At 62.6% G+C, this 57,435-nt stretch carries 50 protein-coding genes and 2 pseudogenes (1 of these 52 only partly in view); 10 read left to right on the forward strand and 42 right to left on the reverse strand.

The window, feature by feature from the left end; genetic code table 11:
- Positions 1-76: 76 nt before the first annotated feature.
- Positions 77-661: pseudogene (locus tag AC3WRR_RS28280) on the reverse strand (IS110 family transposase); the annotation flags it as partial.
- A 192-nt stretch (positions 662-853) separates the two neighbouring features.
- Between AC3WRR_RS28280 and AC3WRR_RS28285 the strand changes: the two are divergent.
- A pseudogene (locus AC3WRR_RS28285) lies at positions 854-1,066 on the forward strand (IS256 family transposase); the annotation flags it as partial.
- Positions 1,067-1,168: 102 nt separating this feature from the next.
- Here AC3WRR_RS28285 and AC3WRR_RS28290 read toward each other — a convergent pair.
- From AC3WRR_RS28290 to rfbB, 18 genes are all read right to left on the reverse strand, one after another.
- Positions 1,169-2,239, reverse strand: a complete 1,071-nt coding sequence (locus tag AC3WRR_RS28290) for an MraY family glycosyltransferase (RefSeq protein ID WP_058696711.1) — start codon at positions 2,237-2,239, stop codon at positions 1,169-1,171.
- A gap of 14 nt (positions 2,240-2,253) precedes the next feature.
- Positions 2,254-3,057, reverse strand: a complete 804-nt coding sequence (locus AC3WRR_RS28295; RefSeq protein ID WP_234788098.1) for a glycosyltransferase — start codon at positions 3,055-3,057, stop codon at positions 2,254-2,256.
- The gene (locus AC3WRR_RS28300) at positions 3,050-4,111 is read right to left on the reverse strand and encodes a glycosyltransferase family 2 protein (RefSeq protein WP_081050150.1); all 1,062 of its coding nucleotides are present in this window, start codon (positions 4,109-4,111) and stop codon (positions 3,050-3,052) included. Before AC3WRR_RS28300 ends, AC3WRR_RS28295 begins: the two co-directional genes overlap by 8 nt.
- A 275-nt stretch (positions 4,112-4,386) precedes the next feature.
- Positions 4,387-4,893, reverse strand: coding sequence for a WbuC family cupin fold metalloprotein (locus tag AC3WRR_RS28305; RefSeq protein ID WP_081050146.1), 507 nt, complete (start codon positions 4,891-4,893; stop codon positions 4,387-4,389).
- Positions 4,890-5,903 carry a glycosyltransferase family 2 protein gene (locus AC3WRR_RS28310; RefSeq protein WP_058696712.1) on the reverse strand — a complete coding sequence of 338 codons (1,014 nt, stop codon included), beginning with the start codon at positions 5,901-5,903 and terminating at the stop codon, positions 4,890-4,892. The genes AC3WRR_RS28305 and AC3WRR_RS28310 overlap by 4 nt, the downstream gene beginning before the upstream one ends.
- Before the next feature lie 88 nt (positions 5,904-5,991).
- A complete protein-coding gene (locus AC3WRR_RS28315; RefSeq protein WP_143010646.1) occupies positions 5,992-8,595 on the reverse strand; it encodes a DUF7657 domain-containing protein in 2,604 nt (867 codons plus the stop codon).
- Between the two features lies 1 nt (position 8,596).
- Positions 8,597-8,971, reverse strand: a complete 375-nt coding sequence (locus tag AC3WRR_RS28320; RefSeq protein WP_058696714.1) for a DMT family transporter — start codon at positions 8,969-8,971, stop codon at positions 8,597-8,599.
- 11 nt (positions 8,972-8,982) lie between these two features.
- Positions 8,983-10,278: a glycosyltransferase family 4 protein gene (locus tag AC3WRR_RS28325; protein WP_161940216.1), complete on the reverse strand. Its 1,296-nt coding sequence runs from the start codon at positions 10,276-10,278 to the stop codon at positions 8,983-8,985.
- Positions 10,279-10,350: 72 nt separating this feature from the next.
- Entirely contained in the window at positions 10,351-11,487 is a 1,137-nt protein-coding gene (gene wecB, locus AC3WRR_RS28330) for a non-hydrolyzing UDP-N-acetylglucosamine 2-epimerase (protein ID WP_492298715.1), read from the reverse strand.
- Positions 11,480-12,490 carry a polysaccharide biosynthesis protein gene (locus tag AC3WRR_RS28335; protein WP_058696717.1) on the reverse strand — a complete coding sequence of 337 codons (1,011 nt, stop codon included), beginning with the start codon at positions 12,488-12,490 and terminating at the stop codon, positions 11,480-11,482. Before AC3WRR_RS28335 ends, wecB begins: the two co-directional genes overlap by 8 nt.
- Before the next feature lie 16 nt (positions 12,491-12,506).
- On the reverse strand, positions 12,507-13,361 hold the full coding sequence (locus AC3WRR_RS28340) for a dTDP-4-dehydrorhamnose reductase family protein (RefSeq protein ID WP_081050148.1): 855 nt from the start codon (positions 13,359-13,361) through the stop codon (positions 12,507-12,509).
- 186 nt (positions 13,362-13,547) lie between these two features.
- On the reverse strand, positions 13,548-16,850 hold the full coding sequence (locus AC3WRR_RS28345; RefSeq protein ID WP_492298717.1) for a glycosyltransferase: 3,303 nt from the start codon (positions 16,848-16,850) through the stop codon (positions 13,548-13,550).
- A 4-nt stretch (positions 16,851-16,854) separates the two neighbouring features.
- Positions 16,855-18,102 (reverse strand): ABC transporter ATP-binding protein, encoded by a 1,248-nt coding sequence (locus AC3WRR_RS28350; protein ID WP_058696718.1) that lies wholly within the window; start codon positions 18,100-18,102, stop codon positions 16,855-16,857.
- Positions 18,092-18,910 carry an ABC transporter permease gene (locus tag AC3WRR_RS28355; RefSeq protein WP_058696719.1) on the reverse strand — a complete coding sequence of 273 codons (819 nt, stop codon included), beginning with the start codon at positions 18,908-18,910 and terminating at the stop codon, positions 18,092-18,094. Before AC3WRR_RS28355 ends, AC3WRR_RS28350 begins: the two co-directional genes overlap by 11 nt.
- A 75-nt stretch (positions 18,911-18,985) precedes the next feature.
- The gene (gene rfbC / locus AC3WRR_RS28360) at positions 18,986-19,537 is read right to left on the reverse strand and encodes a dTDP-4-dehydrorhamnose 3,5-epimerase (RefSeq protein WP_058696720.1); all 552 of its coding nucleotides are present in this window, start codon (positions 19,535-19,537) and stop codon (positions 18,986-18,988) included.
- Complete coding sequence (gene rfbA, locus AC3WRR_RS28365) at positions 19,534-20,412, reverse strand: glucose-1-phosphate thymidylyltransferase RfbA (protein ID WP_058696721.1); 879 nt, start codon at positions 20,410-20,412, stop codon at positions 19,534-19,536. Before rfbA ends, rfbC begins: the two co-directional genes overlap by 4 nt.
- A gap of 10 nt (positions 20,413-20,422) precedes the next feature.
- Positions 20,423-21,337, reverse strand: coding sequence for a dTDP-4-dehydrorhamnose reductase (gene rfbD, locus AC3WRR_RS28370; protein WP_492298721.1), 915 nt, complete (start codon positions 21,335-21,337; stop codon positions 20,423-20,425).
- Entirely contained in the window at positions 21,327-22,391 is a 1,065-nt protein-coding gene (rfbB, locus tag AC3WRR_RS28375) for a dTDP-glucose 4,6-dehydratase (protein ID WP_058696723.1), read from the reverse strand. The genes rfbD and rfbB overlap by 11 nt, the downstream gene beginning before the upstream one ends.
- Before the next feature lie 232 nt (positions 22,392-22,623).
- On the opposite strand from rfbB, the gene AC3WRR_RS28380 reads away from it, so the two are divergent.
- A complete protein-coding gene (locus AC3WRR_RS28380; RefSeq protein ID WP_492298723.1) occupies positions 22,624-23,472 on the forward strand; it encodes a symmetrical bis(5'-nucleosyl)-tetraphosphatase in 849 nt (282 codons plus the stop codon).
- Between the two features lie 35 nt (positions 23,473-23,507).
- Here AC3WRR_RS28380 and AC3WRR_RS28385 read toward each other — a convergent pair whose 3' ends face one another.
- The 10 genes from AC3WRR_RS28385 to hemC form a co-directional block, all read right to left on the reverse strand.
- A complete protein-coding gene (locus tag AC3WRR_RS28385; RefSeq protein WP_492298725.1) occupies positions 23,508-24,341 on the reverse strand; it encodes a lysophospholipid acyltransferase family protein in 834 nt (277 codons plus the stop codon).
- Complete coding sequence (locus tag AC3WRR_RS28390; RefSeq protein ID WP_010813824.1) at positions 24,338-25,621, reverse strand: dihydroorotase; 1,284 nt, start codon at positions 25,619-25,621, stop codon at positions 24,338-24,340. Before AC3WRR_RS28390 ends, AC3WRR_RS28385 begins: the two co-directional genes overlap by 4 nt.
- Before the next feature lie 62 nt (positions 25,622-25,683).
- Positions 25,684-26,658 (reverse strand): aspartate carbamoyltransferase catalytic subunit, encoded by a 975-nt coding sequence (locus AC3WRR_RS28395; protein WP_010813825.1) that lies wholly within the window; start codon positions 26,656-26,658, stop codon positions 25,684-25,686.
- A gap of 92 nt (positions 26,659-26,750) precedes the next feature.
- A complete protein-coding gene (pyrR, locus tag AC3WRR_RS28400; RefSeq protein WP_010813826.1) occupies positions 26,751-27,287 on the reverse strand; it encodes a bifunctional pyr operon transcriptional regulator/uracil phosphoribosyltransferase PyrR in 537 nt (178 codons plus the stop codon).
- Positions 27,284-27,709 carry a Holliday junction resolvase RuvX gene (ruvX, locus tag AC3WRR_RS28405; RefSeq protein WP_492292724.1) on the reverse strand — a complete coding sequence of 142 codons (426 nt, stop codon included), beginning with the start codon at positions 27,707-27,709 and terminating at the stop codon, positions 27,284-27,286. Before ruvX ends, pyrR begins: the two co-directional genes overlap by 4 nt.
- Positions 27,702-28,274, reverse strand: coding sequence for a YqgE/AlgH family protein (locus tag AC3WRR_RS28410; protein WP_010813828.1), 573 nt, complete (start codon positions 28,272-28,274; stop codon positions 27,702-27,704). The genes ruvX and AC3WRR_RS28410 overlap by 8 nt, the downstream gene beginning before the upstream one ends.
- Positions 28,275-28,376: 102 nt before the next feature.
- Positions 28,377-29,084, reverse strand: a complete 708-nt coding sequence (locus tag AC3WRR_RS28415) for a pseudouridine synthase (RefSeq protein WP_010813829.1) — start codon at positions 29,082-29,084, stop codon at positions 28,377-28,379.
- A 151-nt stretch (positions 29,085-29,235) separates the two neighbouring features.
- Positions 29,236-30,426, reverse strand: a complete 1,191-nt coding sequence (locus AC3WRR_RS28420; RefSeq protein ID WP_010813830.1) for a heme biosynthesis protein HemY — start codon at positions 30,424-30,426, stop codon at positions 29,236-29,238.
- A gap of 4 nt (positions 30,427-30,430) precedes the next feature.
- Positions 30,431-32,545 carry a fused uroporphyrinogen-III synthase HemD/membrane protein HemX gene (hemDX, locus tag AC3WRR_RS28425; RefSeq protein ID WP_010813831.1) on the reverse strand — a complete coding sequence of 705 codons (2,115 nt, stop codon included), beginning with the start codon at positions 32,543-32,545 and terminating at the stop codon, positions 30,431-30,433.
- A 9-nt stretch (positions 32,546-32,554) separates the two neighbouring features.
- Positions 32,555-33,568: a hydroxymethylbilane synthase gene (gene hemC, locus AC3WRR_RS28430; RefSeq protein ID WP_454751228.1), complete on the reverse strand. Its 1,014-nt coding sequence runs from the start codon at positions 33,566-33,568 to the stop codon at positions 32,555-32,557.
- Between the two features lie 74 nt (positions 33,569-33,642).
- On the opposite strand from hemC, the gene ppc reads away from it, so the two are divergent.
- Positions 33,643-36,681, forward strand: a complete 3,039-nt coding sequence (gene ppc, locus AC3WRR_RS28435) for a phosphoenolpyruvate carboxylase (protein ID WP_454751229.1) — start codon at positions 33,643-33,645, stop codon at positions 36,679-36,681.
- A gap of 102 nt (positions 36,682-36,783) precedes the next feature.
- On the opposite strand, the gene AC3WRR_RS28440 is transcribed toward ppc, so the two are convergent.
- The gene (locus AC3WRR_RS28440; protein ID WP_010813834.1) at positions 36,784-37,410 is read right to left on the reverse strand and encodes a ferritin-like domain-containing protein; all 627 of its coding nucleotides are present in this window, start codon (positions 37,408-37,410) and stop codon (positions 36,784-36,786) included.
- Between the two features lie 160 nt (positions 37,411-37,570).
- On the opposite strand from AC3WRR_RS28440, the gene AC3WRR_RS28445 reads away from it, so the two are divergent.
- The 7 genes from AC3WRR_RS28445 to AC3WRR_RS28475 all read left to right on the forward strand — a co-directional run bounded on the left by AC3WRR_RS28445 (position 37,571) and on the right by AC3WRR_RS28475 (position 44,070).
- Complete coding sequence (locus AC3WRR_RS28445) at positions 37,571-38,167, forward strand: sigma-70 family RNA polymerase sigma factor (protein WP_454751230.1); 597 nt, start codon at positions 37,571-37,573, stop codon at positions 38,165-38,167.
- A complete protein-coding gene (locus tag AC3WRR_RS28450; RefSeq protein ID WP_010813836.1) occupies positions 38,164-38,916 on the forward strand; it encodes an anti-sigma factor in 753 nt (250 codons plus the stop codon). Before AC3WRR_RS28445 ends, AC3WRR_RS28450 begins: the two co-directional genes overlap by 4 nt.
- A gap of 133 nt (positions 38,917-39,049) precedes the next feature.
- Positions 39,050-40,468: an argininosuccinate lyase gene (argH, locus tag AC3WRR_RS28455; protein WP_058696732.1), complete on the forward strand. Its 1,419-nt coding sequence runs from the start codon at positions 39,050-39,052 to the stop codon at positions 40,466-40,468.
- A 288-nt stretch (positions 40,469-40,756) separates the two neighbouring features.
- Positions 40,757-41,359 carry a TRAP transporter small permease subunit gene (locus AC3WRR_RS28460; RefSeq protein WP_492298729.1) on the forward strand — a complete coding sequence of 201 codons (603 nt, stop codon included), beginning with the start codon at positions 40,757-40,759 and terminating at the stop codon, positions 41,357-41,359.
- Positions 41,360-41,371: 12 nt separating this feature from the next.
- Positions 41,372-43,087 carry a TRAP transporter large permease gene (locus AC3WRR_RS28465; protein WP_010813839.1) on the forward strand — a complete coding sequence of 572 codons (1,716 nt, stop codon included), beginning with the start codon at positions 41,372-41,374 and terminating at the stop codon, positions 43,085-43,087.
- A 343-nt stretch (positions 43,088-43,430) separates the two neighbouring features.
- On the forward strand, positions 43,431-43,667 hold the full coding sequence (locus AC3WRR_RS28470; RefSeq protein ID WP_010813840.1) for a FitA-like ribbon-helix-helix domain-containing protein: 237 nt from the start codon (positions 43,431-43,433) through the stop codon (positions 43,665-43,667).
- Positions 43,654-44,070 (forward strand): type II toxin-antitoxin system VapC family toxin, encoded by a 417-nt coding sequence (locus AC3WRR_RS28475; RefSeq protein ID WP_037023550.1) that lies wholly within the window; start codon positions 43,654-43,656, stop codon positions 44,068-44,070. The genes AC3WRR_RS28470 and AC3WRR_RS28475 overlap by 14 nt, the downstream gene beginning before the upstream one ends.
- A gap of 68 nt (positions 44,071-44,138) precedes the next feature.
- Here the strand turns inward: AC3WRR_RS28475 and AC3WRR_RS28480 are convergent, their stop codons facing one another.
- The 12 genes from AC3WRR_RS28480 to AC3WRR_RS28535 form a co-directional block, all read right to left on the reverse strand.
- Positions 44,139-46,412, reverse strand: a complete 2,274-nt coding sequence (locus tag AC3WRR_RS28480; RefSeq protein WP_011615917.1) for an arginine/lysine/ornithine decarboxylase — start codon at positions 46,410-46,412, stop codon at positions 44,139-44,141.
- A 150-nt stretch (positions 46,413-46,562) separates the two neighbouring features.
- Positions 46,563-47,129 carry a dCTP deaminase gene (gene dcd, locus AC3WRR_RS28485; RefSeq protein WP_010813843.1) on the reverse strand — a complete coding sequence of 189 codons (567 nt, stop codon included), beginning with the start codon at positions 47,127-47,129 and terminating at the stop codon, positions 46,563-46,565.
- A 96-nt stretch (positions 47,130-47,225) separates the two neighbouring features.
- Positions 47,226-48,056 (reverse strand): formate dehydrogenase accessory sulfurtransferase FdhD, encoded by an 831-nt coding sequence (locus tag AC3WRR_RS28490; protein ID WP_492298730.1) that lies wholly within the window; start codon positions 48,054-48,056, stop codon positions 47,226-47,228.
- A 63-nt stretch (positions 48,057-48,119) separates the two neighbouring features.
- A complete protein-coding gene (locus tag AC3WRR_RS28495; protein ID WP_010813845.1) occupies positions 48,120-48,509 on the reverse strand; it encodes a hypothetical protein in 390 nt (129 codons plus the stop codon).
- A gap of 34 nt (positions 48,510-48,543) precedes the next feature.
- Positions 48,544-49,752 carry a formate dehydrogenase subunit gamma gene (locus AC3WRR_RS28500; protein WP_010813846.1) on the reverse strand — a complete coding sequence of 403 codons (1,209 nt, stop codon included), beginning with the start codon at positions 49,750-49,752 and terminating at the stop codon, positions 48,544-48,546.
- 64 nt (positions 49,753-49,816) lie between these two features.
- Positions 49,817-50,053, reverse strand: coding sequence for a hypothetical protein (locus tag AC3WRR_RS28505; protein ID WP_010813847.1), 237 nt, complete (start codon positions 50,051-50,053; stop codon positions 49,817-49,819).
- A complete protein-coding gene (gene fdh3B, locus AC3WRR_RS28510) occupies positions 50,050-50,727 on the reverse strand; it encodes a formate dehydrogenase FDH3 subunit beta (RefSeq protein WP_010813848.1) in 678 nt (225 codons plus the stop codon). The genes AC3WRR_RS28505 and fdh3B overlap by 4 nt, the downstream gene beginning before the upstream one ends.
- A 15-nt stretch (positions 50,728-50,742) precedes the next feature.
- Positions 50,743-53,775, reverse strand: a complete 3,033-nt coding sequence (locus tag AC3WRR_RS28515) for a molybdopterin-dependent oxidoreductase (protein ID WP_011615919.1) — start codon at positions 53,773-53,775, stop codon at positions 50,743-50,745.
- A gap of 71 nt (positions 53,776-53,846) precedes the next feature.
- Positions 53,847-54,062, reverse strand: a complete 216-nt coding sequence (locus AC3WRR_RS28520) for a hypothetical protein (RefSeq protein ID WP_010813850.1) — start codon at positions 54,060-54,062, stop codon at positions 53,847-53,849.
- Between the two features lie 199 nt (positions 54,063-54,261).
- Positions 54,262-54,894: a TorD/DmsD family molecular chaperone gene (locus tag AC3WRR_RS28525; protein ID WP_010813851.1), complete on the reverse strand. Its 633-nt coding sequence runs from the start codon at positions 54,892-54,894 to the stop codon at positions 54,262-54,264.
- A 35-nt stretch (positions 54,895-54,929) separates the two neighbouring features.
- A complete protein-coding gene (locus AC3WRR_RS28530; protein WP_011615920.1) occupies positions 54,930-57,095 on the reverse strand; it encodes a 4Fe-4S binding protein in 2,166 nt (721 codons plus the stop codon).
- A 101-nt stretch (positions 57,096-57,196) separates the two neighbouring features.
- Positions 57,197-57,435, reverse strand: partial view of a DUF3306 domain-containing protein gene (locus AC3WRR_RS28535; RefSeq protein WP_010813853.1) — the end only. The gene runs 352 nt beyond the window's last position; the window shows 239 of its 591 coding nt (coding positions 353-591); the start codon falls outside the window, past its right edge; it ends in the stop codon at positions 57,197-57,199.

Raw genomic sequence — 57,435 nt, forward strand, 5'->3', positions numbered from 1 at the left:
ATTGCCAACTTGAGCAGCAGGCCATGTCGGCCTGACTCAAGCCAAGGGGCCTCCACGAAAACCGGGGCGGTTCACACTCAACCTCCTGCAGATTCTCTGCCAGCCGGTCCAGCTCATGCAACCGCTGGTCGATCCCGATGCGCTCTCCATGGGTAGCGGCTGCAGGCTCAGCCAGGCCCGCCCTTTCTTGCCAAACAGGTCTGTAGCGGGACACCGCTCGATCAGATGTGCGGCAAGCGTGGATCTCGTTCTTGAGCCGCGTCCGCTGCCGCACGATCTGGGCGCGGCGCGACACCTGCCGCCGCATCGCTTGCGTGGTCTCGTCTGGAATCCAGACCTCGGGCAGGAGGCCACTCGCATAGAGTTGCGCGAGGATCGCCGCATCGATCTTATCCGTCTTCACGCGGGCTTCCGCAATCAGACGGACTTGCAGCGGGTTGGCGACGATGACTCTGCCGACATGACTAGTCAGCACATTCGCAATGGCGATCGTATTGCCGGTCGCCTCGAGTACCACGTGGTCGTCGGGCTTTAGCTTGGCGGCAAAGCGTTCCAGCTCATCGCGTCGCAGTCCGACGCGCCCGCCGGCGCGTAGCAGGCCGTTCTCCAAATAGGCGATCTCGGCTACGGATCGCGATACATCCAGTCCTATCACTCGCATTGGCGTCTCCCATGGGAAACATCGCAAATGGGAGCCGGTGGGACAGCACGACAACTACGGATTCGCGCTCACAGCTCAACGTATATGAACGGCCTGCCCACCCGAAGTGCTCCCCGGCGCCCTTGTCCCGGATGGTCGAACCATACACCACTTACTCAGTGAGGAGAGGGGGCACTGGTTCCTATCATGCCGGTTACGGATGCCATCGAGAGCTTGAACATGCAGTTGCGCAAGATCATCAAGACCCCGGGGCACTTCCCCTCGGATGAAACTGCGATCAAGCAGCTGTGGCTGGCGCTGCGCAACGTGCTGACCAAGTCCGTTCGCACGACCTAGGACTGGAAGTCCGCCATGAATCAGTTTGCTATTCTGTATAGCGAGCGATTTACCGCCGCTCGAGGCTGACAGAATTCAAGACCGCCTCGAACACAAAAATGCGGACAGGTCCCAATAGCGGGTAGGCATACGACTGTGTTTATGGAGCCGAGCCTGCGAGCTACTGCGTGTCTAGCGCCGCCTAATGAAGTTGCGGCCAACCCGGATGAATCGCCACGCGAAACGCATCACCAGAAGGTGCATCATGGTCACGACAATGAATAAGCCGAATAGCATCTGTTCGGATAGCCCGGCCTTCCAGCCCGCCACGCCAACCAACCCCATGCAGGCATTGCTGACCAAAAGGATCCAGACGATAGCATCGTGGCCAATCTTGAGCCGGAGCAGGATATGATGCAAGTGCGTCCGGTCCGCCGACAATGGATTTCGCCCCTTCAGCACGCGCCGCGTGACAACGGCAAGAAGATCGATCAATACGAAGCCGAGAATCCAAAGCATCACCGCCGGTGGCACATGCTGGCCGCCGTTGTAGCGAGATTGCGACAGCTCTACCGCGAACCAGACGATAGCGAAACCAAGCATCAAGCTGCCCGCATCGCCCAGAAAGACGCGGTTGCGGCCACGCAAGGGATTTCGCATATTAAATATCAAGAAACCGAGCAAGGCGCCGCAGAACACTACACAGATTCGCTGGGCTGCATTGTTACCAACCTCTCCAGCCACATAGGCGTACCAAGCGAAAATGACGAAAGCGAGTCCACCGCACAGGCCATCAAGGCCGTCGCTCATGTTCATCGCGTTGATAACTGAGACCACCGCGAACAGTGTCAGCGGGATACCCCAATTGACGAGTTCGATTTCCCGGCGGCCGAGCAAGTCGCCCAGCGAGGTTAGATAAACGCCGCCCCACGACGTCATAAGAATCGCCGCAAATAACTGGGCTACCAGTTTCGTGGTTGGCGACAAGTTGCGTAGGTCGTCCATCACCCCTATCAAGGCCAATACAGTCAAGGCCCCAAACAGGGCGATGTAGTAGCCTTGCTGACGCATGAACAGGAAGGCTCCGGCCCACACTGCAAGCGTGATGGCGATGCCGCCGACCAGTGGTACCTCGCCGACATGGCGCTTGCGGGCATCAGGCCGGTCAACCAAACCCGCAGCACTCACCAGCGGGCGCAATCCCAGAATTGCCAGCACGCAGATGAGGAAGATCGCCAACGGCACCCAAAAAAAATCAAACATGGAGCCTTCCGTAATTACATTGCTGCGCGTCTACGACTGAAACGAAAACGCCAGTAAGTTGCCGAGTTGAACAGCTTGAGCAGGCTACCGATATGCCACACCAGATAACGCCAACTCCTATGGCTAGCACGCTGAGCGTCATGAATCACCACCCCAGCTTGGACCCAAGTCACATGACGACACGTTAGGTGTACCTTCAGGCATATATCTATGTCTTCACAGTAAAGTCGGTAGCGTGTATCAAACCCGCCGATGCTCTGATACGTCGCGCGGTCAAAAGCCAGGCACATGCCCGCCATCCAATCAACCTGTTGTTCTAATACAACGTGCGAATAGTCAGACTCGAAGCGCCTGTGCCACCAGCGTGACAGCAGGCGTAGCGGAGAGGGCAACTGGCGCGCATTGTCTTCGAGAGCGCCTGAGAGGCTTAGCACGCGCGGTCCGGCGACGCCGGGCAAGCGTGCCAAGCATTCCAGTAGAGGCAGTAGACTGCCGGCATCCAACCGTACGTCCGGATTCAGCACGCAGAAATACGGCGCTCTGCAATGCTCGAAAGCGGCATTGTGGTTTTCGGCGAAACCCTTGGGCCGCGGATTCTCAATCCACACCACTTCAAAACCTTCGGCCGACGCCATTTCTGGTCGCTCCTCCGGCAGGTTCAGCGTCAGAATGACCTGCATGGGGAGCAACGCTGAGGCCGTCTTCAATTGTGCCAGCAGCGTCAGCAACAGTTCACGCTGGCCGTGGCTCACGACTGAGATCGCGATTCTGGGTTCGCTGAGCACTGGTTGTGTTTGCATCGTTGCCAAGTCAGACATGAATCAGGTCGCGAACCATTCCCGCAATGCCGTCGGCAAAGCGGTGGTAACCGTGCCGGCGGCACTCTCGCACCACGGCGAACAGCCGGGGGAATAACGAGCGCCGAAACTTTAGGCGTCGCGCGAAATGGCTTTGCGCCTCGCCCAGTAAGGCGAGTTTGTCTGCGGAAATGGCCGGCGAGTACGATGCCAACCGATTGCCCAGCGCCTCTAGTCTGCGCAGCTTGAAGCGCAGGTAATCGTCACGGGGCGTCTGTGCAACCCTGCGTGCGTACCGAGTTAGGCGTGACACCGCCGTGACTGGGATACCGATCACATTTGCCCCGTGCTGTCGATATGCGGTCAGCTTGTCGCTCAGCATCGCTACTTCGCCGCGAGCAGCCGCGCAGGCGGCTAGCCACTCGTCGTGAATCCAGTCGTCCGGAAACGGCAGCGCAAGGTCGAGCAGCTCTCGCCGGAACGCAGCAGTGGTGCCGGTAACCAAATTGCGGCGGCAATAGATCTCAAAGTAGCGCCTGCGCACCACGAGCGCTTCCTCCGCAGGCGAGAGTTTGAGCGCCTGGAACAGCGACTTCCCCATGTCCTTGCCGCGTTCATCAATCAGCAAGGCGTCGGAGTGCACAAGCAGAGCCGATGGGCTGGACTCAAATACGCCGGCAATGGTTTCGACCTTACCATGCGTCCACACGTCGTCCTGGTCGGATAGGAAGATGATGTCGGTATCCAGCGCCCTGATGGACTGCTCAAAGTTGCGTAGAACACCGAGCCGCTCATCATTGCGGAACAGCGTGACGCGCATGATGCCCTTTGACTCCATCTCGGCAGCCCAGGCGCACAGCCGCTCCCAAGTGCCATCCACGGAGCGGTCGTCGCTTACGACCACATGCGCCAGCCGCCGGGTCTGCATTGCGATGGAGTCCAACTGAGGCTGCAAGAATGCACCAGCATTGTAGGTGCACATGGCGACGCCGCAGGACAGCATCGCGGCAGAGTACTGCTCACGCAACATGGTGCTCTGCGAAGTCGGCGCGGTCGCGATAGGAATGGAAAGCATACTTAGATCGACAGCCGTTGAAAAACACCCCGGGCACATCACCGACATGATGAGCCTCAAATAAGCCCCCAAAAGATATCCGAAGCAAGCTCATACCGGGAATCATACTGGCGGGACTTGAAGTCTAAAGTCTTAGCAGTCGAGTACTAGAGTATCTGCAGGGCATGTGACCCCGCTAAACTTGCCGAGCATATCGCCAATGATAGTGATGACACAGAACACTCAGACACTCAATGATCAGACCATGCCGCTTTGAACCCCCAACAGCGCTCAAGTCACGTGGCTGAAGCCATTGCGTAGGCTCTCAACGAGCGCAAATAGTCGTTTGCCTCGCCCCCCCCCTCTTCCGGCGCCCATGGCGCAAATTCTTTTGCCAGATCAGGGTCGAACGGACCCGCCTTCAATTCGAGCAGGATCGAACCGCCTTCAAGCGCGATCACGGTATGCCACATACGCGGATCTACCTCGACTGCCACCCCGACAGAATTTGACATATATTTCTCAGACCCGATGCAAACGCAATTGCGAATTGCTCCTGTCGCGTCGAACGAGAAAACGGCAAACCGGCCGATAAGCGCAAATAGCGTCTCTACTTTCGGATCAAGACTATGTCGGTGCGGCCGAATATAACTATCGAGCTCGACCGCATTCAGCAAACGCTGGCACGGGTCCTCGTAGCTGGCATGGATATTCCGATGCTGCCGTAATCGTCCCGACTTGGACGCGTGGACAACTAGTTCTCCCAGGTCAGCGTGTGAAATCACTGCAACTGCACTATTCATCTTTCCCCCAGGGTTAGCGCATCCTCATCCCTCGCCAAGGGTGAGAGATTCTTACCAAACACAGACGGTAGCGCATTGTGTACGGGATCTTTCGGCACTGAACTAATATCGTAGCCGATCGCTGAGACGAGAAGCTGAATGCCAACAAGGATTGGCAGTGCCGCCAACATCACCTGCCCGCTTGTTGCGGATATTCCGGCCAACACGGATAGATGCCAGTGCCAGAAGCCGAATCCCGCTCCCACCACGACAAGTAGTAACCCGAACAACAGCTCAACCGAACCGAAGTTGAAATCACGCAGGAAATAGCTATAGAAAAGCCGTTTGACGAAGCGTGAGAGATATTTCCCTGGAAATTCGAGTGCAACTTTCTTGATATTAAGATTACTTACTTCATTGCCATATACAGATTCCATTGGAATATCAACGACAACTGCACGCAGCACATTCAACCGAAAAAGCATATCACTCTCGAAAAAGTACCGCCGATCTATCTTGTTCATTGGCAAATACTTGATCAAGCTGCCGTGAATAGCCGTATAGCCATTTGTCGGATCCATGACATTCCAATAGCCGCTTGATATCTTACTAACGAAGGACAGTACAGCGTTTCCGAAGATCCGAAGCGGCGGCATTGAAGCCAGGAATTCGATATCGAAAAACCGATTTCCTTTAGTGTAATCCGCTCGACCAGCGAGAATAGGACGGACAAATCGATCTATATCGGATGGATCCATCTGGCCGTCACCATCGATCTTCACTATGACAGTGGCACCATCTGCTGCGGCGCGTTGATAGCCAGTAATCATCGCACCCCCGACGCCTTGATTCACGGAATGACGTAATACGCAGACGCGCGAATCTTGGCAATGAGCTTGAACAAAGTCGCCCGACCCTTCGGGACAGAAGTCATCTACGACGTAGATTGCGCCGACCTCAGGGCCGATTCGAGCAATCACACCCAAGATATGCCCTCTTACCTTATAGCAAGGGATCACAACAGCGATCATCCCAAATCCCCAAAATTCCGTTAATTCAATACTGTAAAAATTTCTGACTAAATACTCTTGACTTGTCAGTCGATTACCGCATCGCGGTTCACTTCTTTAGCTCATAAAGCCAGAATCCATTGATCGGGTTACCCGCTAACTCATTGAGGCACGTAGCGCCGCCTATTGCTTGACCTAGGACCGCGACATTCGTCACACCGATATCGCTAAGCTCCTTACCACACAGATTCAATCGAATCTTGATAACATCAGTCTGCACCAACTCGAACACAGGCGAACTTAACTCTAAATCAGGCTCAATAATAACATGTGCATACCGATTCCAGATCTTGGAACTCGTACCCTGTGGGTCAAGCGGCATGTATGTTTGTGGCTCGGAAGCGTATCGCACTCCATTCCAAACATTCGCGCCGGCAGCCTTGAAGAACTGAGGCGATGTTACGCCTCCAGTGACAATCCAACGCTTAGCCTGATCGGCCGAGCCGCTTTGCACTACGCGCTCCGCCAGATCCTTCCTGTAGATCGCGTCCAACCCCCTGCTAAATGGATTTATAGACGCCCCGGGTGCAATCAGGATTGCGACAGCACACGAGAATGCGACTCTATCTCGTACGCAAATTGCGTATATGAGCGCGCCTCCAATTATCGCGATAAAAGCCGCTCGATGCAGGGCATAAAATTCGGGATCTTTCAAGTAAAATCTTAATCCGAGACAAAAGACAAGAATCCCCCCCCCTACAAATAAAGCAAGCATTCGGCTCACACAGATTGGAGTCTGTGATCTCCCAGTCGCTGGAACCGCCATATACGCGACGGTAAGGAAAATGCTTCCCAATCCGAGACCAACAAAGGATCGCTCCGGCGGTGACATGCTCATGAGCGTGCCTTGGGCAAGCCAATCTGGAAATCCAAGTACTGCCCATGCCGTCATTAGACAGCAGAAAACCAACAACGTCACCAGCAAGCTATTCACCCTCCTGCGGTAAATCGCATGCCAGATCACGCACACACCAACGATGGGAAAAAGCAGTATGAAATTGCTAGCCTCGCAAATGTTGCCAAGCGCCTTTGGGAATTGATTCTCTAAGTAGAAAAAATCGTAAAAACCCGAAAACACCCTCAAGAGCTCCACCGTACTCCATACAATGTTGCTGCGGTCACCGGGGTACTCGCTGTGCGCGATTAAATTCAGGACGGCTCGGGCCTCCCACAGCCACCAAACAACAAACGTTCCGACCAGGGCCAGGGCACCGCCTGCTACCAGTAACCGCAGTCCGAACCTATCAATGAAGTAAGAGCGGTATACGGGGCTCGCAAAAAAACCAAGGAATATAAAAACACCCAACCAAAACAAGGGTACGAGAAAGGCAGGATAGAGTGCCGCAGTGAAAGAAACCGCACTGATAACCAATGCACCTCCGCCGACCAGAATATTTCGCTTTGTACCCCCAAAGAACACAAAGCAGCCAGAAACGATGATGGCCGCAAATGCAATCAGCATGTCAGGTAAATTCGTGCCTAACCACCACTGATTAAACGAAGAGAGATACACCCACGCGGCTCCGAGCAACGACAGCCAGAAATTTCCGCGCGTCAGAATATTGAACACAAAAAAGAAGAGCACAACCACACCAACAACCCGATAGGCCCAGAGGTATGAAAATCCACGCTCTACATCCAAGGCGTAAAACCCCCAAAACCGCGGCTGGACATAGCCAATCAAGCTATTAACTGGAACACTTGCAATAAGAGGCACACCAGGCGCACCGAGGCTATCATTCTCGATCGGGAAACCATGTTGGACCTGGGATAGCATGAACGGGGTCTGCACGACCCACTCGTCACTACGTATTGCTCGTGGTTGCCCCCAAACCTCAGTCGCCCGCACATTCGCCTGCGGAACATAGGTGTTCCACATACCGATGGAGGATAAGTGAAACTTCCCGCCAACCATTCCCAAAAATACGGTGGCCATGCAGCACAAGAAGATCCCCGCGCGGTAGTCGAGGCGAACAAGGCGGCCATCGCTGCAACAGTTGGCACTTCTGGTGAAAAAACCAAACGCCATAAGTTGCACGCCGATGCGTTGCCGAACCCGTCGTGCTGCTTGACGAACCAATAGTGCCAGCAAGTAGCCCACTACCGTCGCGCCGCCGGCTGCCATGGAAATGACTAGCGTGCGGACAAGCAACGTCGGCGCAGAATAAATATGCGGCAACGGAAATTCAAAGTACGGATCTGTACCGCTCGCTTCCAGACGAACTGCCTGACCCTGGACCGGTAGTGCGTTGAGATCATGCAGCGTCCGAATCGAACGCTCCAGCCCGTCGGCCTTGGAAAACCGGCGGAAGCCTAGACCTCGAACTTCGATCTGCTGAACCTCCACCAGGCCAGGCGCAGTACCCGGGTCAATACGAATGGCCACGGGCACGTCACTCGGAAGACTGATCTTATAGGTGTGCAGCATACCGTCCGGCTTCAGCTTGAACTTGATGCTGTTCGCAGGTGCGTATCCACCGCCTTTGTTGAAGAACAACTCACCGTTTGCGTCTGTGCGGACCCGCATCTGCAATGTAACTGACACCCCCTCTTCACCCGTTTTGAACCACGCGAACAAAGCAAGCAGCAGTCCCATAACGATTGCCAACAGGAGTGCGCGAGGGCACACGCGTTGTTGCCAGATGGTTGGCATGTCAGGCAGTGCTCCCCAAGTTAAGCATAGCCACACCAACGCTGATCAGAATCAGGCCAACCCACTGCATTGGCGAAATCCGTTCGCCATAGAGCAGCCAACTCGAAAAGGCTATTAGTAAATAAAAAAAGCTTCCGGAAATAGCAAAAGCCACACCGAGTTTTACCCGGCTCACCACGAGAATCCAAAGCAGAAAGCCACAACCCTGGATGCCAATTGCGACTAACACGTACGGCGACGCAATTGCTTGCAATAAGAAGGCCAGCTTATGGCTGGCCAGGAGGCTCATATCGAGCGTCGTGACGCCGCGCTTTAATATCAGTTGACTACCCAGCGTGCAAAGGGTTACCAGCAGGATAAGAAACATTTCCAGCATAGATGCTCCAGTTACCGACGTGGCATCGAAGCTAAGGCATCAAACATCGACTGCTCGATCGCCGAAACTGCAACGTCGATGGAATAGTTCCGCGCAATACATGCGAGGGCTGACTCCGAAAGTGTGCTCCGTAGGTGCCCATCAGTAGCTAGCTCACCAAGACGGGAGACAAAGGCACTCGGATCTGCGATGTCGGCATAAGTGATACCGCACTCCCCCTCGGGGAATTTGCGCTGAAGGTCGTGTAGCGGTGACGAGAGCACGGGGAGGCCGGACGACAGATACTGCAAAATTTTAATTGGAATGATATTGCGTGTGATGTCGTTGATCTGAAAAGGGTTGATCGCAATATCGGCAAGAGAAAGATAGCGAGGCACCTCGGCGTATGGCACCATACCGGTCAAGCACACTCTATTTTCCAAACGCCGTCCCGCAACTGCATTCTTGAGCCAACCGTCAAGTTCCCCGCCACCAATCACCAGCAGCTTTACGTTCGGAACAAGCTCAATCAGCTTAACAAAATTTGCTATCACTACGTCCAACCCGCTGAAAGCGTAGGTGGTTCCCAAAAAGAGCACCGTCCGGTCGCTCGGCTCGATTCCCAGTGCCCGCGCCAGTTCAGGGTCGCGTGGGCGCAGTCTAAAGATCTCCGTATCAACACCGTGGTTGACCACCTCGATCTTATCGAGCGCGCATTCGGGTGCGACTTCGTGCACGTATTCGCGCATCTTCTCGTTGGTCACGGAGAGATGGTCAGCTTGGGTGTAGATCAAACGCTCCCCGGTGAGCAGCAGACGGCGTGTCAGCCTCCCCTCGCGCAGGAGGTGATAGGCATCCAGCACGCGATACACAACCGGCACTCCGAACTTGCGGCAAAGCTGCACTGTCGTAGTGCCATTGATGAACACCGAGTACAGCAGCACAACGTCAAAGGCATTGGCCTTAAGCTTCTGCTTTAACAGTGAACGATATTGCAGTCGACCACTGACATACTTAAGAAGTGGCAACCCATTGTGCGGCGTGCTCTCTAAAGTGATGTGCGCAAGACCAGTGCGCGAAACGGACTGCACTTTATGCAACCCGTCCCCATGCTCGTCATAGTCGATTACGGTAACGTCATGCCCTCGTGCCGCCAATCGCTCCGGGAAATCCTGGTATTCGTAAACAGGCTTCTTTAGGTAGCTGACTTCATGCACCACAAGAATGCGAAGTCGTTTTCCGCTCACGCGATATCCGATTCCGTAGGCATCCTTGCCATTCTGTACATTGTGCAGTTCCGGATGCGGGGCTAGGTCAGTTTGGTGCATGACACCCATTACCCAAAGGGGTATTTAAGAGAGATTGAAAAAACCGCAAAACGAGCAGAAACGCTTGTTTTCTCAAGCTTGAACCGACCACACAGTGCGCTTAATGTAGTCCACGTAGCTAACCACGATACGCATGATCTGCTTGGACACTGCAGGATTTTCGTAATCGTCCACTGGCAGTACTGCGCGTTGCACTTCCTCCTGCTGAGCGAGGATGATCTCAACCGCTTCAAGCACGCGAGATGCTTTCAAGCCGCTCATGATGAGCGTACCCACATCCATACCTTCCGGCCGCTCGTGAGCATTGCGGATCGTCACCGCTCGAAGATTTAACAGCGAGGTCTCTTCGGTAATGGTCCCGCTATCAGAAAGGACACATGCTGCGTGCATCTGCAAGTTAATATAATCGAAGAAACCAAATGGCTTAACAAAGCGAATCAAGCCGTCCGTGTCGGTGTCGCCGACGCCCATCGCATCGAGTCGTTTGCGCGTCCTTGGATGCGTGGACACAATTATCGGGAAATTGTATTTATCCACCAACGCTCGAAGGGTGTCCAGCAGATCGCGCAAGTTCAACTCCGTATCGACATTTTCTTCGCGATGTGCACTGACAACAAAGTACTTCCCGTTCTCAAGGCACAATCGCTGCAGTATGTCGGACTCCACGATCCGAGGCTTGTAATAATCGAGCACTTCCTTGAGATGCGAGCCGGTCTTGAAGATCGTTTCCGGCCGAATACCCTCGCCGATGAGATAGCGACGCGCATGTTCTGTCAGAACGAGGTTAACATCGCTGAGATGGTCAAGGATTTTGCGATTCAACTCCTCAGGCACACGCTGATCGAAGCACCGATTCCCGGCTTCCATATGGAACACCGGCACTTTTCGGCGCTTGGCAGCGATCACCGAGAGACAGGAGTTAGTATCACCGTAGAGCAAAACCGCGTCCGGCGCCTCCCGTTCAATCACCTCATCGGCTTTTGCAATCACTTGGCCGATTGTTTCCGCCGCCGTACCCCCTGCTGCATCAAGAAAGTAATCCGGCTTGCGAATACCCAGATCCTGAAAAAAAATCTGGTTCAGTTCATAGTCGTAGTTCTGCCCGGTATGCACTAAAATGTGATGGGTATGGCGATCAAATTCCGCGATCACACGGCTCATCTTGATCAGCTCAGGCCGCGTACCAACAATAGTCATAACCTTAAGCACGGAGTTGCTCCTGAACGTATTCAAGCTGCAGCAGAAGCTTCTTTACGCCCTCAACATCCAGCCGCTCAGTGTTGTGAGAGGTGTAGTCATCGATTTCTGAAACTTTCACCTCACCATCCACGAAAAACTTGTTGTAATTCAAATCTCGATCATCAGCCGGGATCCGGAAATACATTCCCATATCATCCGCACGCGCCATCTCCTCACGCGAGACTAATGTCTCATACAGCTTTTCACCGTGGCGGGTGCCAATAATTCGCAGCGGCACATCGGATTTGAACAGCTCCTGCAGTGCCTGCGCAAGGACTTGGACAGTCGAAGCCGGCGCCTTCTGAATGAAGATATCACCCTGGCGTCCATGTTCGTAAGCATGCAACACCAAATCAACCGAATCCTCAAGAGACATCAAAAAGCGTGTCATATTTGGATCCGTTAATGTAAGTGGCTTACCCTCCTTGACCTGCGAGATAAACAGCGGGATGACTGATCCTCGTGATGCCATCACGTTGCCATACCGGGTCGCGCACAGTACGGTTTCGCTTTCACTGCGACCGCGAGATTTTGCGACCATAAGCTTCTCCATTAATGCCTTCGACAACCCCATAGCATTGATCGGATACACCGCCTTATCCGTACTCAAAACCACAACGCGCTGCACGCCATTAGCAATGGCTGCAGACATAACATTCTCCGCACCCAACGCATTCGTACGAATTGCTTCCATTGGATAGAATTCGCAAGACGGGACCTGCTTCAATGCCGCAGCATGAAAAACGTAATCAACCCCCCGCATTGCAGAGTTGATACTATCGAAATCACGTACATCACCAATATAAAATTTGAGCTTCGAGTTATTCAGTGTGAGCCGCATTTCCTCCTGCTTCTTCTCATCACGGCTGAATACACGAATTTCGCCAACCTCAGTGGAGAGAAAGCGCTTTAATACGGCATTCCCAAACGAACCGGTGCCACCGGTTATCATCAAAACCTTATCCTTGAACATATCCGTCAGACCCTTTTTATCGATAACGTTCCATCAACTCAATGAGTGCCCGCCAGTCTGGAACTGCGTAGCCCGTCGCCCTTTGAAATCGATTTGCATCGAGTGAGCGATCGATGACAACCGTCTCATCCGGTATGATGGAAATCTCCTTTCCGTAGACCTCTGCAATTAATGAAAGCAGATCGTATTTTGTGATTGGTTTGGCAGCAACATGATAGAGTCCATGCAGATCGGGGCGTGGAATAATCACATCACGAACGATCTGCGCAAGCACCACTGTCGGCAGACCCGAGAAAATCGCCTTCGTATACCCTTGACAGCTATTGGTTTGATTAAGAAACCAGCAGAGCAGACTGCGACTTCCCTCGAGTTCGTGACCAATAATCGACGTGCGCAATGTAACGGAATGCGAGTTCGCGACCTCACCAAGATATTTGGTTCTCCCATAAACATCACTGGCGTCTGAAGGGTCATCTTCGCAATATTTCCCCTTACTACCAGAGAACACGCAATCTGTACTGACATGGATTAGGCGTGCACCAGTTAGCGAGCAAAGGGCAGATAACCTGTGCGGCAGCATCGAATTGATCGGAATCGCATAGAGGGGATCCTGACCTTGATCGTGCTGTTTTACCAGTCCAACGCAGTTGACCACGATTTTAGGGCCCACATAATCGAACAGTCGAACAAGGCTATCATGATTTTCAACATCATAACCAGTCAGCAGATTGCCTGCGACTGCTAACGGAAAGTGCCTCTTCGCTTGCGGTGATCTGACCGTTCCGAATACCTGCCACTCTGGCTTTTCAGAAAGGATACGAAACATTGAGTTGCCCAACATTCCGCTGGCACCCATCACAAGTACCTTCATATCAATACCTCAGCATACGAATTGATCTCCCGATCATAATTCCGATTACCAGACACGGATCTGATAAACAGCCCGAGCGGAATATCCTGGATGCCCCCCCTCAAAATCCCAACACATCGAATGGGGGAGCGGAAACATTTGGAAAATGCCTTCAAAATATTGCAAGACGCTATCAAATCAAATCGATTAAATTAACTCAACACGCGGCGGCCATGCCAACGAAAAGTCCTCCCTCTCCAAGGTGAGGTTGGGGCTATATGCAGGATCATGGTCCATGAACGCCTTCCAATGGCGCTCCATATAATTAGATTCGACCAAGAAGCGCTTACGCTTCTCTGGCGTATCATCTTGCCCTCGCGTGGCTGATTCATGATGATACAAGTCTGCGTATGGCGTCCAGACGTTGCGATAACCCGCAGTGATCAAGCGTAGACAAAAATCGACATCGTTATATGCGACACTAAGGTCCTGCTCATTCAAGCCACCAACCTCATCATAGACCGCCCGCCTGATAACCAAACACGCAGCCGTAACAGCAGAGTAGTTCTGCGTAACAACAGCACGACCAAAATACCCAGGATCGTTCCGATGGATACCTTTGTGGGCGTGGTTGGCGATTCCGCCGATTCCCATAATTACGCCGCCATGTTGCAGCGTATCGTTTGGGTACCATAAACGCGCGCCGACCGCGCCGACACCGGGCTGCAAAGCCAAGCTCACCATCTCCTCCAACCAGTCGGAGGAGATCACCTCGATATCGTTATTGATCAGTCCGACAATTTGACCACGACAGACACTCACCGCATGATTATTCAAGGCAGAATAATTAAACGGCCGATCGTCGCGCAGGATTCGAACCCTCGGGTGTTTAGCGATCTTATCGAAATATTCGAGAACAGCTGGTTCGTCGGAGCCGTTGTCTACGACAATAATCTCGTATTCTGGATATGTGGTCCGTTCGAGAATACTGTCTACGCACTGGCGGATTAATTGCAAGCCGTTTCGGGTAGGAATAACCAGGCTAACGAGAGGATACCTTTCGGGCAATGCATAGCGGATGCGATATACCCCTAATTTTTGATTCGCCTGAACCAAACCATTCCGACCGGTACGATTCAAGTGTTCGGTAAGGGCGCGCTCACCTGCAATCAAGGCATAGGGTTTCTCGGCACCGGCCATTGCCGTACTGCCTGGAAGCACTCTCCAATGATAGAGCACGCGTGGGATGTGCCGAATTTCGCTAGGCTTTATCCTCTCCACACAGCGAAGGGCGAGATCGTAGTCCTGCGACCCTTCCAAGCCTTGGCGGAAGCCACCGACTAAGCGGATCAATTCGGTCTGATATACACCCAGATGGCTTACCATGTTGTGCGATAGGAACAGTTCGTAGTTCCAGTCGCACTTGAAATATGGAGCGAAGCGCTCACCATTGAGTGAAATCTTGTCCTCGTCCGAATAGATCAGCCGCGCCTCAGGATGCACGTTGATTTCGCGCGCAACCCAGAATAACGCGTGCTCAGACAGAAGATCATCATGATCGAGCAATGCGACGTACTCGCCGGTTGCGAGTTCTAGCGCGGAGTTTGAAGCCGCGGAGATGTGGCCGTTCTGCTCACGCAATGCCAATTTGATGCGCGTATCCTCAGCCGCATGGCGCTGTAGCAATGCACGCACATCTGGATTCGGTGATGCATCGTCGGCGATACACAGTTCCCAGTGCGGATAGAGTTGCGCGCGCACCGAACGGATGGCCGCGTCGAGCAACTCAACGGGCGGGTTGTAGACAGGCATCAGAATCGAGATCACGGGCTTGCGCGCAAGCTGCGCAGCTGCCTGAGTGAGCTTGGCGCGCTTACCGTCGTTGAGCTCGTCGTACACCACCTTCCACGCCTGATAACCTAGCGCGCCGGTGCCGACCGCACTCGAGGCGATATGTTGCTTCAGCCGGGCCAGGCCGCCCTGGCGCCAGAGCTTGAGCGTCGTGTCGATACGGCGCAAGAATGCGCTGGGATTGCGAATGCCGTCGACAAGACGCGGCCACATGAATTCGGCCACTGTAGTCCAGCGCGACAATCGCCTAATTTCAAAGCCAGAAAGTGAGAACGGCCCGGAGTGATCGAGCGGATCAAGACGCAACGCGCGAACCTTGCGAGGCAAGCGCAAGCGCACTGCACTCCAGTTGCCATTGGACACGCCAAGCTCAAATTTCATTTGTTCGCGAAAACTGACGCCATCATCGACATAAAGAGTCGGTGCCAAACACCCGTCCTTGGCCGCTCCTCGATAGCGCAACTCGCACAGACCGGAGGGAAAGGGCCGCCCCCCCAATACCCGAATCCAGAAATAGGGGTCGTTGCCTGTGCTGACATAGCCGTCAGGATGACTACCGATCTGCTGCCCAGGCTCAAGCACCACGGGTATGGAAGACGGCCACAGGCGCGACGTCACTTCCGCGCGTACGCGGTTGATCAAACGTAACGGACGCGTGACACGCCACGAAAGAGAGCGCAGCACGCGATTCAAATTCTGTTGGAGAGCTTCGTGGTGCGCCATAAGTTCAGCATGCGCATTCTCCTGCTGCTGGATGGACTGCTTCGCGCTATGCAAGTCAGCCGAGACCCGGGAGATCTCATCACTGAGCCGATCAACTTCGGCCCGGAATTGCGTCATTTCCTGTGCCACTGCCGGAATTCGCTGGACAAGCTCGCGCAGCAACCCCTGGTCTGCATTGCCAGAGGCATGCAGCGGGCGAGTGCTCACCCGATTACGAACATGTTGTACCACTTCTGCCGAACGCGAGGCCAGAATAAAATGGCGGTAGCTGTCGTCCGCAAAATCGTTTTCAAAACCCTTGTCCTGATAATAACGGTACAGTACGGTCATTATCGGCTGTAGCGATCCGATTGAAACCTCGGCGAAGTGGCTCTTGATGAAATCTTTCCACAGGGTGAGCTCACCATGGTGAATCACCTGCGTGGCAAATCCAGCTGACTCCAATGCTTGGATAGAAGTGTCAAGATTAGGCAAGCCATGCTCAGCGTGCTCGTCGAGCCAACGATATGAGTTGTGAAAGAGCGCTTCCCAGTAAGTGGAAGCCTCCCTCTCCGCTTCGACTACACCAGGCCGATCGAACGGCGCACCTATCACCGTCAGCAGACGGGCCACACGCGAGGTGTGCCGCAGAAACGCATCACGGCGCTCGCGCGGAATATGTTCAAAAACATCGAGCGCGACAACTACATCGTAACTGGCATCCGGTAGGTTCAGGTTCGTCGCATCGTCCAACACGAAATCTGTGTCGGCCTGCAACTTCTCGGGAATCTCGCGATCAAGGTACAGAATGCGATCATTGGGCAGGAGGCGGCCCAGCAGCTTGTGCGTGTTGGCACCCACCTCTAGAATCGTGAGCGGCTTGCCTTCCACGCGAGCCGCCTCAATCGCGCGTGCGGCAATTCCATAGCGCTGGAACTGGTCAAACTGAATCGGCATCGAGCTATCCACGGTTGACGACTCTCCACTCATGATCGATGTACACCAGTCCTTCGCTGAAATATTCGGCCACGACGCTTACCTGACTCGCAGCACCGTAATAGTCGATGCAAACCAAACCGCCATCGCTGAATAAGCCAACATCCACAACGTAGGTGCCGGTCAGCAGCGGAACTTTCGGGATAATGTACTCAACAATGTGCGTTCCCGGCTCGTACGGGATCGAGGCTTTATCGAGATGCGTGTTTGGACCAAAGATGTAGGTACCTTTGGCATCGCGGATGGCCACGCCTACCAGCAGCTTTGGCAGGGCGCGGTCGCCGACGACATATTCGATTCGCACCGACAAGGGATCAAAAGGCGCCAGTGTGGTCGCGCTGGCGCTCACCAACTTGATCACGGCGGGCGCACCGTTTGCCGCGTCGATGCGCGGCCCCTGTGGGGTTGCGGCGTGCTCGGCGCTCTGCATGAGCATCACATCGCGGTACTGATCGGAGATGAAATTTGCCTCGCCGGCCATGCGTACCCTGCCCTTGTCGAGCCAGATGGCCGTCGTGCAGAAACGCTTAATCTGCTCCAATGCATGCGAAACGAACAGGATCGTCGTGCCGCTCTTGCGAATCTCCTCCATACGCTCGATGCACTTGAGCTGAAACTGAATATCGCCCACCGCTAGAGCCTCGTCGACAATCAGGATCTCGGGGTCAACGTGAATTGCAATGGCAAATGCCAGTCGGACAAACATCCCGCTCGAGTACGTCTTGACGGGCTGATCAATGAAATCGCCAATGTCAGCAAAGGCGATTATCTCCGAAAATCGCTCACTAACCTGCTCGCGCGTCAACCCGAGCAATTGTCCATTCAAATAGACATTCTCGCGTCCTGTGAATTCAGGATTGAAGCCAGAACCCAGTTCCAACAGCGCCGCTACCCGGCCATTAACAGTCACATCGCCACCGGACGGTGCCAGCGTACCGCAAATGATTTGCAGCAACGTGCTTTTACCGGAACCATTGCGTCCGATGATGCCAACAGTGTCACCACGCTTGATCTCGAAGCTAACATCATGCAGCGCCCAGAACTTGCGCGCGCACTCTTGCGAACGACGGGCGAAGCGCCCGCGCAGCCCCGACGACAGAGCTACGCGCGCGCCGACGCCGTAGAGACTTTGCAGCAGCCGATCTCGGGGGCGATCGTAGGTATTGAATATTTTGAACAATCCCTCGACGCGAATGGCGGACTCAGAGAACATCGGCAAATCCCTTGCGAGCCCTTTGGAACCACGCAAAGCCGATCCAGGCTATAGCAAACATGACTAGCGTGTACAGGCACCACCCCCTCCACGAAATGGACTGCCCCCAGACGAGAACGTTGCGGGCCTGTTCAATAGGGAAACTTAGCGGGTTCAGGTGCGCAAAGGTCTGCCACCGCGGTGGCAAGGACGACACCGGAAAGAAAACTGGGGATAGAAACATGAGCGCAGTAATTAAGATACCAATAGTCTGCCCCACATCGCGTAGATAGACAGAGGTCGCTGCCAACCACCAGCTTAATCCCAGGATGAACGCTGCGAGTGGAAGTAGCACAAGCGGAATTTGCCAAATCGTATAGGGCACTCGGCCAGCCTCCACTAACTCAAAGACGATCAGGATGGCCATGCTCACCCCCGCGTGAAACAGCGCCGACAGCAGATTCACGCATGGCAGGATTTCCAGAGGAAAGACGACCTTCTTCACGAAATTCGCGTTGGAAAGAATGATCGAAGGTGCTTTGCCGATGCACTCAGCAAACAGATTGAACACAATCATTCCGGCAAACAGCACAATCGCAAACTCGGTCTTGGAGTTAGTACCGCCACTCCAACGCGCCTTGAACACTTCGCTAAAGACGAACGTGTACACTGCCAGCATCAGCAGGGGCGTTAGCAATGACCAGAAGATGCCAAGGATCGATCCTTTGTAACGGCCGATTGCCTCGCGCTGAGCCAAGTTCAGGATCAGGCCTTGATTTGCAACCAGCGAGCGCACCAGGGCGAGGGGTGAAGCACTAAAGGTTTTCATATCGAGAATCGTTCGTTCACCCGGCACACCGCACAATGCGAGGCACAACGCTCCGAGCGGTGCCCCTACACGCAGTCAGGCGTAGCAATCCGCGTCCTTCAGGATTTTTGCCTCTGCGTCTTTGGCTGCAAGAAGCGGCTCGCCGTCGATCGGCCACTCAATGCCAATGGCCGCATCATTCCACAGCAATGACCGCTCGAACTCCGGATACCAATAGTCCGTGGTCTTATAGAGGAATTCGGCATAGTCGGAGGTGACCACAAAGCCATGCGCGAAACCCTCCGGCACCCACAATTGCCGTTTATTCTCCGCGGAAAGTCTGACACCGACCCATTTACCAAAGCTCGAGGACGACTTGCGTAGATCCACCGCAACATCGAATACCTCGCCGACAACCACGCGGACCAGCTTGCCCTGCGCGTGCTGGATCTGATAATGCAGTCCACGCAAGACGTTCTTCAATGAACGTGAATGGTTGTCTTGCACGAAGGTAGGATTGACGCCGACGGCGTCTTCGAACTGCTTTGCATTGAAGCTCTCAAAGAAAAAGCCACGGCTGTCGCCAAAAACTTTTGGCTCGAGGATCAGCACTTCTGGAATTTCCGTGCGAATGACATTCAGACTCATTTGATGGACTCCGAGATGATTTGCTGAAGGTATTTGCCGTAACCGTTCTTGGCGAGCGGTTTTGCCAGCTCCTCCACTTGCTCGGCATCAATCCATTTGCTGCGATATGCAATCTCTTCCGGACAAGCGACCATCAGGCCCTGCCGACTTTGCAGCGTTGCGATAAATGTTGCAGCTTCCAGCAGGGAGTCATGCGTACCCGTGTCCAGCCACGCATAACCACGCCCCATGATCTCAACATCCAGTTGCGCCAACTCCAGGTAACGCTTGTTTACGTCAGTGATCTCAAGCTCTCCCCGTGCCGAGGGCCGAATGTCGGCTGCAATGTCGCAAACCTGGTTGTCGTAAAAATAAAGTCCAGTCACGGCGTAGTTGGAGCGTGGCTTGACTGGCTTTTCCTCCAGTGACAACGCGCGGAAATTGCAATCAAACTCCACCACGCCATAGCGCTCTGGGTCATGGACGTGGTATGCGAAGACCGTCGCGCCCCCCGTCTGCTTGGCCGACCGGGACAACTGGCTAACCAGATCATGGCCATGGAAAATGTTGTCACCAAGAATCAGGGTTGACGGGTCATTGCCGATGAAATCGCGCCCGATGATAAAGGCCTGTGCCAATCCGTCCGGCGACGGCTGCACCGCATACTGAAGGTTGATACCCCACTTACTGCCGTCGCCCAGCATTTCCGAAAAACGGGGAGTGTCTTCCGGAGTGGAGATGATCAGAATGTCCCGAATCCCCGCCAGCATCAGCGTGGACAGCGGATAGTAAATCATCGGCTTGTCGTACACCGGCAGCAACTGCTTGGAGACCGATCGCGTGATCGGATAGAGCCGAGTACCGGAACCTCCGGCGAGGATAATGCCCTTGCGCATGATGTCTTGCTCAGGAAAAGATCTGGTCCAGCAGGTGGTGCACACCTTGCTGCCAATCTGGAAGATGGATACCGAAGGTCTGGCGCAGCTTGCCGGTGTCCAGGCGGGAGTTGGCCGGACGCGGGGCAGGCAGGGGATACGCCGTGGCGGGGATGGCCTCGATGCGGGCTGGGTCCACCTTCAGGTCGATGCCTTGGGTCGCGGCGTAGCGCAGCACTTCGGTGGCGTAGGCGTGCCAGCTGGTCTCGCCGGCGGCTGCCAGGTGGTAGATGCCGGAGGCGAAGGCCTGGCGGTCGCCGTGGAGCCAGTGTCGCGCCACGATCTGTGCAGTCACATCGGCGATCAGCGCGGCCGTGGTGGGAGCGCCGAACTGGTCGGCAATCACGCGCAGGCTGTCGCGCTCGCGGCCGAGCTTGAGCATGGTCTTGGCGAAGTTACCGCCATGAGCACCAGCCACCCAGCAGGTCCGCAGAACCAGCGCGGCACCACCGGCCGCGGCAATTGCCTGCTCCCCGGCCAGTTTGCTCTTGCCATAGACCGATTGCGGATTGACGGCATCGCTTTCGACATAGGCACCGTCCTTGGTGCCGTCAAAGACATAGTCGGTCGAATAGTGGACCAGCAGACTACCAAGAGCCTTTGCCTCCTCGGCGAGGATGCCGGGTGCCGTGCCGTTGATGGCAAAGGCGAGATCCACCTCGGTTTCCGCCTTGTCCACCGCGGTGTAGGCCGCCGGATTGACGATCACGTCGGGCCGGCAATCACGCACCACACGACGGACTGCGTCCGGTCGCGACAGGTCGCAGCCAGTGCGATCCAGTGCCACCACGTTTCCCAGCGGCGCAAGGCTCCGGCGCAGTTCAAACCCCACCTGCCCGTTGCTGCCCGTTACGAGAATGGTCGGAACCGCGGGATTACGCTGCATATTGCTTCGCCACCCAGTGCCGGTACTCGCCGGACATCACGTCCTGCACCCACACCTGGTTATCCAGGTACCACTGCACCGTCTTGCGCATGCCGGATTCAAACGTCTCCGCCGGCTTCCAACCCAACTCGCGCTCCAGCTTGCGAGCATCGATGGCATAGCGGCGGTCATGCCCCGGACGATCCTTCACGAATGTAATCTGGTCGCGGTAAGAACCGGTGGCCTTCGGACGCAGTTCGTCCAGCAGATCGCACAGCGTGTGCACCACGTCCAGGTTGGTCTTCTCGTTCCAGCCGCCGACGTTGTAGGTCTCGCCGAGTCGGCCGTTGGCAAGCACCTCACGGATCGCCGAGCAGTGGTCACGCACGTAGAGCCAGTCACGCACATTCAGCCCATCGCCATAGATCGGCAGCGGCTTGCCCGCCAGCGCATTGGCGATAATCAGCGGGATCAGCTTTTCCGGGAAATGATACGGACCGTAGTTGTTGGAACAGTTCGTCGTCAGGACCGGCAAGCCGTAGGTATGGTGATACGCGCGCACCAGATGATCCGAGGCCGCCTTGGAGGCCGAGTACGGGCTGTTGGGCGCGTACGGCGTCGTTTCCGAGAACTGGGGATCGGTCTCGCTCAGCGAGCCGAACACCTCGTCGGTTGAGACATGCAGGAAGCGGAAGTCCGACTTGGCCTGCCCTTCGAGGCTGCCCCAGTAAGCGCGAGCCGCTTCCAGGAGCGTGAAGGTACCAACGATATTCGTCTGGATAAATTCGCCCGGACCATGGATGGACCGGTCTACATGGCTCTCCGCCGCGAAGTGCACGACTGCGCGCGGATTGTAGGTGGCGAAGAGCTCGTCCAGGGCATCACGGTCACAAATATCCGTTTGCGAGAACACGTGCCGTGAATCGTCCTCGACCGACGCCAGCGTCTTCCGATTGCCTGCATAGGTGAGCTTATCGACGTTGATGACCCCATCCGCCGATTTGTCGCCCAGCCATGCCAGAACGAAATTGGCGCCGATAAACCCGGCACCGCCTGTGACCAAAATATGCGACAAAACTTGCTCCTTGCCTCGATATGTTTCGATGACCCGGCAAAAGCCGAGCGCCCACCTTGTCCGCATCCTGGACGGCGGGGCGTTAAGTGCCTGCAGAAGTGGCGGTATTCTATCCGACGGAATGCCCTAACCTACGTGCCCTTCCCCTCTTTTTGTAGCCTCATGTAACCATGCCACGGTATATCGGTCACAAAACTACAAATAGAAGCGAAATAGTTTGCCTCCGATTCTGATGCCCAACAATAAAGTGCTTCACTCAACACTATTCGCCGTCGGCGACCTACAGGGTTGCGCAGCCTCGCTGGACACCCTGCTGGGCGAATTTCCGGCACAGCCAGCCCTCCGCTTCGTCGGCGACCTGGTCAACCGCGGCCCAGCCTCCCTCCAAACCCTCCGCGCCATCCGCGCTATGGGCAGCCGCGCCGAAACCGTCCTCGGCAACCACGACATCCACCTCCTCGCCGTCGCCGCCGGCGTCCGCAAAAAAGGCAAATCCGACACCCTGGACGACATCCTCACCGCCCCCGACTGTGAGGACTTGCTAAGCTGGCTCCGCCACCGCCCCCTGGCCCTGCTGGAAAACAACTTCCTCCTGGTCCACGCCGGCGTCCTCCCCCAATGGACCGCTGCCCAAGTCATCGACCTCGCCCGCGAAGTCGAAGACCAACTCCAAGGCCCCAACTGGCAAGGCTTCCTCGCCGACATCTTCGGCAACGCCGCCGACCGCTGGCACGACGGCCTGCGCGGCATCGAACGCCACCGCGTGGTGGTCAATGCCCTCACCCGGCTGCGCTACTGCACTGTCGATGGCGTGATGGACTTCAAGACCAAGGAAGGCCTGGGCAAGGCGCCGGACGGGTTCATGCCGTGGTTCGACGTGCCAGGGCGGCGTACCGAGGATGTGACGGTGGTATGCGGCCATTGGTCGACGCTGGGCCTGGTCATGCGGCCGAATCTGATGGCGCTGGATACTGGCTGCGTCTGGGGTGGCAAGCTGACGGCGGCCCGGTTGGCACAGGATCCTGCCGAACGGACCGTCGTTCAGGTTGATTGCCCGCAATATTGTGACCCGCTGGCCTGACTGGCAATCCCGCGTTGGCGGGGACGACAGGACGGCTAGCTGATGGCAGCGGAGTTCGGCTGGGGCACGCCGCCGGGCTCGACGGGGTGGTTCAGCCGTCGGGCCGCTGCGGCGGCGTGTTCCGGCGCGCCCTGGCTGAGGTGGGCGACCACCTCCCTGGCGGAGGTCGCAAGCTCGCGGCGGTCGCCCGAGGCCGGCACCAGCGCAGGCCCGATTACCAGCCTGGCCTTGATCCTGGGTGCGCGCAAGACCGCTTCCAGTGACTGCAGCAATGTGGTCTCGCCGATGTAGGCGGCGGCAAGCGTTGGTTGACCCGTAGCGGCATCGAGGTAGTTCAGTCCCAGGGGCTGCACGGGCAACCCGCCAGAAATCGGCGCCTGCATCAGGTTGGCGTGGAATGGCAGCACCTCGGTGCCGTCGGTCGTGGTGCCTTCCGGGAACACGCCGACGAGGTCGCCCTGCAGCATCACGTCGGTGATGTCGTGCAGCACGCGGTGGGCGTCACGCTTGCGCGCCCGTTCGATGAAGATCGTTCCCGTCTTCCCGCACAGCCAGCCGATCAGCGGCCAGCTGCGTATCTCCGATTTGGCGACGAAGCGCACCGGCTGCCAGCTGTGGATGACGTAGATGTCCAGCCACGAAATATGGTTGGAAACCACCATCGCACCCTGGCGGCCGGCGCCGTGCGGCGCTGCGCCGGTGGCGTCCACCACCTCGACCTCCACCCCGCAAATCCGCAGCAACCGCCGCGACCAGCGGCGGATATGCCACTCGCGCGTGCGCACGCCCAGCCACGGGAACAGCAAGGCGCAGGTCACCAGCCCGCGCAGCAGGTGCAGCACCAGCGCGGTCTTGCGCAGCCAGATCATGCGTGGGCGTGGTTTCCGTAGACGACTTGCCCGCCGACCAGAGTCATGCGGACCTTGCCTTCCATCTCGTAGCCGAGCCACGGCGAGTTCTTGCCCTGGCTCTTGATGGAGCGGCGGTCGACCTTCCAGACCTGCCTGGGGTCGAACACGCATACGTCTGCGGCGCTGCCGACGGCCAGGGTGCCGGCCTTCAGGCCGATCACGCGGGCGGGCTCGGCGGTGATGCGGCCCAGTGCCAGGGCCAGCGGAACCTTGTGCTCGGCGGCCCAGCGCAGGGTCAGCGGCAGCAGCAGTTCCAGGCCGGTTGCGCCCGGCGATGCCTCGGCGAACGGCAGCAGCTTCTCGTCGTCGTCGACCGGGGTGTGATCGGAGCACAGGGCGTCGATGGTGCCGTCGGCCAGCGCGGCGACGATGGCGTCGCGGTCGCGCGGGCTGCGCAGCGGCGGCGAGAAGCGCATCTGCGAGTTGAAGTAGCCGATATCCATGTCGGTCAGCGAGACATGGTGGATGTTGACGTCGCAGGTCACGGCCAGGCCTTCGCGCTTGGCCTGGCGCACCAGTTCCAGCCCGGCGGCTGACGACAGCCGGCACAGGTGCACGCGCGCGCCGGTGCTGCGCATCAGTTCGAAGATGGTGTGCAGGCGCACGGTTTCGGCGATCACTGACACGCCGGACAGGCCCAGGCGCGACGCCACCGCGCCGCTGGCGGCGACGCCGCCGCCCAGGAACGGGTCTTCCGGGCGCAGCCAGACGGTGAAGCCGAAGGTCTTGGCGTATTGCAGCGCGCGCAGCAGCACCTGGGTGTTGTGCACCGGGGCCTCGGCCTGGCTGAAGCCGACGCAGCCGGCCTCGGTCAGCTGGCTCATCTCGGTCAGGGTCTCGCCTTTCAGGCCCAGCGTCAGCGCGCCCAGCGGGTACACGTGGGTCTGGTTCAGGGTGCGGGCGCGGAATTTCAGCATTTCGACCAGGCCGGGCTCATCGAGCACCGGATCGGTATCGGGCGGGCAGACCAGGCTGGTCACGCCGCCGGCGGTGGCGGCGGCCACTTCGGATTCGAGCGTGGCCTTGTATTCGTAGCCGGGCTCGCGCAGGCGCGCGGACAGGTCGACCAGGCCGGGGCACACGATCAGGCCGCTGGCATCGATGGTCTTGTTGGCGGTGAAGTCCGCCGGGGCGCTGCCCACGCCGACGATCTTGCCGGCGGCGATGTAGAGGTCCTGCGCGGCGTCGGTGTTGCTGGCCGGATCGATCAGGCGGCCGCCCTTGATGTGAATCTTCATAGCTTGGCTTGTCGTGTCGCTTGGCTGGTTCAGTGTGTTCTGGCTCGTGTCGCTCGACTGCATCATTCGTCGCTATTTCCCGCCACGATGCCCATCACCGCCATGCGCACGGCGATGCCGAAGGTCACCTGGTTCAGGATCACGGACTGCGGCCCGTCGGCCACGGCGGAGTCGATCTCGACGCCGCGGTTCATGGGGCCCGGGTGCATCACAATGGCGTCGCGATTGGCCAGTGCCAGGCGCTCCGGCGTGAGGCCGTAGGCCTTGAAGTATTCCTGCGCCGACGGCAGCAGCGCGCCGCTCATGCGCTCGTTCTGCAGCCGCAGCATGATGACCACGTCCACGCCCTTCAGGCCCTCTTCCATGTCGTGGAAGACGCGCACGCCCATCTGCTCCAGCCCCGACGGCAGCAGCGTGCGCGGGCCGATGGCGCGCACTTCGGGCACGCCCAGCGTGGTCAGCGCGTGGATGTCGGAGCGTGCCACGCGCGAGTGCAGGATGTCGCCGACGATGGCCACCGTCAGGTTGGTGAAGTCCTTCTTGAAATGCCGAATCGTATACATATCCAGCAGGCCTTGCGTCGGGTGCGCGTGGCGGCCATCGCCGGCATTGATCACGTGCACGTGCGGCGCGACGTGCTCGGCGATCAGGTAAGGTGCGCCCGAGCTGGCATGTCGCACCACGAACATGTCGGCTGACATCGCCGACAGGTTGTTGATGGTGTCCAGCAGCGACTCGCCCTTGCTGGTCGACGAGGCGTTGATGTTCAGGTTCAGCACGTCCGCCGACAGCCGCTTGGCGGCGATCTCGAAGGTGGTGCGGGTGCGGGTGGAGTTCTCGAAGAACAGGTTGAACACGCTCTTGCCGCGCAGCAGCGGCACCTTCTTGACATCGCGGTCTGAGTCGGACAGCGATACGAACTGGCTGGCGGTGTCGAGGATGTGCGTGATCATGTCACGCGACAACCCCTCGATCGACAACAGGTGCTTCAGTTCGCCGTTCTTGGTGAGCTGCGGGTTGCGGAACGTCTTGGTCATGGCTGGTCGGGCGCGGGCAAAAAACGGAGGTGGTCTGGTCTCGGAGCTGGGGGTCAGGCGCGCACGGGCGCGCCTGGGGCATGCGGGCCGGTTCAGCCGGTGGCGGAATCGGTAGGTTCGGTCGCAAACGCGAATTGTGCGCCGGCGCCCTCGCCCTGGCGCGACAGCACCAGCGTGGTGCCGGGCGGCAGCGCCATCTCGGCGGCAGTCAGGTCGGCGGCAATCGGCAGCTGGCGCCCGCCGCGGTCGACCAGCACGCCCAGCGCCACGCGCGCGGGGCGGCCGTAGTCGAACAGCTCGTTGACGGCGGCACGGATGGTGCGGCCGGTGGCCAGCACATCATCGATCAGCAGGATGTTGCGGTCATCCACCGAAAACGGCAGCGTGGTCGGCTGGGCCTGGCTGTGCAGGCCCTTCTTGGCATAGTCGTCGCGATGGAAGGCAACGTTGATCACGCCATGCTCGGGCAGCTTCAGGTCAGCGGCCAGCCGCGCGGCGATCCACGCGCCGCCTGAGTAGATGCCGGCCACCGACCAGCGCGCGCGCTCGGCCTCGGGGATCAACGCCTGGGCCTGGTCCAGCAGCTTGCGGTACAGCGACTCGGCGTCGGGAACGGAAATCTGCGTCATAGCGGGAATTGGTCGAAGTACTGTTGCAGGATGATGCGGGCGGCCTCGGCATCGAGCTCGCCGCGGCGGGCGCCGGCCATCGACGCGGCGCGCGAGGTATAGCGCTCGTCCACCCACTCTACCGGCAGGCCGAAGCGGCCGTTGAGCTGGTTGCCGAAGCGCCGCGCCAGCTTCATCGAGGGCTGCTCGCCGCCTTCGGGGTTGACCGGCATGCCGACGATCAGCTGCACCGGGTTCCACTCCTGGATGAGCGCCGCCACGGCCTCGAAGCGGCCTTCCACGGTGATATTGGGGAGGATGGTCAGCGCACGCGCCTCGCGCGTGATGAAGTTGCCCAGCGCGACGCCGATCTTTTTTTCGCCGTAGTCGAATGCCAGGACCGTGCCGTCGCGGGGCAGTTCACGCCCCACGGCATCATGCATGCCCGGCCTCGCCGGACAGCATGGTGAAGTCGATGCCCAGCAGCCGGATGGCGGCGGCGAAGCGATCGTCGGGCGGCACGCTGAAGATGATCTCGGGGTCGGCCTGGACCGTCAGCCAGCCGTTGCGGCTGAGCTCTTCCTCCAGCTGGCCGGCGCCCCAGCCGGAGTAACCCAGCGTCAGCAGGAAGCGGTGCGGGCCGCTGCCGTTGGCCACGGCCTCGAGCACGTCCTTGGAGGTGGTCATCTCCAGCCCGCCGGGCACGGCCAGCGACGACACATAGACGCCCACCGGGTCATGCAGCACAAAGCCGCGCTCGGTCTGCACGGGGCCGCCGAAGTAGACCGGCTGGTGCGCGACTGGCTGGATTTCAAGCTTGAGGTCGATCTTGTCGAACAGCGTGGCCATGTCGATGTCGATGGGCCGGTTGATCACCAGCCCGAGCGCGCCACGCTCATTGTGTTCGCAGATGTAGACGACGGAACCCGAAAAGGTCGGATCAGCCATGCCAGGCATGGCAATCAGGAACTGATTGGTCAGATTGATAGGTGCTTCGGGCTTCGCCATGCCTTGCATTTTATCAAATCGCCGGGGGTCTTCCGGAAAAGATTGGCGGACGCTGCAGTGCAGCAATGAGCGCCCGGCCACGGTCTGGGGTTGCAGTTTGGCTCAATCCTTGCGGGTCAGTGCGGCCAGCTCCTGCGCCGTCAGCCAGCGCCACTCGCCTTCGGCCAGGGCCGGATCGAGCCGCAGGCCGCCAATGGCGCTGCGATGCAGCGCGCTGACATGGTTGCCGGCCGCCGCCACCATGCGCTTGACCTGATGGTACTTGCCTTGCACCAGGGTCAGCCGCAGGCTGCGTTCGCCGGTGATCTCGCACGCTTCCGCAGCGATCGGCGCCGGTTCGTCGAGCAGTTGCACGCCACTGCACAGCGCTTCGGCCTGCTCCGGCGTGACCGGCTCGGCAGTCGTCACTTCATAGATCTTGGGCACCTTGCGCTTGGGCGAGGTCTGGGCGTGGATGAACTGGCCATCATCGGTCAGCAGCAGCAGCCCGGTGGTGTCGTGGTCCAGCCGCCCCACGGCCTGCACCTCGCGCTGGCGCAGCGGCACCGGCAGCAGGTTGTAGACGCTGGGATGATGGCGCGGGCGCTGCGAGCATTCGTAGCCGGTGGGCTTGTTCAGCATCAGGTAGGCCTTGGTGCAGGCCAGCCATTCCTCGCCGTCGACGGTGAGCCGCAGGCCGTCGACTTCAAACTGCGCGCGCGGGTCTTCGCACAGTTCGCCGTTGACCTCGACCAGCCCGGCGGCGATCAGGTCGCCGCAGTACCGGCGCGTGCCAAAGCCCTGGGATTGGAGGATGCGGTCGAGAGTCATGGAATGGATGGTGGTAGGGATGGATGGTGACGCGGCTGCTGGGTGGCAAGCCGGATTGCTGCCGCAGTTTGCCTGCGGTCGGTGCGCCCCACTCCCGCTTGCGGGAGAGAGGGAGCACACAATCGGTTAGTTTACGCGCAGCCTGAAATCCTCAGGCCGCCAGCATCGCGCTCTCGCGATAGTGCCGCTGCGCGTCGTCGAAGCGCTCGGTTTCCTCAAAAAGCCGCGCCAGCGCCAGGTGCGTGCGCACGCGCAGGCGGCGCTGCTGGTCGGGCTCGGCATATTTCAGCGCGCGCTCGAAGCTGGACTGGGCCTTGCCCCACAGCTTCTCACCCAGGCACAGCACGCCCAGCGTGTAGTAGAGATCGGCGTCGGCGGGATGCGCGGCCAGCCATTTCTCGGCCTGCTGGATCTGCGGCAGCGCGTGGCCTGGCACGGCGCAATCGGCATAGCGCAGCACCAGGCGGCTGTCCCAGTTGACCTTGAGCGCGTCTTCGATGATGCGGCGGGCTTCGTTCTGCCGGCCCAGCGCCGCGAAGTAACGCGCCGCGGGTTCGGCGATGCGGGTGGCGCGGCGCTCGTCGGCGGACAATGAGCGCCAGAACTCGGTCAGCGCGTCGGCGTCGTGGCGGCGTTCCTCCAGCATGGCTTCGACGGCCATCTGCTTGAGCCGCAGCGCCAGCACCGGATGCAGCGCGTTGCGCTTTTCCAGCGAGCGCGCCAGACGCAGCACCTCGGTCCAGTTCTTCAGGTGCTGGTGCGCGCGCAACGCGATGCGCTGCACGTGGATCTGGCGCGCGCCCTGCGACTGCAGCTGGGCGATGGTCTCCAGCGCGCCGTCGGCATCGCGGGCATCGACCAGCAACTCGGCCATCGACACCAGCCGCGCCTGCTCGCGCTCGGGGTCGGTGACCTGCGCCATCCAGGCGTCGCGCCGCTCGGTTTCCTGCATCCGGTGCGCGGCGCGGGCGCCGATCAGCGCGGCGGTCTGGGCCTGGTCGTCCCAGGACTGCGCCTCGCGCGCGGCGCGCTCGGCGCGGGCGAAGCGGCCGGCAAACAGGTTTTCGATCGACTCGCGCAGCGCCGCCTGTGCCTTGCTCATGCGGCTGCGCTCGCGGTAGGCGGCGGCGCGGCGCGGCATGTCGGCCAGATGGCGGACGGTGGACATCACCGTCCAAACCACGAAGAACAGCAACAGCAGCAAGGCCAGCGCCAGGTTCAGCGACAGCTCGACGCGATACGGCGGATAGAACAGCACCACATTGCTGTGGTTGAACTGCGTGAACAGGGCCAGCCCGACGGCGCCGCCAAACAGGACCGCAACCCAGAACAGAAGGCGCATGGGCTTACTCCTTCTTCAGGGCATGCAGCGCGCCCAGGCTTTCGGACATGGTGGGCAGCTGCACCGTGACCGCGCCGGCCTGCGCCTGCCGCAGCAGCGTCAGCACCCCCTGCACCCGGCGCGACTTGGTATCGAAATAGCGGCTGATCATCGCCTGCGCGGCGGCCAGGTCGTTGCGGAACACGGGTTCGTTGCGCGACAGCAATGCCAGGCGCGCGTTGAGCAGGCGCAGCTTGACGTTCTCGCGCAGGAACCAGCCCTGGTCGCCAGACAGCAGCAGCGCCTCGGCGTCGTCGACCTTGCGGATGCGGACCACCTGCGCCAGTTCTTCGCGCAGGTAATCCCACAGGCGCGTGAACCAGCCCGGGCCCGCGCCGTTGGCGGCGGCCGGCGCGCTGGCACCGTTGGCCGCGGCACCCTTGCGGGCGTCGGCCTCGCTGCGCTCCAGCATGCGTTCGCTGGACAGCAGCGGCAGTGAGTCGACCTGGTTGATGGCCTCGTCCAGTTTAATTGCAGCGCCGGTCAGGTCGGTGTCGGGCACCGCCTTCATGCGCGCGACGTCGCGCGCGATCGCGCGGCGCAGCAGGTTGTATTGCGGCTTGTCGGCGCGCGCCAGGCGCGCGTCGGCGCTTTGCAGCGCGGCCAGCGCCACCTGCACGTTGCCGGTCAGCTGCAGTTGCTGGCCGGCACTGGTCAGCAACTGCTGGATCTCGGCGATTTCCCAGTCGTCGCGGTTGCGCATCAGGTCCTGGTAGACCTGTTCCAGCGCCACCTGCTTGTCGCGGGTCTCTCCGACCTGGTTCTCCAGTGCACCGACCTTGGCCTGCAGTTCCTTGACCGTGTCCTGCGCGTTGCGGGTCAGCACGCGCGACTCCTGCACCAGCGCATCGTTGCTTTGCTGGCGGCGCGCCAGCTCGCCGGTCAGGTGGTCAACGCGCTGCTGCAGCCACCAGAAGCCGCCAGCCGTCGCCACCACCAGCACGGCGACGAGCGCCCACAACGCAGCGGACCGCCGTGAGGCTGCACTGGGAGCAGCGGGGGTAGCGGGGCCCGGCGCGGACGCTGCTTGCGCCGATGCTGCGGAGGCCGCCGTGGGCGGCGGCGTAGCGGAGGAGGACGTGGTTTCTTGCGTCACGCGTTCGACCTTCGTTGACGTTGCGGGAACTGCTGCGTCCGGCACGGGGGCCGGCGGCGCTTCGGCTGTGGCGCTGGGCGGGCCGGCTTCGATAGACGCGCTGGCCATGCTTGCCGGCGCGGGACCGGCATGGGCATCGGCCCACTGCAGGCACGCCGCCAGCAGGCCGGCATCGCCCGGGGCGGCGCGCAGGATATGGGGGAAGCCCAGCGCCAGCGCCTGTTCGGCGATTCTCGCATGCGGCGCGATGCACTGCACCTGCCGCAGGGCAGCGTCTTCCTCAGGCGACAGATGCTGGCGTGCCAGCGCGTCAAGGTTGCGCACCGCTTCAGAACTGGTTAGGAGCCACGCATGCGGCGCCGCGCCGGGACGCAGGTTGTCGCGCACGGCCTGCCACTGCATGGCGCTGGGTTCGGGCAGCGTGCGCTGGTAGGCCTCGACGGCCTCGACCTGGGCGCCGGCCTCGCGCAGGCGGTCGCCCAGCCAGTCGCGCCCGCCGTTGCCGCGGATGATCAGGACCGGCTTGCCCGCCAGCGCGGCGGGATCGAGCCGGGCCCACAGGGCCTCGGAGTCGAAGCGCAGCGCTTCGGCCTCCGGTGCGGCGTCATCGGGGCCCTGCCCGTTTGCGGCAGCGCCCGCGGGCGCGATCACCCGGCACGCGGGCGGCGCGATGCCGCGCTCGGCCAGGGCCGCGACGCTGGCCGGCCCGACCACCGCCACCGGCACCTGCGCCGGCCATTGGGCCACGCCCTGCACGCCGGCCAGTGCGTCGAGCGCGTAGGCAATGGCATTGGGACTGACAAAGACCACCAGCGCAAAGGTGTTCAGCCGCGCCAGCGCCGCGCGCAGCGGCGCGTCGTCAACGGCCGGGCCGATGCCCAGCAAGGGAAAGCTGAGTACGTCCAGGCCCGCGGCCTGCAGCGCCTCGGTCAGTTGCCGGGACTGCCCGGCGGGTCGTGTGACAACGACGGTCGGGCTGGGCATGGGGCAGCCTCAGGCAGGAGCTTGGGAGCCGGCGGGATCGCCAGAATCGGCCAGTGCCGCGAGGATGGCTTCGGCACCCTGCGCCAGCAGGTCGCGCGCGCAGGCCTGGCCAAGCGCTTCGGCAGCAGCCAGGTCAACTGCCGGCCCGGACGCGGCAGCGCGGATGGCGCGCGTGCCATCGGGCAAGGCGACAAAGGCGTCCAGCTTCAGCTGATCGCCTTCCCAGCGCGCATGGGCGGCCAGCGGCACCTGGCACGAGCCGCCCAGCATGCGCGACACGGCGCGCTCGGCGCTCACGGCCAGCGCCGTCGGCTGGTGGTTCAGGGGCGCCAGCCATTGCGCAAGTTCAGGCCGGTTGGCCAGGATCTCGATGCCGAGGGCGCCCTGGCCTGCGGCCGGCAGCGACACCTCGATCGGGATCAGCGCGCGGATGCGCTCGCCCAGGCCCAGGCGCTTGAGGCCGGCGGCGGCCAGGATGATGGCGCCGTATTCGCCGCGATCGAGCTTGCCCAGCCGCGTGTCCAGATTGCCGCGCAGCGGCTTGATCACCAGTTGCGGATAGCGGCTGCGCAGCGCGGCCTCACGGCGCAGGCTGGAGGTGCCGACCACGGTGCCGGCCGGCATCTCGTCCAGCGAGGCGTAGGCGGAAGACACCAGCGCGTCGCGCGGATCCTCGCGTTCCATCACCGCGGCCAGGGCGAAGCCTTCGGGCAACTCCATCGGCACATCCTTGAGCGAGTGCACCGCCAGGTCCGCCCGGCCTTCGTCCATCGCGAACTCCAGTTCTTTGACAAACAGACCCTTGCCGCCGACTTTGGACAGCGTACGGTCTAGAATCTGGTCTCCGCGCGTGGTCATGCCAAGAATGGACACGTCGCACGCGGGATAGTATTGTTGCAATGCAGCACGCACATGTTCTGCCTGCCACAGGGCCAGACGGCTCTCTCGGGAGGCAATGACGAGCTTTTGCGGAAGATTGCGAGACACGACAGCGGTAGAGGAAGACAGGGTGGCAGACGACATGCGTCAATGGTAGCACGCGACCCAATAGTCCCTCCGCACCAATAGATAAGCTAGAAGCAGAACGAGGAGATTGCATGACGCAGCATGCTGCGCGCCCCAACGGCCGGCGGACCGCCCCGGCTGCGAAAGACCAAAGCCCTGCCCTCGGCGCCGGCCAGGGTGACGCAAACGGCGCATCCGCCGCCGAACCGAAACGCCCCGCCAGCCGCAGCGGGACCAAACGTTCCCCCAAGCCCAAGCTTTCCATCGTGTCGAGCAACGGAACCACCATCGCCCCCACCGCCCGCCGCACCGCCGACAAGGACGTGCCGCTGCGCGAGGACATCCGCTTCCTGGGCCGCCTGCTGGGCGAATGCCTGCGTGAACAGGAAGGCGACGCCGCCTTCGAGGTGGTCGAGACCATCCGCCAGACCGCGGTGCGCTTCCGCCGCGAGAACGACCGCGCCGCCGGCGCCGAGCTGGACCGCCTGCTCAAGCGCCTGTCGCGCGACCAGACCAACCAGGTCGTGCGCGCGTTCAGCTATTTCTCGCACCTGGCCAATATCGCCGAGGACCAGCACCACAACCGCCGCCGCCGCGTGCACGCGCTGGCCGGCTCGCCGCCGCAGGCGGGCAGCCTGGCCCACGCGCTGGAGGCGATCGACGCCGCCGGCGTGACCGGCAAGCAGCTGCGCAAGTTCCTGGACGAGGCCCTGATCGTGCCGGTGCTGACCGCGCACCCGACCGAAGTCCAGCGCAAGAGTATTCTCGACGCCGAGCGCGAGATCGCCCGCCTGCTGGCCGAGCGCGACCTGCCGATGACCGCGCGCGAGCGCGACCACAACACCGCGCAGCTGCGCGCCAAGGTCACCACGCTGTGGCAGACCCGCATGCTGCGCGATTCGCGCCTGACGGTGGCCGACGAGATCGAAAACGCCCTGTCCTACTACCGCACCTGTTTCCTGCGCGGCATCCCGCAGTTGATGAGCGAGCTGGAAGAAGACATCGCCGCGGTGTTCCCGACCACGCGCAAGCGCAAGGGCACTCCGGGCGCGCAGCCGGCGCCGCTGGCGCCGTTCCTGCAGATGGGCTCCTGGATCGGCGGCGACCGCGACGGCAACCCCAACGTCACCGCCGAGACGCTGGAGCATGCCGCCAGCCAGCAGGGGCAGATGATCATCGACTGGTACCTGGATGAAGTCCATGCGCTGGGCGCGGAGCTGTCGATGTCGACGCTGATGGTCGACGCCAGCCCGGAACTGCTGGCGCTGGCCGAGCGCTCGCCCGACCACTCCGAGCATCGCGCCGACGAACCCTACCGCCGCGCGCTGATCGGCATCTACGCGCGCCTGGCCGCAACCAGCAAGGCGCTGACCGGCCATGCCGTGCCGCGCCGCCCGGTGGCGCCGGCCGAGCCCTATGACAGCGCCGAGGCCTTTGCCGCCGACGTGCAGGTGGTGGTCGACTCGCTGCGCGCCAACCATGGCCAGGCGCTGGCCAATGGCCGTATCGAAGCGCTGGCGCGCGCCATCGGCGTGTTCGGTTTCCACCTGGCATCGGTCGACATGCGCCAGGTCTCGGACGTGCATGAGGCGGTCATCGCCGAGCTGTTCGCCGCCGCCGGCATCGCCCCCGACTACGCCGCCCTGCCCGAGGCGCGCAAGCTGGAACTGTTGCTGGCCGAACTGCGCCAGCCGCGCCTGCTGACGCTGCCGTGGCATGAGTATTCCGAGCAGACCCGCAAGGAACTGGCGATCTTCGCCGCCGCGCGCGAGCTGCGCGCGCGCTATGGCAAGCGCATTGCGCGCAACTACATCATCTCGCACACCGAGACGCTGTCGGACCTGGTCGAAGTGATGCTGCTGCAGAAGGAATCCGGCATGCTGCAGGGCACGCTGGGCAGCAAGACCGACCCGGCGCGCATGGAGCTGATGGTGATCCCGCTGTTCGAGACCATCGAGGACTTGCGCAACGCCGCCGGCATCATGCAGTCGCTGCTGGACCTGCCGGGCTTCGACTCGGTGATCGCGCACCATGGCGTCGAGCAGGAAGTGATGCTTGGCTACTCGGACTCGAACAAGGACGGCGGCTTCCTGACTTCCACCTGGGAGCTGTACAAGGCCGAGCTGGAGCTGGTGCAGCTGTTCGAGCAGCGTCAGGTCAAGCTGCGCCTGTTCCACGGCCGCGGCGGCACCGTCGGCCGCGGCGGCGGCCCGACCTACCAGGCCATCCTGTCGCAGCCGCCGGGCACGGTGAACGGCCAGATCCGTCTGACCGAGCAGGGCGAGATCATCAACAGCAAGTTCGCCAACGCCGAGATCGGCCGGCGCAACCTGGAAACGGTGGTCGCCGCCACGCTGGAAGCCTCGCTGTTGCCGCAGCAGAACGCACCCAAGGACCTCGACATGTTCGAGGCCGTGATGCAGCAGCTGTCGGACCGAGCCTTCACCGCCTACCGCGACCTGGTCTACGAGACCCCGGGCTTCAAGGACTACTTCTTCGCCACCACGCCGATCACCGAGATCGCCGACCTGAACCTGGGTTCGCGCCCGGCCTCGCGCAAGCTGATGGACAAGAAGAACCGCCGCATCGAAGACCTGCGGGCGATTCCGTGGGGCTTCTCGTGGGGCCAGTGCCGGCTGCTGCTGCCGGGCTGGTACGGCTTCGGCAGCGCGGTCAAGTCGCTGCTGGACACCGCGCCGGACGACAAGGCGCGCAAGCTGGCCGTGACCACGCTGCGCCGCATGGTCAAGACCTGGCCGTTCTTCTCGACGCTGCTGTCCAACATGGACATGGTGCTGGCCAAGACCGACCTGGCCGTGGCCTCGCGCTACGCCCAGCTGTGCGATGACGCGGCCCTGCGCCGCACCGTGTTCAACCGCATCAGCAAGGAATGGCACCTGACCTGCGAGATGCTGACGCTGGTCACCGGCCACCAGGAACGGCTGGCGGACAACCCGCTGCTGGCGCGCTCGATCAAGAACCGCTTTGCCTACCTCGACCCGCTGAACCACTTGCAGGTTGAGTTGCTGAAACGCTACCGCTCGGGCAAGGATGGCGACGACATCCGGGTGCGGCGCGGCATCCACCTGACCATCAACGGGGTCGCGGCGGGCCTGCGCAATACGGGCTGATTGGCGTCAGAGTGCTGCCGGTTTGCGCCCCTCTCCCGCGTGCGGGAGAGGGCCGCGTCCACATCGGGCGGCAGCTATTTCAAATGGCGCCAGTCTGACCCCTCACCCCACAAACGCCCCCGGCACCGGATCCTCACCCAGCGCGTGCAGCAGCACCGCCCAGTGCATCGCCTCGTCCCCGAGGATGCTGCCGGCGGCGCGGGTCAGTTCGCGGTTGTGGAAGTTCGGCAGCACGCCCAGGTAGGCGGCGGTGGCGCCCTTCTCCAGCCCCGCGGCAAAGCGCAGCACATCGGCCTGGGTCTTCAGCTTGTCAGTCGGGAAGGTGTATTCCGACGCCTTCTTCGCCACCACCGGGGTGCCGCCCAGCTTTGACACCGTCCCGGCCAGCACCTGCGCGTGCGCCTTGTGGTGGTCCTGGAACTTGACCGCGGTGGCAAGCACCGGCTTTTGCAGCAGGCCGCTTTCCGCGCCCACCTGGTAGGCCGCGATCGCCTGGTATTCCAGTCCCAGCGCAGTGTTCAGGATATTGATGTCGTCCCTGGTGCTGCCCGACTGGGTCTGCGCCCAGGCCGGCATGGACTCGCCAAGGCTGATGACGGCGAGCGAGCCCAGCGCGAACAGCCCCGGCGCCTTGAGCAGCCCGCGGCGGCGCGCATCGGGCGCGGTCACAATGCGGTCAAGGGAATCGGTCGGATCTGTCGTGACCGCAGTGGTGCGCATGCGTTCCATGATGTTCTCCTGTGTGGGATCAACGGCGCCGCGGCCCGCAGCCCGGGGCCGCCATCGTGCGCCTGCCACCTGATACGCACGCCGGGGCCAATCGGATGCAAGGTCGTGCCTATAATCCGGCAACACCCTTTCGCGAGACGCCCCGGTGCCCCCCTCTCCGGTGTCCCCTTCCGCCGAAACCTACGCCGCGCCGCCCGGCGCCGAGCGGCTTGCGGCCCTGCTCCAGGCCGTGGCCATCGGCGAGCGGCAGGCGCTGCGCGGCCTCTATGACCTCACCGCGACGAAACTGTTTGGCCTTGCGCTGCGTATCACTGGCAGGCGCGATTGGGCGGAGGATGTCGTGCAGGAAAGCTTTGTCAGCATCTGGCACCACGCCGGCGACTACCGGCCGCACCTGGCCGCGCCGATGACCTGGATGACCGCGATCGTGCGCAACCGCGCGCTGGACTGCCTGCGCCGGGCAAGCGCGGCACGCGTCGGGCAGACGGTCGAGCTTGACAAAGACCTGGGCGAGTGGCTGGCCGACGACACCGCCGGGCCCGCGGAACTGGCCGATGCCAGCCAGCAGGCACGCGCGCTCAACCGCTGCCTGCAGCGCCTGGAGCAGCCGCAGCGCCAGGCCATCATGCTGGCCTACCTGCAGGACCTGAGCCACGCCGAGCTGGCCGCCCGCCTGCGCGCGCCGCTGGGGACGGTCAAGTCCTGGATCCGGCGCGGCCTGGAGCGGCTGCGCAGCTGCATGGAGGGCGCGGCATGAAGCTGGCCAGCCATCCCGACCTGCTCGACCGCATCGCCGCGCAGTACGCGCTGGGGGTGCTGCGCGGCGGCGCACGCCGACGCCTGGAACAACTCGCGCGCGAAGAGCCCGCGGTGCGCGCCGCGATCCACCGCTGGCAGGCGCGGCTGGCGGGCGTGGCCGAGTTGCAGGCGGCCGCCGAGCCGGTCGACAAGGTCTGGTGCGGGATCGAGGATCGCCTCGGCTGGAAAATGGCAGATCCGGCCAGTCAGCCGGACCGCCCGGCGCCTGACACCCGCCCTGCGGACGGCTGGTGGCAGCGCCTGTGGTCAGCCCCGGTGTTCTGGCGCGGCGCCGCGGCGGCAATGGCCATGGTGGCGGTGCTGGCCGTCGGCATCGGCATCCAGCTGGCCCGGCAGGATCAGGCGGCGCCGGCCGAGGTCCTCGCCGTGCTGAACGACGACCGTGCCCAGCCTGCGATGCTGGTGTCGTGGGACGCCGGCGCACGCAGCCTGATCGTGCGCCGCCTGGATCACCTGGCCCTGAGCGACCAGCAGGTACTGCAGTTGTGGGCACTGCCTGCGGGCGGCAAGCCGCAGTCGCTCGGCGTGATCGGGCGGGCACCCGAAGCCCGGCTGGCGCTGGCGCAACTGCCCGCGGCGGTGCCCGCGCTGGCGGTCAGCATCGAGCCGCCGGGCGGCTCGCCCAACGCCGATGGGCCAAGCGGCCCGGTGGTGTTCAAGGGGCCTGTGATCCACAGCCGGCTCTGATGATCGGCGCTGCCGGGCCGGCCAGCGCCACCCAGTGCCGCCAGCGGGCCGGCGGGCGATATAATCGCCGTTTCCCAATTTCTCGCGCCCGCCGCCGTCCGCACGCCGGCGCGAGCCACTGCAGCCGACGTCCATGTCCACCTCCCAACTTGCCAAGAAAGGCGAAGCCTGGTCCGCCCGCTTCTCCGAACCGATGTCCGACCTGGTGAAGCGCTACACCGCCTCGGTGTTCTTCGACAAGCGCCTGGCCCTGTTCGACATCCAGGGCTCGCTGGCCCACGCGGCCATGCTGGCAAAGCAGGGCATCATCGCCGAGGCCGACCGCGCCGAGATCGAGCGCGGCATGGCGCAGATCAAGGCCGAGATCGAGGCCGGCGGCTTCGAGTGGAAGCTGGACCTGGAAGACGTCCACCTGAACATCGAGGCGCGCCTGACCGCGCTGGTGGGCGATGCCGGCAAGCGCCTGCACACCGGCCGCTCGCGCAATGACCAGGTCGCCACCGACATCCGCCTGTGGCTGCGCAGCGAGATCGACAACATCATGGTGCTGCTGGGCGCGCTGCGCGCCGCGCTGCTGGACCTGGCCGAACAGAACGCCGACACCATCCTGCCCGGCTTCACCCACCTGCAGGTGGCGCAGCCGGTGACCTTCGGCCACCACCTGCTGGCCTACAACGAGATGTTCACGCGCGATGCCGAGCGCATGGCCGACTGCCGCAAGCGCGTCAACCGCCTGCCGCTGGGCGCGGCCGCGCTGGCCGGCACCAGCTACCCGATCGACCGCGAGTTCGTGGCGCAGCAGCTGGGCTTCGACGGCGTGTGCCGCAACTCGCTGGACGCCGTGTCGGACCGCGACTTCGCCATCGAATTCTGCGCCGCCGCCGCGCTGGTGATGACCCACGTGTCGCGCTTCTCGGAAGAGCTGGTGCTGTGGATGAGCCCGCGCGTGGGCTTTATCGACATCGCCGACCGTTTCTGCACCGGCAGCTCGATCATGCCGCAGAAGAAGAACCCCGACGTGCCCGAACTGGCGCGCGGCAAGACCGGCCGCGTCAACGGCCACCTGATCGGCCTGCTGACGCTGATGAAGGGCCAGCCGCTGGCGTACAACAAGGACAACCAGGAAGACAAGGAGCCGCTGTTCGACACCGTCGACACCATCGTGGACACGCTGCGCATCTTTGCCGACATGGTGCCGGGCATCACCGTCAAGCCGGAAGCGATGCGCGCCGCCGCGCTGCAGGGCTACGCCACCGCCACCGACCTGGCCGACTACCTGGTCAAGAAGGGCCTGCCCTTCCGCGACGCGCACGAGGCCGTGGCCCACGCGGTGCGCGCCTGCGACAGCCGCCAGTGCGACCTGGCCGACCTGAGCGTGGCCGAGCTGCGCGAAGTCTCGGGCCTGGGCGACAAGGCCGCGCTGATCGGCGACGACGTGCACGCGGTGCTGACGCTGGAAGGCTCGGTCGCCGCGCGCGACCATATCGGCGGCACGGCGCCGGCGCAGGTGCGCGCCGCCATCGCCGAGGCACGCAAGACGCTGAACGGCTGACCCCCGCTTCAGGGGTAACCCGCCGGCCATGAACGGGAGCAACAAGCTCCCGTTCTGATTTTCTGTGTGCAAACGCACCTATTAGCTATGGTTTATGGCAAGTAGCGGTCATTCTCCGCCGGTAAACATTCGGCCTTGAAATATCCGAATCCCATCGAAAACCGCACCTAATTGGTGCGGAAATCGGTGCAAATGTGATGCACTGGGGATTCACCCTAAAGATACGGAGCGGCTGACACCGTAGACTAACGCGCCACCCCTGTATCCCAAAATCCCTAGGACGATCACATGTCTTTCCTTATGAGGATCTCGCGGCTTATCGACGCCGTGACTGATTTCATCGGGCAGTGGGCGAAATGGCTGATCCTGCTGGCCGTACTGGTCTGCGCGGGCAACGCCATCATTCGCTACACCTTCAGCATCAGCTCCAATGCCTGGCTCGAACTGCAGTGGTATATGTTCGCCGGTGTGTTCCTGCTCGGTGCGCCCTACACGCTGCGCCGCGACGAGCATGTCCGCATCGACGTCATTGCCGGCCGCCTGTCCGAGCGCGCCCAGGCGTGGATCGACGTCTTTGGCATCATTTTCTTCCTGATGCCGATCACGCTGATCATTCTGTGGTTGTCGATCCCCTACTTCTGGCTGTCCTATGTCGGCCATGAAATGTCGGGCAATGCCGGCGGCCTGATCCGCTGGCCGGCCAAGTTCCTGATCGTGGCTGGCTTCTTCCTGCTGATCCTGCAAGGCCTGTCCGAACTGATCAAGCGCTTCGCCTACCTGAAGGGCCTGCTGCCGGCCTCCGCATTCCGCAAGCATTCGATCGACCCCGCAGCGGAAATCGCCGCGACGATAGCGGACGCCGATCGCCCCGGCCCGTCGGCAAAACAATAACAGGCGCCTACGATGACGCAATTCCTGATCCAAAACATGGCGCCGATCATGTTCGGCACGCTGGTCATATTCCTGCTGTCGGGTTTTCCGATCGCCTTCGCGCTGGCCGCCAACGGTCTGCTGTTCGCCTTCGTCGGCATCGAGCTGGGCTTGCTCCAGCCCGCGCTGCTGCAGGCACTGCCCAGCCGCTTGTTCGGCATCATCGAGAACGACACGCTGCTGGCGATCCCGTTCTTCACCTTCATGGGCCTGATCCTGGAACGCTCAGGCATGGCCGAGGACCTGCTCGACACCATCGGCCAGCTGTTCGGCCCGATCCGCGGCGGCCTGGCCTATGCCGTGATCTTCGTCGGCGCGCTGCTGGCAGCGACCACCGGCGTGGTGGCGGCCTCGGTGATCTCGATGGGGCTGATCTCGCTGCCGCTGATGCTGAAGTATAAGTACGACAAGCGGCTGGCGTCGGGTGTGATCGCCGCGTCGGGCACGCTGGCGCAGATCATTCCGCCGTCGCTGGTGCTGATCGTGCTGGCCGACCAGCTCGGCCGCTCGGTCGGCGACATGTACAAGGGCGCGTTCGTGCCGGGCCTGGTGCTGACCGGCCTGTACATGGGCTACGTGCTGCTGATCACGCTGATCAAGCCGGCCGCGGCGCCGGCGCTGCCGCTCGAGGCGCGCACCTTCCGCGAACCCAGCGGCAAGAGCGGCGCCACCTCGGTGCTGGTGCTGACCGCGCTGTCGATCGTGGTGGGCGTGGCGGTGGACAAGATGTACAAGCCCGAGGCACCGCTGGATGAGCGGCTGGTGATCTCGGTCGGCGCGGCCATCCTGTTCGCCTTCGTGCTGGCGGTGATCAACAAGGCGCTGAAGCTGAACCTGCTGTCGCGCATGGCCGAGAAGGTCACCTTCGTGCTGATCCCGCCGCTGGCGCTGATCTTCCTGGTGCTCGGCACGATCTTCGTCGGCGTGGCCACGCCGACCGAAGGCGGCGGCATGGGTGCGCTCGGCGCGCTGGTGCTGGCGCTGATGAAGCGCCGCCTTGACCTGGGGCTGACCCGGCAGGCGATGGAAGGGACGCTCAAGCTGTCGGCCTTCGTGATCTTCATCCTGATCGGCGCGCGCGTGTTCTCGCTGACGTTCTACGGCGTGGACGGCCATATCTGGGTGGAGCACCTGCTGACCGCGCTGCCCGGCGGCCAGGCCGGCTTCCTGATCGCGGTGAACGTGCTGTTCTTCCTGCTGGCGTTCTTCCTGGACTTCTTCGAGCTGGCCTTTATCCTGGTGCCGCTGGTCGGCCCGGTGGCGGACAAGCTCGGCATCGACCTGATCTGGTTCGGCGTGCTGCTGGCCGTGAACATGCAGACCTCGTTCATGCACCCGCCGTTCGGCTTCTCGCTGTTCTATCTGCGCTCAGTCGCGCCGCGCGAGGTGAAGACCTCGGATATCTACTGGGGCTCGGTGCCGTTCGTGGTCATCCAGCTGGTGATGGTGGCGCTGATCATCGTCTTCCCCGGCCTGGTCAGCACCGGCACGCAAAAGGCACAGGATCGCAGCATCACGCGCGACCTGAGCCTCGACCTGGGAGGCACCAGCCCCAAGCCGGCGCCGAGCCTGTCGGTACCGGCACCGGGGTCGCAGCCCGCCGCTGGCGGATCGCTGGAGCTGCCGACACAGCCGCCCGCGGAAAGCGAATCGGCCGCGCCGCAGTTTGAGTTCGAAAAGAAGCGCTGAACCAGCTCCCCGGGGACGCGCAAGCCTGGCAAGCCCCGCGGCAACGCGGGGCTTTTTCATTGGCGCGGGTCCACCCCGGCGCCGTCCGGCGGTGGTGGCGCGGTGGCGCTTTGGTGTCGCCGCAAGGCATGGCGCGCGATTGCGAATCGGCTCATCGACCGGCGCTCCGGCGGGGCCCAGACTGGCTCCTGTGTTCAGCAGACTGACCCCCAGGAGAGCCACCATGCCCACCACACCCTTGTACCGGCCGGACACGGCAACGATGCACAGCCTGCCGTCGATACGTGACCGCCGTATTGATAACAATGCTATCCTTGCTCCATCCGATGGTGAGGAGCTCAAGATGGCAACACTACTCGTTCGTGGCATCGATGAATCCCTGGTCCAGCGCCTGCGCGAGCGGGCCGTCGCCAACGGCCGCAGCGCCGAGGCCGAACACCGCGCCATCCTGGCGCAGGCGCTGGGCGGCACGCGCCGGCGCAGCCTGGCCGAGGTGCTGGCCAGCATCCCGGACGTCGGGCAAGACGCCGACTTCGAGCGGATCCAGAATCCAGGCGAGGCGCCGCGTGTATTTGATTGATACCAACGTCATCAGCGAAACGCGCAAGCGCGAACGCGCCAACCCCGGCGTGCGCGCATTCTTCCGGCAGGCGGCGCGGGAAGGTGCCGCGCTCTACCTGTCGGCGCTGACCGTGGGCGAGCTCCAGCGTGGCGTAGCGCTGATCCGCCATCGCGGCGATACGGCGCAGGCCGAGGTGCTGGAGCAATGGCTGGCGACCGTGCTGGAGGATTTTGGCCGGCTGGTGTTGCCTGTCGATGCCGACGTCGCCCAGGTCTGGGGCCAGCTGCGCGCGCCGCGGCCTGAGCACGCGCTGGACAAGTTCATTGCCGCCACCGCGCTGATCCACGACCTGACCATTGTCACGCGCAATGTTGAGGATTTCCGCGGCACGGGCGCGATGCTGCTGAATCCGTTCACCTAGCCCCACCCCAAAAGAAAGGACCCCGCATAGCGGGGCCCTGTTCACGTCAGCGGAACGCGGACTGGCGCTCAGCCGCCCTGCTTCACGCAGTCGACAAAGTACGCCGTCTTGCCGTCGACCTCGTCCTCGACCAGGCCGTGGATGTCGGTCTCGAAGCCAGGGAACAGCTTGTTGAACTCGCGCGCGAACTTCAGGTACTGCACGATGGTGCGGTTGAAGCGCTCGCCCGGAATCAGCAGCGGAATGCCCGGCGGGTACGGCGTCAGCAGGATGGCGGTGACGCGGCCCTCCAGGTCGTCGACCGGCACGCGCTCGATCTCGCGGTGCGCCATCATGGCCCAGGCATCCGACGGCTTCATCGCCGGCTCCATGTCCGACAGGTACATCTCCGTCGTCACACGGGCCACGTCGTTGGCCTTGTACACGCTGTGGATCGCATCGCACAGGTCACGCAGGCCCATGCGCTCGTATTGCGGGTGCTTGGCGACGAATTCCGGCAGCACGCGCCACAGCGGCTGGTTCTGGTCGTAGTCGTCCTTGAACTGCTGCAGCTCGGTCACCAGCGAGTTCCAGCGGCCCTTGGTGATGCCGATAGTGAACATGATGAAGAACGAATACAGCCCGGTCTTCTCGATGATGATGCCGTGCTCGGCCAGGTACTTGGTGACGATGGCCGCCGGGATGCCGCGTTCGCTGAACTCGCCGTCCACGTCCAGGCCCGGGGTGATGATGGTGGCCTTGATCGGGTCGAGCAGGTTGAAGCCGTCGGCGAGGTCGCCGAAGCCGTGCCAGCGCTCATTGGCCTTGAGCATCCACTCTTCGCGGTCGCCGATGCCGTCTTCGATCAGTGCGTCCGGGCCCCACACCTTGAACCACCAGTCGCCGTTTTTGCCGTCGTCGTAGTCGCCCTCGACCTTGCGCATGGCGCGGCGGAAATCCATCGCCTCCTGGATGCTTTCTTCCACCAGCGCGGTGCCGCCCGGCGCTTCCATCATCGCCGCGGCCACGTCGCACGAGGCGATGATCGAGTACTGCGGGCTGGTCGAGGTGTGCATCAGGTACGCCTCGTTGAAGCGGTAGCGGTCCAGCTTGCGCGTCTCGGAATCCTGCACCAGGATCTGCGAGGCCTGCGACAGGCCGGCCAGCAGCTTGTGCGTCGACTGGGTGGCGAACACCAGCGCGTCCTTGCTGCGCGGGCGGTCCTTGCCGATCGCGTGCATATTGCGATAGAAGTCGTGGAAGGCCGCATGCGGCAGCCAGGCTTCATCGAAGTGCAGCGTATCGATCTCGGCGGCCAGCATTTCCTTGATCTGCTCGGCGTTGTACAGCACGCCATCGTACGTACCCTGAGTGATGGTCAGGATGCGCGGCTTCTGGTTCTTGGCCTTGCTGGCGAACGGGTGGTTGGCGATCTTCTTCCTGATCGTCTCCGGATCGAACTCGCTCTTCGGGATCGGGCCGATGATGCCGTAGTGGTTGCGCGTGGGCATCAGGAAGACCGGGATCGCGCCCGTCATCATGATCGCGTGCAGGATCGACTTGTGGCAGTTGCGGTCCACCACCACGATGTCGCCCGGCGCCACGTTGGCATGCCACACCATCTTGTTCGAGGTGGAGGTGCCGTTGGTGACGAAATACATGTGGTCGGAGTTGAAGATGCGCGCGGCATTGCGCTCCGATGCGGCCACCGGGCCGGTGTGGTCCAGCAGCTGGCCCAGTTCATCGACCGCGTTGCAGACGTCGGCGCGCAGCATGTTCTCGCCGAAGAACTGGTGGAACACCTGGCCCACCGGGCTCTTCAGGAAAGCCACGCCGCCCGAGTGCCCCGGGCAGTGCCACGAGTACGAGCTGTCCTGCGCGTAGTCGATCAGCGCCTTGAAGAACGGCGGCGCCAGCGTGTCGAGGTAGACCTTGGCTTCGCGGATGATGTGGCGTGCCACGAATTCCGGCGTGTCCTCGAACATGTGGATGAAGCCGTGCAGCTCGCGCAGAATATCGTTGGGGATGTGGCGCGAGGTGCGGGTCTCGCCGTACAGGAAGATCGGCAGGTCCGAGTTGCGGCGGCGCACTTCGGTGACGAAGGCGCGCAGCTTTTCGATGGCGGCGGCCTCGAGCTGGTCATCGCCGTCGCGCGTGAACTCGTCGTCATCGATCGAGACAATAAAGGTCGATGCCCGGCTGGACTGCTGCGCAAACGACGTCAGGTCGCCGTAGCTGGTCAGGCCCATGACCTCCATGCCCTCTTTCTCGATCGCCTCGGCCAGCGCGCGGATGCCCGAGCCGGAGATGTTCTCGGAGCGAAAGTCTTCGTCAATGATGATGACGGGGAAACGGAATTTCATCGGGCATCCTTGATGGAAAGCAGGACATAAAGGACTTGAGCCACATGGCCGGCAGGAGGTTCCCCGCTGCGGCGACATGTGGCTCTGACGTCAGGTGTGGCGGCCATTCTCGGGGCCAGCCTTCCGGCAAACGCCGGCATTGTAATGCGCTCAGGTCTTCGGCAGTGTGACACCGTGCTGGCCCTGGTACTTGCCGCCGCGGTCACGGTACGAGGTCTCGCAGACTTCGTCGCTCTCGAAGAACAGCACCTGGGCGCAACCCTCGCCGGCGTAGATCTTGGCGGGCAGCGGCGTGGTGTTGGAGAACTCCAGCGTCACATAGCCTTCCCACTCCGGCTCGAACGGCGTCACATTGACGATGATGCCGCAGCGGGCGTAGGTGCTCTTGCCCAGGCAGATGGTCAGCACGCTGCGCGGGATCCGGAAGTATTCCATCGTGCGCGCCAGCGCGAACGAATTGGGCGGGATGATGCAGACATCGCCCTTGAAATCCACGAACGACTTCTCGTCGAAATTCTTCGGATCGACGATGGTGCTGTTGATATTGGTGAAGATCTTGAATTCGTCGGCGCAGCGGATGTCGTAGCCGTAGCTCGAGGTGCCGTACGAAACGATCTTGCGCCCGTCCTGCTCCCGGACCTGGCCTGGCGCGAACGGCTCGATCATGCCGTGCTGCTCCGCCATGCGGCGGATCCACTTGTCGGATTTGATGCTCATAAGGTTGGGAGGGTAAACACACTGGCTCGGAGTGCGCCGCATTGTACAACCAATCGCGCCCACCCCTTTATGCAAACGCAAACAACCAAGTGCCGCTTACACCACCGCGTCTTCAGGCAGCCGGTGGCGGAAGCGCTCGCGCCCGGTGTAGAGCAGGAAGTGCTTGCCGGTGCAGCGCGCAAACAGCGTCAGGTTGACGCGCCGGGCCATCTGGTAGCCCATCTGCGTCACGCCCGAGCGCGACAGCAGGAACGGGATGCCCATCTGCGCGCCCTTGATCACCATCTCGGAAGTCAGGCGCCCGGTGGTGTAGAAGATCTTGTCGCTGCCCGTCATGCCTTCCAGCCACATGCGCCCGGCGATGGCGTCCACGGCGTTGTGGCGGCCCACGTCCTCGATGAACATCAGCAGCTCGGTGCCCTGGAACAGCGCGCAGCCGTGCACCGAGCCAGCCTGCTTGTAGACCGACTGCTGCAGCCGGATGGTGTCGATGATGCCGTACAGGGTGTCCTGGTCCAGCGTGGCGCCAACCGGCAGGCGGATGTTGTCGACCTCATCGAGCAGCGAGCCGAACACGGTGCCTTGCCCGCAGCCGGTGGTCACCACGCGGCGCGCGGTGCGTTCCTCGATGCGGTCCACGCCATTGCGCGTGGTCACGGCGGCGGACTCGGTTTCCCAGTCGACCTGCACCGCGGCGATGTCTTCGATCGATTCCACCAGCCGCTGGTTGCGCAGGTAGCCGAGCACCAGGTGCTCGGGCGCGCCGCCCAGGGTCATCAGCGTGACCAGCTCGCGCTTGTCGAGGTAGACCGTCAGCGGACGCTCGCCCGGCAGGTAGGCCGCGCGCACGCGGCCCTGCTCGTCGACGACTTCAACCTCTTCGATCAGGGGAACGGCTGCCTGGGTAAGCTCGGGACGCAGGGTCATGACGAGGGGCTCGGGACTGCTGGTGAGGGCCCCGCGCCGCGCGCGGCGTGCATGGGGCTGTGGTTACGGCGCCTTTGCAGGGGATTGTACCGCGCCGGCCGCGGCTGGTTTGGCGTCGGCCGCGGTGCTGGCCACGGCTGGCGCCGGGGCGGCCGGCGCAGCGGCGGTCGGCGCCACAAACGGGCCCGGATCGGCACACGCGGCGGCTTGCGACGGCGCGCGGGTTTCCTGGCCGTGGGCCTTGCGCTCGGCGAAGTAACGCGCCGCGGTCTTGTCCTGCGCGCGGCACAACTGGTAGGCGGCGACCTTGTCGGCCCAGGCGGCGCGCGCCTTGGTCTCAGCGGCCTTGGCCTGCTGGGCCTCGGTCGGCGGCGGCAGCTTGGCCAGCGCGCCAGTGGCAAGGGTGGCGCCCGCGCACAGGGCAACCAGCGTCAGGGTGCGTGTCATCGTCATCGTGGGTTCCGCATGGTCTGGTTGGCAGCCGGCCTCAGGCTTCGCCCGGGGTATGCCGGGTGTTGCGCCCCGCGGCGGCTTCCGGGCTGGCCGAACGCTGGGCCGGGATCTTGCCGGACTTGATGTCGTCGTACCAGTGCTCGTGGTGCTCCTTGGCCCAGGCCTCGTCCACCCAGCCGTCGCGCATGGCGCGGTAGGCGCCTTCCATGCCGACCGTGCCCATGTAGATATGGCCGCACGCCATCGCGATCATCAGCACGGCCGAGATCCCATGGATCACGTTGGCGATCTGCATGGTCGCGCGGTAGTAGTCCATGCCTGGCACGATCATGTCCAGCACCCAGCCCGATGCCGACAGCACCAGCCCGAACACGAACACGCCGATCCAGAACCACATCTTCTCGCCGGCATTGAAGCGCCCGCTCGGCACATGCTTGCCGGACGCCAGGCCGCCAAGGCTGGTGACCCAGCGCATGTCGTCGCGGTTGGGCAGGTTGTCGCGCACGAACACCACGAAGGCCACGATCACCGACAGCGTGAAGATCGGGCCGATCACGTTGTGCAGGTTCTTCAGCACGTAGGTCAGCCAGCCGAACAGCATGTGGCCCATCAGCGGCAGCAGGAAATGCTTGCCCAGCAGCAGCACGATGCCCGACACCGCCAGCACCACGAACGAGATCGCCATGGTCCAGTGGACAATGCGCTCAAGCGGCGTGAAGCGCTCGATCATGCGGCCGGTGCGCGGCGTGCGCAGCGGGATGGCGCCGCGCCAGAGGAAGAAGCCCAGGATGGCAAGCGGCACCACCAGCAGCAGCCAGCCGCCCCAGACGGTGATGACGCCGTTGCGGAACAGGCGCCATTGCTGCCCGGTGCGCTGGATCAGCACGCCGGCTTCCTTGTCGGGCAGGCTGCTGTAGTGGCGCTGGTCGGAATTGACCTCGCGCCAGACCGGCGCATTGTTGCCGGGCTGCGTGACGGTGCGCTGCTGCTGCGACTGGGCCTCGGCGGCGATATCGCGGCGCGGTATGTTGAAGATATTCTCGGATGCGATGCCGGCCAGCGGCTGGACCGGGTGCGTGGCCGGGTTGTTGGTGTCGGCATTGGCCTGCGCGGCGGCCGGTGCCGGCGGTGCCGAGGCCGGCGCCTGTGCGGCGGCGGTGCCGGCAAAGGCCGCCAGTGCCAGCGCGCCGGCGCTGAGCCAGCGCCGCCAGCCTGCGCGGCATGCATTCTGCGACGGCGTCATGTGCACTCCTTCGGATCGTCGAGGGCCAGCGCCCGGCTGCCGGGGCGGCCCAGCTGCAGCGCCTTCATTGCGTGCGGTTGTACTCGTTCTGCAACTGGTTGCGCTGGCGAATCTGGTTGTCCCAGCTGGTCTTGTCGCCCTGCTTCCAGCCCTTGGCCACGAACGGATCATCCGGGGCGCCCTGGTAGGCCTGGGCGTCAGTCTTGCGGTGCGACGGGCTGATGGTCTGCGGCTTCTCGCCGCAAGCTGCCAGCAGCACGCCGCACAGCGACACCAATGCAACAACGCGGACGCGGTTCATGACGCTTGCCCTCCCGGGGCCGCGGGTGCGGCCGGTGCAGCGGGCGCCGGCTGTGCCGGTTGGGCCGGCTGGGCCGCGCCGCCCTTGGCGGTGCCGTAGGCCGTGCCCCAGCCGAACACGTCGCCGCCGGTGCCGCGCTTGATCACGCGGTTGCGCAGGATGTCGGCGATCACATCGCCGTCGCCGCCCAGCAGCGCCTTGGTCGAGCACATCTCGGCGCACAGCGGCAGCTTGCCTTCGGCCAGGCGGTTGCGGCCGTATTTCTCGAACTCAGCTTCCGAGCCGTTCTTTTCCGGGCCGCCAGCGCAGAAGGTGCACTTGTCCATCTTGCCGCGCACGCCGAAGGTGCCGGTCGACGGGAACTGCGGCGCGCCGAACGGGCAGGCGTAGGAGCAGTAGCCGCAGCCGATGCAGACGTCCTTGTCGTGCAGCACCACGCCGTCCTCGGTGCGGTAGAAGCAGTCGACCGGGCAGACCGCCATGCAGGGCGCGTCCGAACAGTGCATGCAGGCCACCGAGATCGATTTCTCGGCGCCGACCATGCCGTCGTTGACGGTGACCACGCGGCGCCGGTTCACGCCCCAGGGCACCTCGTGCTCGTTCTTGCAGGCAGTGACGCAGCTGTTGCACTCGATGCAGCGCTCGGCGTCACAGATAAATTTCATGCGTGCCATGGTGTCCCTCTGCGCTTAGGCAAACCGCTCGATCTGGCAAACGGTGGTCTTGGTTTCCTGCATCATCGTCACCGAGTCATAGCCGTAGGTGGTGGCCGTGTTGACCGCCTCGCCGCGCACCACCGGCATCGCGCCCGCGGGATAGTAGTCCTTCAGGTCCTTGCCTTGCCACCAGCCCGAGAAATGGAACGGGATAAACGCGGTATCGGGCCCCACCCGCTCGGTCACCAGCGCGCGCACCTTGATGCGGGCCCCGGTGGGCGTCTTCACCCAGCAGAAGTCACCGTTGCGGATACCGCGGTCGGACGCCGCGCGCGGGTTGATCTCGACGAAGTTCTCCTGCTGCAGTTCGGCCAGCCACGGGTTGGAGCGGGTTTCTTCGCCACCGCCCTCGTACTCGACCAGCCGCCCGGAGGTCAGGATGATCGGGAACTTTTCATAGACCTTGTTCTCGATATTGCGCTGCTGCACCGACTTGTACAGCGTCGGCAGCCGCCAGAACGCCATCTTGTCGTCGTGGGTCGGGTACTTGGCGACCATGTCCGGGCGCGTGGAGTACAGCGGCTCGCGATGCTGCGGGATCGCGTCGGGGAAGTTCCATACCACCGCGCGCGCCTTGGCGTTGCCGAACGGGTGGCAGCCATGGTTCTTCATCACCACGCGCTGGATGCCGCCCGACAGGTCGGTCTTCCAGTTCTTGCCTTCGGCCTTGGCCTTCTCGGCATCGGTCAGGTCGTCCCACCACCCCAGCTTCTTCAGCAGCACATGATCGAACTCCGGATAGCCGGTGGTGATCTCAGCGCCCAGCGAATACGAACCGTCCTCCGCCAGCAGGCTGACGCCGTCGCGCTCCACGCCGAAATTGGCGCGGAAGTTGCCGCCGCCGTCCATCACGTGCTTGCTGGTGTCGTACAGGTTGGGCGAGCCCGGGTGCTTCAGTTCCGGCGTGCCGTAGCACGGCCACGGCAGCCCGAAGTAGTCGCCGCTCAGGTCGTAGCCGGTCACCGGGTCCTTGCCCGCCTTGCAGCGCAGCGTCTTGACGTCGAACATCTGCATATTGCGCATATGCGCCTTCAACCGCTCCGGCGACTGGCCGGTGTAGCCGATGGTCCAGTTGCTGGCGTTGATCTCGCGCAGGATCGATTCTGGCTCCGGCTCCATCCAGGTGCGGCCGGCGCGCTTCACCTCGATCAGCTTCATGTTCTTCGACAGCTCCTTGCCAAAGCCGAGCCGGTCGGCAAACGCCTGCATGAGCGTATGGTCGGGCATCGACTCGAACAGCGGCTCGATGACCTTCTCGCGCCATTGCAGCGAGCGGTTCGACGCGGTGCACGTGCCCGAGGTCTCGAACTGCGTGCAGGCCGGCAGCAGGTAGACCGCGCGGTTCGGGTTGACCTTGTCGCCCTCGGCCGGCGGCATGTTGGCCATGGCCGCGGTCGCCGACGGATAGGGGTCGACCACCACCAGCAGGTCGAGCTTGTCCAGCGCCTTCTTCATCTCCAGGCCGCGCGTCTGCGAGTTCGGGGCATGGCCCCAGAAGAACACGCCGCGCACGTTGTTGTCCTGGTCGATCAGCTCGTTCTTCTCGGTGACGATATCGATCCAGCGCGACACCGTGGTGCCGGACTTCTCCATCATCGCCTGCGAGACGAACTGCTTCTTGATCCATTCATAGTCCACACCCCACACCGCGGCGTAGTGCTTCCACGCGCCGGTGGCCAGGCCGTAGTAGCCCGGCAGCGAGTCCGGGTTGGGGCCCACGTCCGTGGCACCCTGCACGTTGTCATGGCCGCGGAAGATGTTGGCGCCGCCTCCCGCCACGCCGATATTGCCCAGCGCCAGCTGCACGAGGCACGAGGCCCGCACGATCGCGTTGCCGATGGTGTGCTGGGTCTGACCCATGCACCACACCAGCGTGCTGGGACGGTTCTTGGCCATGATCTCGGCCACCATCTTCACCTGCGCCTCGGGCACGCCGCAGACTTCCTCGACCTTGTCGGGCGTCCACTTGGCCATGACCTCTTCCTTGACCTTGTCCATGCCGTAGACGCGGTCCTGCAGGTACTTCTGGTCTTCCCAGCCGTTCTGGAAGATGTGGTACAGCATGCCGAACAGGAACGCGATGTCGGTACCCGAGCGGATGCGCACGTAGTGTTGCGCCTTGGCTGCGGTGCGCGTGTAGCGCGGATCGACCACGATCACCTTGCAGCCGTTCTCCTTGGCGTGCAGCAGGTGCAGCATCGATACCGGGTGCGCCTCGGCCGCGTTGGAGCCGATATACAGCGCTGCCTTCGCGTTCTGCATATCGTTGTACGAGTTGGTCATCGCCCCGTATCCCCAGGTATTCGCCACGCCCGCCACGGTGGTGGAGTGGCAGATGCGCGCCTGGTGGTCGGTGTTGTTGGTGCCGAAGAACGACACCCACTTGCGCAGCAGGTAGGCCTGCTCGTTGCTGTGCTTGGACGAGCCGACGAAGAACATCGAGTCCGGGCCGGTCTGCTGGCGGATCTCCTTCATCTTCGCGGTGATCTCGTCCAGCGCCTGGTCCCAGCTGATGCGCTGGTACTTGCCGTTGACCAGCTTCATCGGGTACTTGAGGCGGTATTCGCCGTGGCCGTGCTCGCGCAGCGCCGCGCCCTTGGCGCAGTGCGCGCCCAGGTTGATGGGCGAATCGAACACCGGCTCCTGGCGGATCCACACGCCGTTCTGCACCACCGCATCGACCGCGCAGCCGACCGAGCAGTGGCCGCACACGGTGCGCCTGACCACGATGCCGGTCTTGCCGTCGGCAGCCGCCTTCTTGTCGTCGGCTGCGTCCGCCTTGCGGATCAGCGTCAGCTGCGAGGCCGCCAGCCCGGCACCGACGCCGATGCCAGAGCGCTTGAGGAAGCTGCGGCGGTCCATGGTCGGCATCGCGCCGGCCAGGCTGGCCGCGAGCCGCTGCGAGAGTCGGCCGGAGGCTGCGCCGGCATGTTCAGGCCGGTTGGCCAGGCCGTCAGCGAGGCGGGCGGATGCGCCCTGCGCCGCGCGTTTGCGGGTCAAGATCATGTCTCACCTCAGATGCGGACGCAGGTCGCGTCCGGTTGCAGGCGGTGCGGCAGACCACACCGCCCTGGCAGCTACACCAGCGTGGTCCGGTAGTACTTGCGGATGTGGTCAGAGACCCGGTAACCCTTGCTGGCCGACGGAGGATCGGTGGGTTCCGGCAGAGCTGCGGCCTGGTCCGGCATGGCCGGACCGCGCGCGGTCAGCGCTGCCGCACCCGTAGCGGCAGCCACAACTCCAGCGCCCGCGAGAAACGTGCGGCGCGCGACCCTGGTTTGCTTCTGTGTCATGTGGGGGCTCCTCGGCTGTCCAAGCCCGATGGTTTTAGCCGTTATGCGTTGTTATGCATATTCTAGAATCAACTAGCAGGAAAGACCATGATATGCACGGGTTTTTCCCTACTTTCCAACCCATTTTCGTGTAAATGGCCGCCTTGGGCCCGCTGCGCTAAAGAAGCCTCGAAGCGCGCCGATATTCAATGCCGCCCGCTCAATGCATCTCGAGCGCCATCGCTTCCACGCCGGCAAACGCGCCCAGCAAGCCTGCCACGCTGCGATAGAAACGCGCCTGCGGGTGCGTCGTCACTGCATCGCACAATCGCTCCACCCAGGGCTGCAGGTGCTGCGCATAGAAACGCTGCTGCTCGCCCAGGTTGGACACCGCCAGGTCGTCGCCCGCCACCAGGAAGCGCATCACCTCGCACAGCGTGGCGATATGGTCCTCGGTTTCGCTGACATCTTCATGGCGCTCCAGGCCGTAGCGGGCCAGGTCTTCGCGCAGCGCCACCAGCGGGCGCTCGTTCAGGAAACCGGTCATGTAGAAGGAGCCGTACAGGAACACATCCTGGCGGCCCACGCCCACGAACAGCTGCCGGTACTCGTCCTCGGCCTCGGCCGCCGTGGTCTCCGATGCTGCATCGCACAATGCGTTCCACGCCTTGCCCAGCACGGTGTTCGCGTCCTCGCCCACGGCGCGGTTGGCGGCGATGTGGTGCAGCAGCGCGGCGTCGGGCGCGTGGTAGAACAGCGTGGCAAGCAGACCATAGAGGTCGGCGCGGGCGGTGTCTTCGGCATCGTCGGCGGGCGGCGCGGCGGTGAGCTGGATCGGCTGGAAATCTGTCATGTCGTGATGATTTGTCCTGGGTGGCCTGGCCGCTGTCAGCGCAGCGTGGCGCCGGTGGCGGTTCCCGTATCGCGCTCTATCATGTCGATGACGCGGCAGTCAGGGCACATCTTCAGGCGCTCGGCCGCGGCGCCGGCAAAGGCCGGATGGCCGGCCAGGCGCACCAGCATCGACTCCACCATCTGCGCCGTGCCGAACGGCTTGGCGCAGCGGATGCAATGGAACGGCTGGGTCTCGTTCAGGGTCACCGGGCGGCGCGCTGCGTCGCCGGCCAGCAGGCGCGGCACCAGGCTGATGGCGTCTTCCGGGCAGGTCTTCTCGCACAGCCCGCACTGCACGCAGTTGCGCTCGATAAAGCTGAGCACCGGGCGCTCGGGATTGTCGCGCAGCGCCTGCGACGGGCACGCGCCGACGCAGGCCATGCACATGGTGCACTTGCCCGTATCCACCGCGATCGCGCCGATCGGCGCGCCGGCCGGCAGCGGCACGCTTGGCGCGGGCACCGGCGCGTGCCGCGCCAGGTGATCCAGCACAAAGTCCAGCATCTCGCGCTTGGCCGCGACGGGGCCGAACGGCGCCGGCGGCACTGCGTTGCGGCCCGGGCGCAGCGCCGCCAGGCCGGCATCCAGCGCCGGCGTATCGGCGGCCTCGACCAGCGACAGTACCTCGCCGTCATAGCCCAGGCCGGCCAGCAGAGCGCGCCCGACCGCGATCTGCTCCAGCAGCGCGGTGCGGTACTGCGGTGCCTCGTCGCCGGTCAGCAGCACCGCTACGCGGCTGGCGCCCCAGCACAGCGCGGCGAGCCATAGCTCCAGCCCGGCCGAGGCCGGGTGGAACAGCGACAACGGCATCACATTGGCGGGCACTCCCCTGGCCTTGCCGCCGCGGGCGGAACGGCCCAGTGCCAGCAGCGCGGGCGTGCCGTATTCCTCGCCATGCAGCAGCACCACCGGATCGCGCGCGCCGGCCTGGCGGTACGCTGACAGCAGCGTGCGCAGGCGCGCGCCGGTCACTTCCGGCCCCGGGTAGCCATAGCTGATGGCCCCGCTCGGGCACACGGTGGTGCACGCGCCGCAGCCCATGCACAGGTTGGGCGTGACCTCGATGCGCCCCTTGCCGTCATGCCAGCGCGAGCCGATGGCCTCGGTCGAGCAGATGTCGATGCAGGCGGTGCAGCCGGTGGTCTGGTTGCGGCCATGCGCGCACAGGTTTTCCTTGTAGCGGAAGAACCTGGGCTTCTCGAACTCGCCCACCAGCCCCGCCAGCATCAGCGCCTGGGCCTGCTGGCGCGCGGCATCGGCGCCGGCGTGCAGATAGCCCTGCGGCGGCTGGTGCATGGTGAAGGCAGGCGTGTCGCACAGGTCGAAGACCAGGTCGAAGCGTCCCTGCACAGTGCCCTGCGGGCGGTCGAAGTCGATCGCCGCGGCGGCGCCGCAGGCGCGCACGCAAGCACGGTGCGAGCGGCAGCGCGACAGGTCGATCTGGTAGCTGAAGTCGATCGCGTCCTCGGGACAGGCGTCGATGCAGGCGTTGCAGCGGGTGCACAGGTCCAGGTCGATCGGGTTGCTGCGGCCTGCGCCGGTCTCCCAGCTGGCTTCGAACGCGCCCAGCCAGCCCGTCAGCGAGGCCAGCCGGCCGCTGTGGACCGGATAGGCGCGCGCCGCAGGCTGCGCCGCGGCGCCTTCACGCATGTCGCTGCCGGTCAGCAGCACCGTGACCTCCAGCTGCATCGCGGCCAGCCGCTCGGCCCACGGCAGCGCCCGCTGGGCCGGGCCCAGCACCAGCACCGCGCCGTCGGAACGGTAATCCACCACCGGCACCGGGTCAGGTTCGGGCAGCGCTGCCACGGCCAGCAGCGCGGCGATCTTGGCATTGGCGGTCTTGGGGTCGCGCCGGGCGCCCTGTGACCAGCCGCCGGTCTCGCGGATATTGACGAAGCGCACCGGCGCAGTCACCACCGGGCGGCCATCGCTGCCCTGCGCGGCCTGCGCCGCGACTTCGGTAAATAGCTGGCGTTCCTGGGTGCAGGCGACGATGACGTCGTCGGTGCCGTCGAGCGCGGCGGTGAAGTCGCCGATCTCGCGCCGGCACAGCAGGCGATGGACCTTCAAGGGGCCCTGGTTGGCGTCCTTGGTTGCTTCGGACAATGCCGCCCCGTCAAGCGGCATGGTGTCGTTGCAGTTGCAGATCAGCGTCGGCATGGCGAATGCGGCTGACCGGTCCGGACGTCCTTCTTGGCGAGGGGTCTGCGGGCCGGCGGATTGTGGGGATGCCTATTGTAGGCTGCGCTGCACCTGTGAGGCTACGCGCATTTATCCGGGTCTTGCGGGCCCTGTTCTGCGCTTTGACTTACAGTTTGCTGCGGCGTTTCGACTGGTGCGGGTATGTCCGTAGTGTCGGCGGTCTCGCCGGATTCGGCGAACTCGGCGGGCGCCGCCGGCGGTACATCCACAGGCCCCGCGGCGGCGGCCGCGGCCTGTGCCGCCGCGCGTTCCTCGTCGGTCGGCTCGAACAGGCCCAGTGTCTCGGACTGGCGCAGCT

The sequence above is a fragment of the Cupriavidus sp. FW305-3-2-15-C-LB2 genome, from assembly GCF_058787575.1.

Excerpts from the sequence above, each read along its gene's own strand:
- AC3WRR_RS28290 (WP_058696711.1), bottom strand. The coding sequence starts at position 2,239 with ATGTTTGATTTTTTTTGGGTGCCGTTGGCGATCTTCCTCATCTGCGTG.
- rfbD (WP_492298721.1), bottom strand. The coding sequence starts at position 21,337 with ATGCAGCGTAATCCCGCGGTTCCGACCATTCTCGTAACGGGCAGCAAC.
- AC3WRR_RS28385 (WP_492298725.1), bottom strand. The coding sequence starts at position 24,341 with ATGATCTGGCTGCGCAAGACCGCGCTGGTGCTGCACCTGCTGCGCGGG.
- AC3WRR_RS28310 (WP_058696712.1), bottom strand. The coding sequence starts at position 5,903 with ATGATCGCTGTTGTGATCCCTTGCTATAAGGTAAGAGGGCATATCTTG.
- AC3WRR_RS28335 (WP_058696717.1), bottom strand. The coding sequence starts at position 12,490 with ATGTTCAAGGATAAGGTTTTGATGATAACCGGTGGCACCGGTTCGTTT.
- AC3WRR_RS28420 (WP_010813830.1), bottom strand. The coding sequence starts at position 30,426 with ATGCGCCTTCTGTTCTGGGTTGCGGTCCTGTTTGGCGGCGCCGTCGGG.
- AC3WRR_RS28465 (WP_010813839.1), top strand. The coding sequence starts at position 41,372 with ATGACGCAATTCCTGATCCAAAACATGGCGCCGATCATGTTCGGCACG.
- pyrR (WP_010813826.1), bottom strand. The coding sequence starts at position 27,287 with ATGACGCAGATTTCCGTTCCCGACGCCGAGTCGCTGTACCGCAAGCTG.
- AC3WRR_RS28320 (WP_058696714.1), bottom strand. The coding sequence starts at position 8,971 with ATGCTGGAAATGTTTCTTATCCTGCTGGTAACCCTTTGCACGCTGGGT.
- AC3WRR_RS28345 (WP_492298717.1), bottom strand. The coding sequence starts at position 16,850 with ATGCCGATTCAGTTTGACCAGTTCCAGCGCTATGGAATTGCCGCACGC.
- AC3WRR_RS28315 (WP_143010646.1), bottom strand. The coding sequence starts at position 8,595 with ATGCCAACCATCTGGCAACAACGCGTGTGCCCTCGCGCACTCCTGTTG.
- AC3WRR_RS28390 (WP_010813824.1), bottom strand. The coding sequence starts at position 25,621 with ATGAAGATTCACATCAAGGGCGGCCGCCTGATCGATCCGGCCAGCAAC.
- AC3WRR_RS28350 (WP_058696718.1), bottom strand. The coding sequence starts at position 18,102 with ATGTTCTCTGAGTCCGCCATTCGCGTCGAGGGATTGTTCAAAATATTC.
- AC3WRR_RS28355 (WP_058696719.1), bottom strand. The coding sequence starts at position 18,910 with ATGAAAACCTTTAGTGCTTCACCCCTCGCCCTGGTGCGCTCGCTGGTT.
- AC3WRR_RS28300 (WP_081050150.1), bottom strand. The coding sequence starts at position 4,111 with ATGCTTTCCATTCCTATCGCGACCGCGCCGACTTCGCAGAGCACCATG.
- AC3WRR_RS28520 (WP_010813850.1), bottom strand. The coding sequence starts at position 54,062 with ATGACACAGAAGCAAACCAGGGTCGCGCGCCGCACGTTTCTCGCGGGC.
- AC3WRR_RS28415 (WP_010813829.1), bottom strand. The coding sequence starts at position 29,084 with ATGACTCTCGACCGCATCCTCCAATCCCAGGGCTTTGGCACGCGCCGG.
- AC3WRR_RS28410 (WP_010813828.1), bottom strand. The coding sequence starts at position 28,274 with ATGGCGAAGCCCGAAGCACCTATCAATCTGACCAATCAGTTCCTGATT.
- AC3WRR_RS28340 (WP_081050148.1), bottom strand. The coding sequence starts at position 13,361 with ATGAAGGTACTTGTGATGGGTGCCAGCGGAATGTTGGGCAACTCAATG.
- hemC (WP_454751228.1), bottom strand. The coding sequence starts at position 33,568 with ATGTCGTCTGCCACCCTGTCTTCCTCTACCGCTGTCGTGTCTCGCAAT.
- AC3WRR_RS28505 (WP_010813847.1), bottom strand. The coding sequence starts at position 50,053 with ATGAACCGCGTCCGCGTTGTTGCATTGGTGTCGCTGTGCGGCGTGCTG.
- AC3WRR_RS28470 (WP_010813840.1), top strand. The coding sequence starts at position 43,431 with ATGGCAACACTACTCGTTCGTGGCATCGATGAATCCCTGGTCCAGCGC.
- AC3WRR_RS28305 (WP_081050146.1), bottom strand. The coding sequence starts at position 4,893 with ATGAATAGTGCAGTTGCAGTGATTTCACACGCTGACCTGGGAGAACTA.
- rfbC (WP_058696720.1), bottom strand. The coding sequence starts at position 19,537 with ATGAGTCTGAATGTCATTCGCACGGAAATTCCAGAAGTGCTGATCCTC.
- AC3WRR_RS28460 (WP_492298729.1), top strand. The coding sequence starts at position 40,757 with ATGTCTTTCCTTATGAGGATCTCGCGGCTTATCGACGCCGTGACTGAT.
- ppc (WP_454751229.1), top strand. The coding sequence starts at position 33,643 with ATGACGCAGCATGCTGCGCGCCCCAACGGCCGGCGGACCGCCCCGGCT.
- AC3WRR_RS28490 (WP_492298730.1), bottom strand. The coding sequence starts at position 48,056 with ATGACCCTGCGTCCCGAGCTTACCCAGGCAGCCGTTCCCCTGATCGAA.
- AC3WRR_RS28380 (WP_492298723.1), top strand. The coding sequence starts at position 22,624 with ATGCCCAACAATAAAGTGCTTCACTCAACACTATTCGCCGTCGGCGAC.
- AC3WRR_RS28450 (WP_010813836.1), top strand. The coding sequence starts at position 38,164 with ATGAAGCTGGCCAGCCATCCCGACCTGCTCGACCGCATCGCCGCGCAG.
- ruvX (WP_492292724.1), bottom strand. The coding sequence starts at position 27,709 with ATGCATGATGCCGTGGGGCGTGAACTGCCCCGCGACGGCACGGTCCTG.
- AC3WRR_RS28325 (WP_161940216.1), bottom strand. The coding sequence starts at position 10,278 with ATGCACCAAACTGACCTAGCCCCGCATCCGGAACTGCACAATGTACAG.
- rfbA (WP_058696721.1), bottom strand. The coding sequence starts at position 20,412 with ATGCGCAAGGGCATTATCCTCGCCGGAGGTTCCGGTACTCGGCTCTAT.
- AC3WRR_RS28515 (WP_011615919.1), bottom strand. The coding sequence starts at position 53,775 with ATGATCTTGACCCGCAAACGCGCGGCGCAGGGCGCATCCGCCCGCCTC.
- AC3WRR_RS28530 (WP_011615920.1), bottom strand. The coding sequence starts at position 57,095 with ATGCCGACGCTGATCTGCAACTGCAACGACACCATGCCGCTTGACGGG.
- AC3WRR_RS28495 (WP_010813845.1), bottom strand. The coding sequence starts at position 48,509 with ATGACGATGACACGCACCCTGACGCTGGTTGCCCTGTGCGCGGGCGCC.
- AC3WRR_RS28480 (WP_011615917.1), bottom strand. The coding sequence starts at position 46,412 with ATGAAATTCCGTTTCCCCGTCATCATCATTGACGAAGACTTTCGCTCC.
- hemDX (WP_010813831.1), bottom strand. The coding sequence starts at position 32,545 with ATGCCCAGCCCGACCGTCGTTGTCACACGACCCGCCGGGCAGTCCCGG.
- dcd (WP_010813843.1), bottom strand. The coding sequence starts at position 47,129 with ATGAGCATCAAATCCGACAAGTGGATCCGCCGCATGGCGGAGCAGCAC.
- fdh3B (WP_010813848.1), bottom strand. The coding sequence starts at position 50,727 with ATGGCACGCATGAAATTTATCTGTGACGCCGAGCGCTGCATCGAGTGC.
- argH (WP_058696732.1), top strand. The coding sequence starts at position 39,050 with ATGTCCACCTCCCAACTTGCCAAGAAAGGCGAAGCCTGGTCCGCCCGC.
- AC3WRR_RS28295 (WP_234788098.1), bottom strand. The coding sequence starts at position 3,057 with ATGTCTGACTTGGCAACGATGCAAACACAACCAGTGCTCAGCGAACCC.
- AC3WRR_RS28395 (WP_010813825.1), bottom strand. The coding sequence starts at position 26,658 with ATGACCAAGACGTTCCGCAACCCGCAGCTCACCAAGAACGGCGAACTG.
- AC3WRR_RS28500 (WP_010813846.1), bottom strand. The coding sequence starts at position 49,752 with ATGACGCCGTCGCAGAATGCATGCCGCGCAGGCTGGCGGCGCTGGCTC.
- AC3WRR_RS28440 (WP_010813834.1), bottom strand. The coding sequence starts at position 37,410 with ATGGAACGCATGCGCACCACTGCGGTCACGACAGATCCGACCGATTCC.
- AC3WRR_RS28525 (WP_010813851.1), bottom strand. The coding sequence starts at position 54,894 with ATGACAGATTTCCAGCCGATCCAGCTCACCGCCGCGCCGCCCGCCGAC.